This window comes from Stenotrophomonas maltophilia group sp. RNC7, assembly GCF_030910085.1.
GTDB lineage: Bacteria > Pseudomonadota > Gammaproteobacteria > Xanthomonadales > Xanthomonadaceae > Stenotrophomonas > Stenotrophomonas sepilia.
The window spans coordinates 1-46,466 of the sequence record NZ_JAVFVN010000741.1 but is presented as its reverse complement, the minus strand read 5'-3'; the positions used below and the strand labels follow the sequence as shown (position 1 = coordinate 46,466).

39 protein-coding genes and 2 pseudogenes are annotated in these 46,466 nt (G+C 67.6%); 20 read left to right on the top strand and 21 right to left on the bottom strand.

The genetic code is table 11. The features are described from left to right. Positions 1-40: 40 nt before the first annotated feature. Genes RCF13_RS17795 through RCF13_RS17785 form a run of 3 tightly spaced genes read right to left on the bottom strand, consistent with a single transcriptional unit; the run spans position 41 to position 1,733 of the window. Positions 41-265, bottom strand: coding sequence for a hypothetical protein (locus RCF13_RS17795; protein WP_061479085.1), 225 nt, complete (start codon positions 263-265; stop codon positions 41-43). Beyond that, the gene (locus RCF13_RS17790) at positions 262-963 is read right to left on the bottom strand and encodes a glutamine amidotransferase (RefSeq protein WP_231352170.1); all 702 of its coding nucleotides are present in this window, start codon (positions 961-963) and stop codon (positions 262-264) included. Before RCF13_RS17790 ends, RCF13_RS17795 begins: the two co-directional genes overlap by 4 nt. Further along, on the bottom strand, positions 960-1,733 hold the full coding sequence (locus tag RCF13_RS17785) for a YggS family pyridoxal phosphate-dependent enzyme (protein ID WP_134969159.1): 774 nt from the start codon (positions 1,731-1,733) through the stop codon (positions 960-962). Before RCF13_RS17785 ends, RCF13_RS17790 begins: the two co-directional genes overlap by 4 nt. A 76-nt stretch (positions 1,734-1,809) precedes the next feature. On the opposite strand from RCF13_RS17785, the gene ptsJ reads away from it, so the two are divergent. After that, positions 1,810-3,096, top strand: a complete 1,287-nt coding sequence (gene ptsJ / locus RCF13_RS17780) for a transcriptional regulator PtsJ (RefSeq protein WP_134969158.1) — start codon at positions 1,810-1,812, stop codon at positions 3,094-3,096. A 137-nt stretch (positions 3,097-3,233) separates the two neighbouring features. Here the strand turns inward: ptsJ and RCF13_RS17775 are convergent, their stop codons facing one another. The 7 genes from RCF13_RS17775 to RCF13_RS17745 form a co-directional block, all read right to left on the bottom strand. After that, positions 3,234-3,740, bottom strand: a complete 507-nt coding sequence (locus RCF13_RS17775; RefSeq protein ID WP_134969157.1) for a hypothetical protein — start codon at positions 3,738-3,740, stop codon at positions 3,234-3,236. Positions 3,741-3,821: 81 nt separating this feature from the next. Beyond that, the gene (locus tag RCF13_RS17770) at positions 3,822-6,932 is read right to left on the bottom strand and encodes an error-prone DNA polymerase (protein WP_231352169.1); all 3,111 of its coding nucleotides are present in this window, start codon (positions 6,930-6,932) and stop codon (positions 3,822-3,824) included. A gap of 6 nt (positions 6,933-6,938) precedes the next feature. After that, positions 6,939-8,348 (bottom strand): DNA polymerase Y family protein, encoded by a 1,410-nt coding sequence (locus tag RCF13_RS17765; RefSeq protein WP_308141404.1) that lies wholly within the window; start codon positions 8,346-8,348, stop codon positions 6,939-6,941. 9 nt (positions 8,349-8,357) lie between these two features. Continuing rightward, positions 8,358-8,972 (bottom strand): translesion DNA synthesis-associated protein ImuA, encoded by a 615-nt coding sequence (imuA, locus tag RCF13_RS17760; protein WP_061479092.1) that lies wholly within the window; start codon positions 8,970-8,972, stop codon positions 8,358-8,360. Positions 8,973-9,312: 340 nt separating this feature from the next. After that, positions 9,313-10,320, bottom strand: a complete 1,008-nt coding sequence (locus tag RCF13_RS17755; protein WP_061479093.1) for a cyclase family protein — start codon at positions 10,318-10,320, stop codon at positions 9,313-9,315. A 36-nt stretch (positions 10,321-10,356) separates the two neighbouring features. Further along, positions 10,357-11,007, bottom strand: coding sequence for a DsbA family protein (locus RCF13_RS17750; protein WP_061479094.1), 651 nt, complete (start codon positions 11,005-11,007; stop codon positions 10,357-10,359). Positions 11,008-11,099: 92 nt separating this feature from the next. After that, a complete protein-coding gene (locus tag RCF13_RS17745) occupies positions 11,100-12,050 on the bottom strand; it encodes a LysR family transcriptional regulator (protein ID WP_181357914.1) in 951 nt (316 codons plus the stop codon). 102 nt (positions 12,051-12,152) lie between these two features. On the opposite strand from RCF13_RS17745, the gene RCF13_RS17740 reads away from it, so the two are divergent. After that, positions 12,153-13,043, top strand: a complete 891-nt coding sequence (locus RCF13_RS17740; protein ID WP_134969102.1) for a sterol desaturase family protein — start codon at positions 12,153-12,155, stop codon at positions 13,041-13,043. 9 nt (positions 13,044-13,052) lie between these two features. Here RCF13_RS17740 and RCF13_RS17735 read toward each other — a convergent pair whose 3' ends face one another. Continuing rightward, positions 13,053-13,757, bottom strand: a complete 705-nt coding sequence (locus tag RCF13_RS17735) for an AraC family transcriptional regulator (protein WP_134969103.1) — start codon at positions 13,755-13,757, stop codon at positions 13,053-13,055. Positions 13,758-13,891: 134 nt separating this feature from the next. Then, on the bottom strand, positions 13,892-14,326 hold the full coding sequence (locus tag RCF13_RS17730; protein WP_308141403.1) for a VOC family protein: 435 nt from the start codon (positions 14,324-14,326) through the stop codon (positions 13,892-13,894). A 338-nt stretch (positions 14,327-14,664) separates the two neighbouring features. On the opposite strand from RCF13_RS17730, the gene RCF13_RS17725 reads away from it, so the two are divergent. Next, on the top strand, positions 14,665-17,460 hold the full coding sequence (locus RCF13_RS17725) for a glycoside hydrolase family 3 C-terminal domain-containing protein (RefSeq protein ID WP_134969105.1): 2,796 nt from the start codon (positions 14,665-14,667) through the stop codon (positions 17,458-17,460). A gap of 180 nt (positions 17,461-17,640) precedes the next feature. On the opposite strand, the gene RCF13_RS17720 is transcribed toward RCF13_RS17725, so the two are convergent. After that, positions 17,641-18,546 (bottom strand): LysR family transcriptional regulator, encoded by a 906-nt coding sequence (locus tag RCF13_RS17720; protein WP_134969106.1) that lies wholly within the window; start codon positions 18,544-18,546, stop codon positions 17,641-17,643. A gap of 105 nt (positions 18,547-18,651) precedes the next feature. On the opposite strand from RCF13_RS17720, the gene RCF13_RS17715 reads away from it, so the two are divergent. The 3 genes from RCF13_RS17715 to RCF13_RS17705 all read left to right on the top strand — a co-directional run bounded on the left by RCF13_RS17715 (position 18,652) and on the right by RCF13_RS17705 (position 22,527). Beyond that, positions 18,652-20,010: an MFS transporter gene (locus RCF13_RS17715; RefSeq protein WP_231352165.1), complete on the top strand. Its 1,359-nt coding sequence runs from the start codon at positions 18,652-18,654 to the stop codon at positions 20,008-20,010. Then, positions 20,010-20,396: a DUF4440 domain-containing protein gene (locus RCF13_RS17710; RefSeq protein ID WP_134968671.1), complete on the top strand. Its 387-nt coding sequence runs from the start codon at positions 20,010-20,012 to the stop codon at positions 20,394-20,396. Before RCF13_RS17715 ends, RCF13_RS17710 begins: the two co-directional genes overlap by 1 nt. Before the next feature lie 220 nt (positions 20,397-20,616). Beyond that, the gene (locus RCF13_RS17705; RefSeq protein ID WP_134968670.1) at positions 20,617-22,527 is read left to right on the top strand and encodes a CocE/NonD family hydrolase; all 1,911 of its coding nucleotides are present in this window, start codon (positions 20,617-20,619) and stop codon (positions 22,525-22,527) included. A gap of 120 nt (positions 22,528-22,647) precedes the next feature. Here RCF13_RS17705 and RCF13_RS17700 read toward each other — a convergent pair whose 3' ends face one another. Then, the gene (locus tag RCF13_RS17700; RefSeq protein WP_049414561.1) at positions 22,648-23,601 is read right to left on the bottom strand and encodes an AraC family transcriptional regulator; all 954 of its coding nucleotides are present in this window, start codon (positions 23,599-23,601) and stop codon (positions 22,648-22,650) included. A gap of 320 nt (positions 23,602-23,921) precedes the next feature. Between RCF13_RS17700 and RCF13_RS17695 the strand changes: the two genes are divergently transcribed. Both RCF13_RS17695 and RCF13_RS17690 read left to right on the top strand, forming a co-directional pair. Then, positions 23,922-24,680: an SDR family NAD(P)-dependent oxidoreductase gene (locus RCF13_RS17695; protein ID WP_072167469.1), complete on the top strand. Its 759-nt coding sequence runs from the start codon at positions 23,922-23,924 to the stop codon at positions 24,678-24,680. A 126-nt stretch (positions 24,681-24,806) separates the two neighbouring features. Beyond that, entirely contained in the window at positions 24,807-25,256 is a 450-nt protein-coding gene (locus RCF13_RS17690; RefSeq protein ID WP_049422814.1) for an MgtC/SapB family protein, read from the top strand. A gap of 70 nt (positions 25,257-25,326) precedes the next feature. Here the strand turns inward: RCF13_RS17690 and RCF13_RS17685 are convergent, their stop codons facing one another. Continuing rightward, positions 25,327-25,719, bottom strand: a complete 393-nt coding sequence (locus RCF13_RS17685; protein ID WP_049422813.1) for a hypothetical protein — start codon at positions 25,717-25,719, stop codon at positions 25,327-25,329. 239 nt (positions 25,720-25,958) lie between these two features. On the opposite strand from RCF13_RS17685, the gene lldP reads away from it, so the two are divergent. From lldP to RCF13_RS17660, 5 genes are all read left to right on the top strand, one after another. Further along, positions 25,959-27,617: an L-lactate permease gene (lldP, locus tag RCF13_RS17680; RefSeq protein ID WP_134968669.1), complete on the top strand. Its 1,659-nt coding sequence runs from the start codon at positions 25,959-25,961 to the stop codon at positions 27,615-27,617. A gap of 53 nt (positions 27,618-27,670) precedes the next feature. Continuing rightward, complete coding sequence (gene lldR / locus RCF13_RS17675) at positions 27,671-28,435, top strand: transcriptional regulator LldR (protein WP_012480578.1); 765 nt, start codon at positions 27,671-27,673, stop codon at positions 28,433-28,435. Between the two features lie 4 nt (positions 28,436-28,439). After that, positions 28,440-29,579 (top strand): FMN-dependent L-lactate dehydrogenase LldD, encoded by a 1,140-nt coding sequence (gene lldD, locus RCF13_RS17670; RefSeq protein ID WP_134968668.1) that lies wholly within the window; start codon positions 28,440-28,442, stop codon positions 29,577-29,579. Then, positions 29,576-31,276 (top strand): D-lactate dehydrogenase, encoded by a 1,701-nt coding sequence (gene dld, locus RCF13_RS17665; protein ID WP_134968667.1) that lies wholly within the window; start codon positions 29,576-29,578, stop codon positions 31,274-31,276. The genes lldD and dld overlap by 4 nt, the downstream gene beginning before the upstream one ends. A 121-nt stretch (positions 31,277-31,397) precedes the next feature. Beyond that, the gene (locus RCF13_RS17660; RefSeq protein ID WP_134968666.1) at positions 31,398-32,282 is read left to right on the top strand and encodes a hypothetical protein; all 885 of its coding nucleotides are present in this window, start codon (positions 31,398-31,400) and stop codon (positions 32,280-32,282) included. Between the two features lie 102 nt (positions 32,283-32,384). Here the strand turns inward: RCF13_RS17660 and RCF13_RS17655 are convergent, their stop codons facing one another. Then, positions 32,385-32,681, bottom strand: a complete 297-nt coding sequence (locus tag RCF13_RS17655; protein ID WP_005417035.1) for a hypothetical protein — start codon at positions 32,679-32,681, stop codon at positions 32,385-32,387. A gap of 170 nt (positions 32,682-32,851) precedes the next feature. On the opposite strand from RCF13_RS17655, the gene RCF13_RS17650 reads away from it, so the two are divergent. Both RCF13_RS17650 and RCF13_RS17645 read left to right on the top strand, forming a co-directional pair. Next, positions 32,852-33,511: a hypothetical protein gene (locus tag RCF13_RS17650; RefSeq protein WP_061479106.1), complete on the top strand. Its 660-nt coding sequence runs from the start codon at positions 32,852-32,854 to the stop codon at positions 33,509-33,511. Positions 33,512-33,579: 68 nt separating this feature from the next. Next, on the top strand, positions 33,580-34,356 hold the full coding sequence (locus RCF13_RS17645; protein ID WP_231352164.1) for a CDP-diacylglycerol diphosphatase: 777 nt from the start codon (positions 33,580-33,582) through the stop codon (positions 34,354-34,356). Here RCF13_RS17645 and RCF13_RS17640 read toward each other — a convergent pair. Further along, positions 34,353-34,988: pseudogene (locus RCF13_RS17640) on the bottom strand (GNAT family protein). The gene RCF13_RS17645 and the pseudogene RCF13_RS17640 sit on opposite strands and share 4 nt — an antisense overlap. Positions 34,989-35,169: 181 nt before the next feature. On the opposite strand from RCF13_RS17640, the pseudogene RCF13_RS17635 reads away from it, so the two are divergent. Next, positions 35,170-37,896 (top strand): annotated as a pseudogene (locus RCF13_RS17635) (TonB-dependent receptor). 79 nt (positions 37,897-37,975) lie between these two features. Here the strand turns inward: RCF13_RS17635 and RCF13_RS17630 are convergent. Further along, entirely contained in the window at positions 37,976-38,620 is a 645-nt protein-coding gene (locus tag RCF13_RS17630; RefSeq protein ID WP_231352163.1) for a hypothetical protein, read from the bottom strand. A 183-nt stretch (positions 38,621-38,803) separates the two neighbouring features. Here RCF13_RS17630 and RCF13_RS17625 point away from each other — a divergent pair, with 183 nt between their 5' ends. Next, positions 38,804-39,964: an amidohydrolase family protein gene (locus RCF13_RS17625; protein ID WP_134969241.1), complete on the top strand. Its 1,161-nt coding sequence runs from the start codon at positions 38,804-38,806 to the stop codon at positions 39,962-39,964. Between the two features lie 48 nt (positions 39,965-40,012). Here the strand turns inward: RCF13_RS17625 and RCF13_RS17620 are convergent, their stop codons facing one another. Together RCF13_RS17620 and RCF13_RS17615 are read right to left on the bottom strand one after the other, a co-directional pair. Continuing rightward, the gene (locus RCF13_RS17620; RefSeq protein WP_061479111.1) at positions 40,013-40,450 is read right to left on the bottom strand and encodes a DUF3806 domain-containing protein; all 438 of its coding nucleotides are present in this window, start codon (positions 40,448-40,450) and stop codon (positions 40,013-40,015) included. A 131-nt stretch (positions 40,451-40,581) separates the two neighbouring features. Then, entirely contained in the window at positions 40,582-41,469 is an 888-nt protein-coding gene (locus RCF13_RS17615) for a LysR substrate-binding domain-containing protein (protein ID WP_308141401.1), read from the bottom strand. A 115-nt stretch (positions 41,470-41,584) separates the two neighbouring features. On the opposite strand from RCF13_RS17615, the gene RCF13_RS17610 reads away from it, so the two are divergent. Next, on the top strand, positions 41,585-42,286 hold the full coding sequence (locus tag RCF13_RS17610; RefSeq protein ID WP_134969243.1) for an ankyrin repeat domain-containing protein: 702 nt from the start codon (positions 41,585-41,587) through the stop codon (positions 42,284-42,286). A gap of 54 nt (positions 42,287-42,340) precedes the next feature. After that, positions 42,341-43,798 carry an amidohydrolase family protein gene (locus RCF13_RS17605; protein WP_134969244.1) on the top strand — a complete coding sequence of 486 codons (1,458 nt, stop codon included), beginning with the start codon at positions 42,341-42,343 and terminating at the stop codon, positions 43,796-43,798. A gap of 93 nt (positions 43,799-43,891) precedes the next feature. On the opposite strand, the gene RCF13_RS17600 is transcribed toward RCF13_RS17605, so the two are convergent. Next, entirely contained in the window at positions 43,892-44,821 is a 930-nt protein-coding gene (locus RCF13_RS17600) for a LysR family transcriptional regulator (protein WP_134969245.1), read from the bottom strand. A gap of 93 nt (positions 44,822-44,914) precedes the next feature. Between RCF13_RS17600 and RCF13_RS17595 the strand changes: the two genes are divergently transcribed. Continuing rightward, on the top strand, positions 44,915-46,108 hold the full coding sequence (locus tag RCF13_RS17595; RefSeq protein ID WP_134969246.1) for an MFS transporter: 1,194 nt from the start codon (positions 44,915-44,917) through the stop codon (positions 46,106-46,108). Positions 46,109-46,466: the final 358 nt, after the last annotated feature.

Here is a 46,466-nt window from a genome sequence, read left to right as displayed (position 1 = left end):
GTCGGGTGCCGGCCAGCGGCCGGCACTACCGTGATGATCGTCAGAGGTCGCGGTACAGGATCTGCGAAGCCAGTACGCGCAGGCCATCGGCATTGCTGGACAGGATGCGCTCTTCGCTGATGCCTTTCTGCCGTTTCAGCTGGAAGCCCTGGGCTGCAGGCAGCTGCGCGGCGATGCTGTCCATGCGCTGCAGGGCATCAGGCCCGCTGCAGTCGAAGTGGCCCCAGTAGGCGCCATCGCGGTGAATCTGCAATCGGTAGTTCATCGCGGTAGCTCCGGCAGGTCCTGCAGCCAATGGTCGAACATCGCGGTGGCGGCCGCGGCCAGTGGCGCGCCATAGCGACGCGCCTGCGTGCGCAGGTCGTTCGGATCGATGCCGGCCTGGGCCAGTTCCAGGGTGTGACCGATCAGCCAGCGCTCGAACTGGCGCGCGTCCAGCTCCGGATGGCATTGCAGTGCCAACGCATGGTTACCGATGGCAAAGGCCTGGTGGCGGCAGGCCGGCGTGCTGGCCAGGCGGCGTGCACCCGCCGGGAGTTCGAACGCCTCGCCATGCCAATGCAGTACCGGAATGCCCTGCAGGGCCTGCAGTGGCGAGCGCTGGCCGTCATCGGTGAGCAGCAGTGGCGCAAAGCCGATCTCCTTGCCACCACTGGCGGCGACGTCGGCACCGAGTGCACGCGCCATCAGCTGCGCGCCCAGGCAGATGCCCAGCGTGGGCCGCTGCTGCTGCAGCCGACATTGCAGCAGCGCGATGCTGTCATTGAGGAAGGGATAGAGATCAACGTCGTTGACGCTGACCGGACCGCCCAGCACCACCAGCAGATCGGCGGCTTCGGCCGGAACGAGGGCGTCGACACCGGCTTGCAGCACCTGCAGCTGCCAGCCCTGTGCCATCAGCAGAGGCTGCAGGGTGCCGAGGTCTTCAAAGGCGACGTGTTGCAGGACGACCGCGTGCTTCATGCCAGGGCTCCATTGCTGGGCCAGTAGAAACTGTCCGGGGTGGCGCGTGCGCCGAAGATGGCCTGCCCGACGCGGACCACGGTGGCACCTTCCTCGATGGCCACTTCGAAGTCACCGGACATGCCCATCGACAGCTGCGACAGGTCGATGCCGGGAGGTGCAGTGCGCTGCAGCTGGTCGCGCAGTTCGCGCAGGCGCACGAAGCAGGCACGCACGCGCTCGACCTCGGGGGTGAAGATGGCCAGCGTCATCAGGCCGCGTACGTGCAGGCGGTCGAACGCTGGAAGATGCTGCACAAAGGCCTCGACGGCAGCGGGTTCCAGACCGTACTTGCTGGGTTCGGCGGAGGTGTTGACCTGTACGAACACATCGAGCGTGCGGTCTTCCAGCTGCAGGCGCTGCTGCAGCGCTTCGGCCACGCGCAGGCTGTCAAGCGCCTGGAACTCGCTGGCGAAGCGCGCCACGTAGCGCGCCTTGTTGGTCTGCAGATGCCCGATCACCGACCAGTGCACGCCCAGATCGGCCATCGTCTCGGCCTTGCGCTGCGCCTCCTGCACCTTGTTCTCGCCCAGCTCGCGGCAACCGGCGGCCACCGCCATGCGGATGCGGGCGTCATCGACGGTCTTGCTGACCGGCAGCAGGCGCACGCTGGCCGGGTCCCGGCCGACGCGGGCGCAGGCAGCGGCGATGCGTTGGCGCACCGTGACCAGGTTGGCGGCGATCTGTTCAACGGACTGGGCGATGGGCCAGTCGGCGGCGGCAAGGGGCATGCGGGCACCTCCAATGCAGGATGGCCAGGGTGGGATACACTGGCACAGGACAAGAATTATTTTGGCATAGGACAAAATGAAAATCACCGGGCATAGCGCCGAGTCGATCTTCGACAGCATCCGTGATGGCATCGGCAAGGGCCGCCTGCCGGCGGGCAGCGTGCTGCCGCCGGTGCGCGAACTGGCCGATCAGCTGGGGGTCAATCGCAACACCGTGGCTGCTGCCTACAAGCGACTGGATGCGGCCGGCCTGGCCAGTACCGCGGGCCGACGCGGCACGGTGGTGCGTGGCCTGCCGCCGACGCTGGCGCGCGAGGGCAGTACGCCGGGGTTGGCGCTGCAGGACCTGGCCGGTGGCAACCCGGATCCTCGCCTGCTGCCCAGCCTGCGCCTGGCCCCGGCGGCGCCACGGCTGTATGGCGTGGGCACGGTCGACCCGAGGTTGCAGGCGTTGGCACGCGCCTCGCTGGATGCGGATTGCCCCGAGGGGTACGCGCTGGAGCTGACCCATGGCGCGGTCGATGGCATCGAGCGCCTGTTGGCGGCATGGCTGCTGCCGGGGGATCGCATCGCGGTGGAGGATCCATGCTTCCTCGGCAGCCTCAATGTGCTCAATGCCGTGGGCCATGCGCCGTTGCCGGTGACGGTGGATGCGCATGGCATGCAGGTTGAATCGCTGCGACAGGCGCTGGAGGCCGGGGCACGCGCGGTGCTGCTGACCCCGCGTGCGCACAACCCGACCGGGGCCAGCCTGGATGCGAAGCGGGCACGGGCGTTGCGCCAGCTGCTGACGGCCTACCCGCAGGTGGCGGTGCTGATCGATGACCACTACGCACTGCTCTCGCAGCAGGCCTACCACTCGGTACTGCCGCTGGATGGCCGGCGCTGGGCGCTGCTGCGTTCGCTGTCCAAGCCGCTCGGCCCCGACCTGCGCCTTGCCTGGCTGGCCTGTGATGACGAGACCGCGATGCGGTTGCGGTTGCGGTTGGCGTCCGGCATCGGCTGGGTCAGTCATCTGTTGCAGGATGCCGCCACTTCGGTGCTGGCCTCGGCGCCGCAGCGGGCGAAGATCGCCTCGGCAGGCGAGCGGTACCAGCAGCGCCTGCAGTCGCTACAGGAACTGCTGCGCGCGCGTGGCGTGCCGACGCCGTTGCCGATGGAGGGATTGAACCTGTGGCTGCCGTTGCCGGCCGACAGCCATCCACAGGTACTGGCGCTGGCTGCGCGCGGATGGCATGTGCGTGCTGGCGAAGTGTTTGCGGTGGCTGCACCAGGGCATGGCCTGCGCATCACCTGCGCGGCGCTGGGGGCGGCGCAGCTGCGGCAGCTGGCCGATGACCTGGCGGCGGTGTGTGGGGTATAGCGCCCAGCCATGCTAGACGCTGCTTCGCCTTGTAGAGCCGAGCCATGCTCGGCTGCTGTTGGTAGAAGCAGCAGAGCATGGCTCGACGCTACAGGGGCGAAACAAAGTCGAGCATGGCTCGACGCTACAGAAGCAGATCAGGGCGCGGCGTTGGCGCCGGGGCGCACGTAGTAGGACTGGCCACTGTCATCGACGAACATCAGCTCCGGCTTGCCCTGCCAGGAGGTGAGCATGGCGCCGGTATTGTTCTGGTGCTTGACCATCAGGCTGGCGCCACGGTCCGGGTTGGCGACGACCTTGAAGACTTCGGTGGTGCCGGTGGCATCGTCCAGAGTGAGCAGGGCTTCGCCGCCGCGGTCGCTGGTGCCATAACCGCCGCGCTCGGAACCGTCGGGGCCAAGCAGGATCAGGCCGGACAGCGCGGTTGCACGCGGTCCTTGGGGGCGGCCCCTGCTGAGGGGGTCCGGCACCGGCGCGCCGAGGATCAGCCGTGGTTGCCCAGTGCCATCGTGGATGACCAGGCCGCGCGCTTCGATGATCCGCTCAGGCGATTGGCTGCGATGCAGGCTCCAGGCGGTCCAGCCGGAAACGAGCAGGGCAAGGGTCGAGACCACCAGGGTGGTCAGCAGCAGCACACGGGGCATCGGGTCGTCCTTCCTTGGATAGGCCGACGATAGCGGATGCCGGCGGGCAAAGGCCAGTTCGTTGTGTGACGATCTGTATCGTCAGTGGAAATCGCGGCTGTGGCTGCGCAGTCCCTGCAGCAGCTCATCCAGGCAGTGCATGCGCTGCACGATGACATGCTGCACGCCATCAACGCGCTCCAGGCGGCCATCGATCTGCATCAGCTGGGTGTCGACCAGCACCCGGTGCTGGCGGTCGGCCAGGTGGCGCCAGACCACGGCGTTGACCATGCCGGTCTCGTCTTCAAGGGTGAGGAAGGTAACGCCACTGGCGGTCTGCGGGCGCTGGCGCATGCGCACCAGTCCGGCGATGCGCACACGGCGGCCGTGGCCGTGCCCGGCCAGCTGTGCGGCATCCAGGCAGCCACGACTGCGCAGCTGCGCGCGCAGGAACGAGATCGGGTGGCGGCCGAGGGTGGTGCCCGTGCTGCGGTAGTCGGCCTGCATGTCCTCCCAGGCGCTGGGCAGTGGCAGAGGCACGCGGGCTTCGGCAGTGGCACGGGCCTGGTCGAACAGCGGCAGCCGGTTCTCTACGCCCGAGATATCCCAGCGTGCACGATGGCGATGGCCGCTGAGCCCGCGCAGTGCCCCGGCATCGGCCAGCAGGCCTTGCTGGCGGCGGTCCAGCGCGGTGCGCTGGCACAGGTCGCCGACGTCGTCGAACGGGCGCCGCGCGCGCTCGCGCATGATGGCCTGCACGGCATCTTCGTTGCAGCCGTCGATCAGGCGCAGGCCCAGACGGATCGCCGCCGGCCCCCTGCTGAAGTCCAGCGTGCAGTCCCAGTCGCTGTGGCGTACGTCCACGGGAAGAACGGTTATGCCATGCCGCCGCGCGTCCTGCAGCAGCTGGTCGGGGCTGTAGAAGCCCAGCGGCTGGCTGTTGATCAGGCTGGCGGTGAACGCGGCCGGGTGATGGCACTTCAGCCAGCAGCTGGCATAGGTCAGCAGGGCGAAACTGGCGGCGTGGCTTTCCGGGAAACCGTAATCGCCGAACCCCTTGATCTGCTCGAACAGGTGCTCGCCGTATTCGCGGCTGAAGCCGTTCTTCAGCATGCCGGACAGCAGCTTCTCGCGATGCGGCTCCAGGCCGCCACGGCGTTTCCATGCGGCCATCGAGCGGCGCAGGGCATCGGCCTGGCCCGGCGTGTAGCCGGCCGCTTCCACCGCCAGCTGCATGACCTGTTCCTGGAACAGTGGCACGCCCAGCGTACGCGCGAACACGCGTTCCAGCCGCGCTGGATAGAGTGGATTGTCTGGAACGTTCAACGCGTCAGGACCCTGCTCGCGCAGGATCCTTCGCCGTTCCAGGTAGGGGTGCACCATGTCACCCTGGATCGGGCCAGGGCGCACGATCGCCACCTCGATCACCAGGTCATAGAATTCGCGTGGCTGCAGGCGCGGCAGCATCGCCATCTGCGCGCGCGACTCGATCTGGAATACGCCGATGGTGTCGGCGGCGCAGATCATGTCGTAGGTGGGCTTGTCGTCATCCTCGATCGCATCCATGCGTCCACTGTGCAGGCCATGCTGCTTCAGCATCGCCAGACATTTGCGGATGGCGGTGAGCATGCCCAACGCCAGGCAGTCGACCTTCATCAGGCCGGTGGCATCGAGGTCGTCCTTGTCCCACTGGATGACGGTGCGGTCGGCCATCGCTGCGTTCTCCACCGGTACCAGCGTCGACAGCGGGTGCTCGGAGATCACGAAACCGCCCGGGTGCTGCGACAGGTGGCGCGGGAAATCGATCAGCTCTGCGGTGAGTGCCAGCAGCCGCCGCATCAACGGCGTGTCCGGATCGAAGCCACGCTCGCGCAGGGTTTCCGGCAGCGGGATGTTGCCGCCCCAGTGGTCCATCGCCGCGCCCAGTTCGTTGACCTGGTCCATCGGCAGGCCCAGTGCGCGGGCCACGTCGCGGATCGCGCTGCGACCACGGTAGCTGATCGCCACCGCGGTCAGTGCGGCGCGCTCGCGGCCGTAGCGCTTGAACACGTACTGCAGCACCTCCTCGCGACGCTCGTGCTCGAAGTCGATGTCGATATCCGGTGGTTCGTCGCGCTCGGCGGAGATGAAGCGCTCGAACAGCAGGTTGCTGCGTGCCGGGTCGATCTCGGTCACGCCCAGCACGAAGCACACCGCCGAGTTGGCCGCTGAGCCACGGCCCTGGCAGAGGATGTCCTGGCTGCGCGCAAAGCGCACGATGTCCTGCACGGTGAGGAAATACGAGGCGTAGTTCTTCTGCTTGATCAGCGCCAGTTCGTGCTCGATCTGCGTGCGTTGCTTCGCTTCGATGCCGCCTTTCCAGCGCCACCGGATGCCGCGCTCGACCAGCACGCGCAGCCAGCTGTCCGGATCGTGTCCTTCGGGCACCAGCTCGCGCGGATAGGTGTACTGCAGCTGTTCCAGGGTGAAGTGGCAGCGCTCGGCGATGCGCAGGGTTTCAGCCAGCAGTTCGGGCGGATACAGCTGGGCCAGCGCGGTACGCGGGCGCAGGTGGCGCTCGCCATTGGGAAACAGGCGCCAGCCGGCCTCGGCCACGCTGCAGCGGTGGCGGATCGCGGTCAGTGTGTCCTGCAGGGCACGGCGGCGGCGCACGTGCATGTGCACATCGCCACTGGCGACCAGGGGCAGGCGGTGGCGTTCGCCGAAGGCCTGCAGCTGCTGCAGGCGGCGTGCGTCATCGTGTTCGCGGTGCAGTTCCACCGCCAGCCACAGCCGATCATCGAAGCCGGTGCGCAGCAACTCGAGATCGGTGGCGGATGGCTGCCGGTCCAGCCACAGGCACAACAAACCGTCGGGCAGGCCGAGCAGATCGTCGCGCAGGCAGCGGTATTCGCCCTTGGCAGCCCGCCGCCGACAGGTCGTGATCAACTGGCACAGCCCGGCATAGGCGGCCTGGTCGGTGCACAGCAGGGCCAGCTTCGGCCCGTCCTCGACCTGGAATTCGGCGCCGACGATCAGCGCCACGCCATGGGTCTTGGCTGCCTGCCAGGCGCGCACGATGCCGGCCAGCGAGCATTCGTCGGTGATCGCCAACGCGCGGTAGCCCTGGCCAGCGGCGCGCGCGAACAACTCTTCGGCGATCGAAGCACCGCGCTGGAAACTGAAGGCCGACAGGCAGTGCAGTTCGGCGTAGCCGGGCAGTTCGCTGTGCATGGCGGCTCAGCCGAACCAGCCGTGCAGCATCCACGGCGCATGCGGATCGTTGCGCACGCGGAAGGCCCAGCCGCGCTGGCCATGCGCGGTTTCCACCACGTAGTAGTCGCGGCGCGCGTCAGCCTGGTCCCACCAGCCCGATTCGATCCGCTCCGGCCCGGCGATGATGCGCAGGCGCGGGTCACGCAGCGGCTGTGGAGCGTCCAGCAGCCAACCGGGGCGCAGTGGCCAGTATGCCGGTGGCCTGGCCGCTGGCTGGCTGCCGCTGGCGCGTTCGGGGCGATGGTCGGCCTGCACTGCCAGCGGCTGCACGGCGTCATCGCCGAGCCGCGCGCGCAGGCGCTCACGCAGCTGGTTCCACGGCATCGCCTGCGCCGGACGGGTATCGAACAGGTCACGCGCGGCGGGTACGAACGGCGGCAGCTGTTCGGCCTGCAGGCGCAGTGCGCGGCTGCCGGCCGGCAGGGCGAACGCTTCCATGCGGTTGCGCGCGATCTCGAACAGCAACGCGGGATCGCGTTCGGGCGCCAACAGGCCGATGGTCAGCACGCTGGCCGGCAACAGGTCATGCTCGAAATGCAGGTCGAAGCGCTGCACGCCGCCATCGCGCGAGCACAGGAAGGCGGCCAGGTCGAGCAGCAGGCGGCGCAGCGGGAACAGCAGGGCCTGGCTGGATTCGATCTCGTACTCGAATTCGATGCGCGCATCGAAACGGTCGGGTGGCTGGTAGTAGCGCAATGGCGCGGTGGGCAGCCCGCGCAATGCATCCAGCTGCTGCAGGACCTCGGGGGCGAAGCGCCGGGCCAGGCTGTCGCGCGGCAGCTTGAGCACCGCGCCCAACGTGCGCAGGCCGGAGCGGCCGAGCACCGTCACCGCCTCGCTGGGCAGGCCGCAGCGCGCCAGGGGCAGCTGCGCCAGCACCGCCGGCAGTTGCTGCGCATCGATGCCGAGGCCATCGTGGACGTTGGCCAGCACGCGCGCGGCATGTGGGGTAGGCGCGGCCACCAGGCGGTGGCGGAAACCGAGTTCGTGCAGTTCATTGCGCAGGCGCTGCTGGATCGTCAGCCAGTCACCGAACAGGGCGCGGCTGGCACCGATTTCCAGCACCAGTGCATGCGGAAAATCGAGGCTGACCTGCGAGCTGTAGGCATAGGCCCAGCTGGCCAGCAGCTGCCGGGTGTGCTGTTCGGCATTGGGGTCGTAGTCGTGCAGGTGCATGTCCTGCACCAGTACCTGTGCAGCCGACAGCAGCATGCGCGGGCGCAACCCCGCGGCGCGTGCCGACGGGCTGACTGCACGCACTACGCGTCGCTGTGCCGGCCCCTGCAGCAGCACCAAGGGCCGCTGTTGGTCGGGCTGCAGGCGCAGCACGCTGTCCAGCGCCAACTGCGGCAACAACAGGCAGGCCCAGTGCATGGCGCGGCCTCAGTGGGCGATGGCCAGCGGCAACGGTTGTGCCGGCGGCAGGCCGCCACGGCACTTCAGCACCCGCACCTGGCCGTGGTCGAGCTGCAGGCGCAGGCTGGCCGGGGAGGGATTGCGCGCGGCCTGCGCCTCGCGGAACACGAAGCCCAGGCACTGGCCGCTGTCGGCGGCCACCTGCAGGCGGCGCAGGGCGCGGTCGTCGGCTTGATGCGGCCAGCACAGTACCGCCGCGCAGGCCGCAGAGCGCAGGCACTGTTCGGCGGCCCACAGTGCCTGCTTCGGCGCGGCGTGGATGATCTGCAACTGGCCCAGGTCCAGCCCGGCGGCGGCCCAGGCCGGGGCGTGCGGGCGATAGGGCGGGGCGACCAGGACGATCGGGCGGTCGCGCTGGCTCAGCCTGGCCAGTGCCGGCCATACCAGCGCCAGTTCGCCAACGCCTGGCACCGCCTGCAGTACCTCGCACAGTCCGCTGGCCGGCCAGCCACCGCCGGGCAGGCGTGCATCCAGTGCCGGATGGCCGCTGGCCAGATGGTCGCTGGCGGGGCCCTGGCGGGCCGGGCCACGCCACAGCTGGCGCCCGTCCAGCAGCCGGTCGAGGGCGACGACGGCACCCATCAGTCAGCCCTCCAGGGGAGGCGCCGGGCGGGCTGGAAACGGCAGGAACGGACGGAAACGGCGGGCATGGCGCGAGTATCGACGGACCGGTATCAGGGGCTGAGACCAGACATGCTACTCGCGTTGTAAGTAGAATTACTAATGAAATTGGAGGGTCCGGTTTCAGGTTGCTGAAGGGGGAAAGCATCCACGCATGGCGTGGATCTACTGGAGAGAGCCCCGGCAAATCCATGCCGCAGCCTGGTAGATCCACGCCATGCGTGGATAGCGGTAAAGCGCGGTGCCGACCAAGGTCGGCACCCACCCGGCATGGCCCGTTGCTACCCGGGGATGCCCCTGGTTACGGGCGCACCGGCAGCGCCACCGGGCGCAGCGGTGCGGCATCGCCACCGCGGATCTTCAGCGGGCCGCCGATGAAGGCGAATTCGTAGACCTTGTCGCGGGCCAGTTCGTCCAGCGCCACCAGCTCGATGATCGGCGCACCCTGCTGTGCCAGCAGGTAGGTGTGCAGCGGCACGTAGTCGTCGGACACCTCCGAAGGGAAGGTCTCGAAGCTGAGGTTGTCGGCACCGACGATCATCGCGCCGCCGTCCTCGACCAGGAAGCGTGCCGCGTCCAGGCCCATGCCCGGCGGGTTGGCCATGTAGGCCCTGGGCTGCTCGAACAGGCGCATGCGGCCGGTGCGGATCAGCACCACGTCGCCCTGCTGCAGTTTCACCTTCTGGCGTGCCAGCGCATCCTTCAGGTCCTGGCGGGTGACGCGGTAGCTGTCCGGCAGCATGTCCACGCCCTTGGCGCCGGCCACGTCGATCAGCACGCCACGCGCGATCAGCGGCGGGAACTTCTCGATGCCGGTGACATTCCAGCCACGGTCGCCGAGGTGCTTGTCGGCCTCGAAGCCGTTCCAGATCTTCCCGTGGATGCCGAAGTGGTTCAGCGCATCGATGTGGGTGCCGGTGTGGCTGTACATCGAGAACGCGGTGCCGGTGTAGCTGCGGGTGAGGTTCATGGCCTCGCCCACGCCCATCGGATCGTCCATCACTGTGCCGCGCGGGGTGTGGGTCATCCAGAACTGGTAGTGCGGGTCGCCGGCATCCTGCCAGCTGGGCATGCCGACGTAGTATTCGGTGGCCAGGTCATAGGCCTTGCCGCCGCTGACCCGCGACAGGATCGCGGCGCGCGAGGCTTCGGTGATCAGGTTGAGGCGGCCGATCTCGTCCTCCGGCCCCCAGGGGCTGGTGCCGACCTGCTGGCCGGAGGGAACGCGTTCGTGCGCGGATACGGTGGTGGAAGCGGCGGTGGCGGCCAGCAGCAGGGCCAGCGCGGTGGACAGGGTACGTGGGGTCATGGGGAAATCTCCTTGCAGGGTGGGGGAGGGTGCGGCTCAGGCCGCGACCAGGGGCGCCAGGGCCTGGCGCAATTGCGGCAGCGGCAGGGTCTGCAGGCGCAAGCCGTTGCCGCCGATCACGGTGGGGATGGACCGGATGCCGAGCGCGGCAGCGTCGGCGCGATCGGCCTGCACGCGCTGGCGCACCGCGTCGCTGCGCATGTGGTCAGCGAAGGCGCCACGTGGATGGCCCAGCGATTCGGCAATATCCAGCAGTACTTCCGCGTCGCCGATGTTGCGGTGCTGGTGCAGGTGCGCCCATTGCACCGCGTCGAACATCGCGCCATGGGCATCATTGCCACCGATCAGCCCTGCGGCCTGGCAGGCCAGTGCGCCGAGCCAGCCGGAGGGATACTCGAAGTCCTGTGCGCGCATGCCTTCGATATCGATGCGCGCGGTGTCCTCATGCGCGGCGCAGTCGGTCCAGTGGCGCAGGATGATCGCCTTGGCGCGCGCCATCGAGCCGAACACCTCGACCATCTGCGCGCGCGAGTCCTGCAGCACGAAGCTGCGGTGGCGCACCTGGATGCCGAGTTCGGCCGAGACCTGCTGCAGGCGCGGGGCCAGCACGAAGCACCAGCCGCAGACCACGTCGTGGAAGAAATCGACCACCGGCGCTGCGGTGGCGGGGGAAGGAACGGAAGACATCTGCCTGCCATCGGTGATAGGGGAGGCGGCAGAGTAGGCAGCGCGGCTTGGCCGAAACAGCACGCCGCGGGCAGCTCAGTTTTCGCTGGCGGTTACGAATCCAGGCCGGCGCAGCCGGGCAGCTCGGCGTGCAGGAAGTCGATGAAGGCACGCACCTTGGGCTGCAGGTGGCGCGAGGTGGGGTAGACCGCATGCACGAAGCGCGGCGGATAGCGGTGGTCGGGCAGCACCTGCTGCAGTTCGCCACGGGCCAGCGCTGGTGCCGCCAGGAACGAGGGCAGGGCGCCGATGCCCATGCCGGCCACCAGCAGGTCACGCAGCAGCAGGCTGTTGTTGACGGTCACGCGCGCCGGCAGGGTGATCGTCACCTGGCCATCCGGGCCGAGCAGCGGCCAACTGCCCGGTGAGTCGGACAGGCTGTAGGCCAGCACGCTATGGGCCTGCAGATCGCCTACTGCCTGGGGCGCCGGATGCTGCTGCAGGTAGGACGGCGCCGCGCACAGCACCTGCTGCAGCGAGGCCAGCCGGCGTGCCACCAGGCGTGAATCATCCAGCTCGGCACGCAGCCGCAGCGACACATCGAAACCCTCGCCGACTGCATCGAGCAGGCGGTCTTCCATCACCAGGTCCAGCGACAGCTGCGGATGCTGCTGCAGGAAGCGGGGCAGCAGCGGCGACAGCGTGCTCAGCGCGAACGACTGCGGCACATTGACGCGCAGGCGCCCGGTCACCTCGCCACGCTGCTCGGCGATGCCACGTTCCAATGCGTCCAGCTCGTCGAGCAGGCGGCAGCATTCACGGTAATAGGCGTGGCCGGTTTCGGTCAGGCTCATGCGCCGCGTGGTCCGCTGCAGCAGTACCACGCCCAGATGCGCTTCCAGCGTGCGCAGCTGTTTGCTGAGCCCGGCGGGCGACATGCCCAGGTCTTCGGCGGCGCGGGCCAGCCCGCCGCGTTCGACGATGCGGCGGAAGGCACGCATCAGGTTGAAGGAATCCATGCCGGTCCCGGGCGCGATGAGGGCGCCATTGTAGATCCACGCCATGCGTGGATGTGGGAAACGCGGTGCGGCAGGGTTGCGCCGTTTGTTCAAGCCAGCAACCCGCACGCCACGCCAGCATGCAGGCCCTCATTTCCCGGGTTGCCCATGAAACACTGGATCCTCCGCCTGTATGCCCCGTTGTTCCTGCTGGGGTTCGTTGCCACTGCCGTCGTCTGGGTCGGCCACTGCCACGGTGACCCGCTGTGGTTGCTGGCCCTGCTGGCGGCCGCCATTGCGCTCTCGTTCGCCGCCGAGCGCGCGTGGCCGTACGATCCCGCGTTCAACCACGATCATGGCGACCGCCTGCGTGACACCCTGCATGCGCTGGTCAACGAAGGCCTGAACCTGTTGTCGATCGCGGCGGTGCCGCTGCTGGCGGCGATCATTCCGTGGCAGGTCTGGCCGCTGCAGTGGCCGTTCGCACTGCAGGTACTGGTGGCGATCATCGCTGCCGATCTCGGCATCACCCTGGTGCACTACGCAAGCCATCGCATCGGCTGGTTGTGGCGCCTGCATGCGGTGCATCACAGCGTGACCCGCATGTATGGCTTCAACGGCCTGATGAAACACCCGCTGCACCAGGCGGCCGAAGCGGTGGGCGGTGTGCTGCCGTTGCTGCTGTTGGGCCTGCCGATGCCGGTGGCGGCGGTGCTGGCGTTTGCCATCGCCATCCAGCTGCTGCTGCAGCACTCCAACGTGGATATGCGCCCTGGTGTGCTGGGCCGGGTGATGGCGTGGGCGCCGCTGCATCGCTTCCATCACATGCGTTACGGTACCGCCGGTGACGTCAACTTCGGCCTGTTCCTGACCGCATGGGATCATCTGCTGGGGACCGCCTTCGATGCGCCCGGTTATCGGCTGCAGCAATGCGATCTCGGTATCGGCAGCCAACCGGACTATCCACGCGATTACGCGGGGCAGCTGCTGGCGCCGTTTCGTGAACTGCCGCATGGCGAGGTGCCGGAGCTGCCCGAAGGCCTGCGCAGGCGTGGGTGATCGGCCGTGTCAGGTCGCGTGCAACTGCAGGCCCTGCAGCTGTGCGGCACCGATGCCGAACATGCGGCGCAGGCTGCGCGAGAGATGGGCCAGGTCGGCGAAGCCGGCGGCATGCGCACTGTCGGTCAGGTTGTGCCCGCGCAGATGATGCGTGAGCGCAGTGCGTAGCCGTTGCCACAGCACCCAGCCGCGCAGGGTCACCGCCAGGTCGGACTGGAAACGCCGGTGCAGCTGGCTGGTCGACAGGTGTGCGGCTTCGGCGATGTCGGCAGCTGGCACCGGGCCGGGCAGGTACTGGGCGATACGGGCCAACGCCGCCTGCACGCGGCGGTCCAGCGGTTGCGGGCGGCTCAGCCGTGGCAGCCAATCGCGCAGCTCCAGCGCGTTGCCCGGCAGGGCGTGCAGATGCTGCTGGATCTGGGTGGGATCGGCGTGGGCCGGCTCAAGGAACACCGTGCAGCCTGCTTCCGGTGCCGACAGGATCGCGTGCGGCTGGAACGAAGGCAGCCATAGCCGCTGGCCCTGCTGCTGTACGCCATCGATCTCGACGTGCCAGGGCGTACCGTCGCTCAGCAGCAATTGATGGGCGTAGTGCGCATGCAAAGCGCTGTCACCAGCATGGCCGTGCAGCACGGCGGCGTGCGCATCCAGCAGCAACGTGCCGTTCCAGGGCAGGGCGGGGGAAGACATGACGGGATTGTAGATCCACGCCATGCGTGGATGAATCTCCATCGAAATCGAATATTCCGACAGTTGAACGAAGAGCAGCCGAGCATGGGCTCGGCTCTACAGCAGGCCGTGCAGGGAATTGTCGAATCTGCGGGTACCGGCGCCGCCCGGCCGCGCCCTCACCGCCCCTGCGGATCCGGCCGGTGATGCACGTACTCGACCACCGTGCCATCGGGATGCACCGCATTGAACGCCGCCCCGGTCGGGACCACCTGCAACGGGAAGATGATCTCGGCGCCGGCGGCGACCTGTTTGTCGTGATAAGGCCGAACGTCATCGACCAGCAGTGTCCCCGTGGTCGAAGTGAATGGCGCCAGCGCCTCATCGCAACCTTCGATCAGCAGGAATGCACCGACCATCGCCAGGCGTAGGCCGGCATCGGGAAACGGGAAGCCCGCATCGGCCACCACACCCTGCAACTGCTCGTAGAACGCCACGCTGCGCTCCAGTTCGCCAGGGGCAACGAATACCCGGATCAGCACGCGTGGGCTGCGCTGGGTGGAGGTATCACAGCGGTCACGCCAGAGATGATCGAAGTCGCGGTGTATGTTCATGGGCGGGGTCCAGGGCCGGTGACACCTCATTATCGGCAGCCCCACGCAGCCTGCTGATGACCGCCGGTGATGGCCTGATAACCGCTGGCCGGGTTGCCTCTGTGACTTAGGTCCTGTTGACAGGTGTGAACGCCCTCGCACAATCTTCACAGGATTGGGTCGCTCTGCGCGGCCCGGGCAGGCAGGTTGTCACGCCGGGAGGAGGGTCCCGCGCGCAGACCGGTCTGTCCTTTGGCCTGCGGGAGGTTGCCTGGCAATCCCTGCGCGGCATGAACGCTGCACCCTTCGGCGGCACTTTCCCTGGACCGATTGCCTTGGCAACGGAATTACGCCCGTCGATGAAAACGTTTACAAAGCCGCTTGTACTGTCCCTGGCCCTGTCCGCTGCACTGGCCGCTCCGGCGTGGGCCGACCCTGCCGCGTTCACCGTGCTGACCCTGGAACAGGCCCCGACCGCCGAGGCGATGCCGGCCTTGGCCGCCCAGCTGAAGACCCTGCAGGTGGACGCGGTGAGCGTGCGCCAGGTGCAGCGCGGTATTGGCCAGGTCGATCCGCTGCAGGTGCTGGCCGACGGACTGGGTTACGAATACCGCTTCATTGCTGCGGGCAAGGACGATGGCCAGACCCAACGCGGCCAGGCCGTGCTGACCCGGCTGCCGATCGCCGCTGAATCCGGCCCGGACCAGCCGGGTCTGAACTACCTGCGCCTGGACGATGGCCGCCACACGGTGGCGGTCTATACCGATGCCGGTGCAGGTGCCGCGCAGCTGCCAGCGCTGGTCACCCGTTCGCGGCTGGGTGCACCGGCGGTGCTGCTCGGCGCAGTGGCCGGTGAATCGGCCAAGGCCGCCGGCTTCGATCCGGCGCGTGTGGCGCTGGAAGCGGATGCCAGCTATTTCAGCGACGGTTTCCAGGCCGCCAGCAGCGCACCGTTCAAGGTGGAGGGCAGCACCCTGCGCGCCACCCTGCTGACACTGGCCTATGCCGCCGACAAGCACGGCGAAAAGCCATGGATGGACACCGCCCTCAACGCCGATGCGCGCGCTGCGCTGCTGCTGAAGGCGATGACCGAGGATGAGAAGTTCCAGATGCTGCACAGCTACTTCGGGCTGGGCAAGGACGGTGGCCCACTGCCGGAAGGTGCGGTCGGTTCGGCCGGTTTCGTGCCGGGCGTGGCGCGGCTGGGCATTCCGTCGCAGCAGTCGGCCGATGCCGGCGTCGGCGTGACCAATCCGGGCGGCATCCGTCCGGGCGATTTCGCCACGGCAATGCCCTCAGGCCCATCCACCGCGTCCAGCTGGAACCGCGAAGTGGCCTTCGCCGGTGGCGCGACCATGGGCCGCGAGGCATGGCAGCAGCGCTTCAACATCCTGCTGTCGGGCAGCGTCAACCTGCAGCGCGATCCACGCAACGGCCGCAACTTCGAATATGCCGGTGAGGACCCGCTGCTGGCCGGTTCGATGGTCGGCGCGCTGATCCAGGGCGTGCAGAGCCAGCACGTGATCTCCTCGATGAAGCACTTCGCGCTGAACGACATGGAGACCCGGCGCAACTTCCATGACGTGCGCATCGGCGAACAGGCCATGCACGAGTCGGACCTGCTGGCCTTCGAGATCGCGCTGGAGGCTGGCCGCCCGGGCGTGGCGATGTGCTCGTACAACAAGATCAACGGCACCTACGGCTGCGAGAACGGCTACCTGATGAACCAGGTGCTGAAGCAGGAATGGAAGTTCCCCGGTTTCGTGATGTCCGACTGGGGCGGCGTGCACAGCGGTTCGAAGGCGGCGCTGGCCGGCCTGGACCAGCAGTCGGCCGGTGAAGTGTTCGACGCGGCGGTGTTCTTCGACGAACCGCTGCGTCTGGCCGTGCATGGCGGCGTGGTGCCGCAGGCGCGCCTGAATGACATGGTCGCGCGCATCCTGCGCACGATGTTCCTGCACGGCAACTTCGACAACCCGCCGCAGCACCAGAAGGTGGATGCCGAGGCCGGCTTCGCCGTGGCCCAGCGCACGGTGGAAGAGGGCAGCGTGCTGCTGCGCAATGAGGGCAACCTGCTGCCGCTGGCCGACAGCGTGAAGCGCATCGTCATCATCGGCGGCCACGCCGACAAGGGCGTGATCGGCGGCGGTGGTTCGTCGATGGTGGGCGTCACCGCCAAGGGCACCAATGCGGTGCCGGGCGTGATGCCGACCACCTGGCCGGGCCCGGTGATCTTCCACCCGTCCTCGCCGCTGGAATCGCTGCGTGCGGCGCGTCCGGACGCAACCATCGAGTATGTGGACGGCACCAATGCCGCCGCTGCGGCCAGGGCCGCCGCGCAGGCCGATGTGGCCATTGTGTTTGCCACGCAGTGGGCCGCCGAATCGGTGGACCTGCCGGACATGCAGCTGCCGGACAACCAGGACGCACTGATCTCGGCGGTGGCCGCGGCAAACCCGAAGACCGTGCTGGTGCTGGAAACCAACGGCCCGGTGCGCACCCCTTGGCTGGCGCAGGTGCCGGCGATGCTGCAGGCCTGGTACCCGGGCATCCGCGGTGGCGAAGGCATTGCCGCGCTGTTGACCGGCCAGGTCAATCCGTCCGGCCGCCTGCCGGTGACCTGGGTGGTGGACGAATCGCAGCTGCCGCGCCCGCACATCGACGGCCTCGGCTTCAAGCCGGCCAAGCCGTTCGGTGATGTGTTCGATTTCGATATCGAAGGTGCCAACGTCGGCTACAAGTGGATGGCGGTCAAGGGCCTGAAGCCCACCTTCGCGTTCGGTCATGGCCTGTCCTACACCTCGTTCGCCTATGAAAACCTCAAGGTGAGCGTGGAAGGTTCGCGCCTGGTCGCCAGCGTGGACATTCGCAACACCGGCAAGCGCGCCGGTGCCGACGTGGCCCAGCTGTACCTGAAGCTGCCGGCCGGCAGCACCACGCCGATCCGTCTGATCGGCTACGACAAGGTGAGCCTGCAGCCGGGCGAACAGCGCCGCATCCGCATCGAAGCCGAGCCGAAGACCCTGGCCCACTACGATGCACAGGCGCGCCGGTGGAAGATCGACGGCGGCACCTACCAGGTGCAGCTGTCGCGCAATGCTGCCGAACCGCTGCAGAGCGTGGACGTGCAGCTGGTGGAGCAGGTGCTGCGCTGATGCTTGAAGACACGGCCCCGTAAGGGGCCGTGTCCGTTTGTAGATTGCCGCTGCGCTCGCCGGGCACGGCCCGGCGCTACCGGATATCTACTGTAGCGCCGAGCCCATGCTCGGCTGTTGTAGAACGGAGCCGAGCGTGGGCTCGGCTCTACAGAACGCCGCGCCTGGCGGACGCCGTCATCACCCGGGCGCGCTGCCAAACCACCTGCGCAGGAAATCGATCAGCTGCCGCACCTTCGGTGAAGGCTGCGAACTGTGCGGATAGACCGCGTACACGCTCTGCTGCGGGAAACGGTGCTGGCGCAGCACCGGGCGCAGCCGGTCCTGGGCCAGGTCGTCCTCGATCAGCCAGCGTGGCAGCACGGTGACCCCGGCGCCGGCCACGGCGAAGGCACGCAGGCTGCTGGCACCATCTACGCGCACCACGGCATTGCCCGGGTTGGTGGCGAACAATGCGTCGCTGCCATCCGGCGCCACCACCGGTACATCGGCCAGGCGCGGGTAGCCGAGGCGGGGAAGGGCGCCCAGCTGCACCGGGTCATCGGCTGCATCCGCGGAGGGCAGCCGGGCCAGCAACGAGGGCGCGGCCACCGCGCACAGCGGATGCCGTTCCAGTTCGCTGGCATGCAGGCCTGAATCCGGCAGGCGGCCCAGGCGGATGGCCAGGTCGAAACGTTCGGGAATCAGGTCGGCCGGTGCCGGTGAGGTCGACAGGTGCAGCTGCAGCGCCGGGTGCCGCGCACGGAAGGCCTCCAGCGCTGCGATCAGGCGCAGCTGCGCGTATTCCGGAGTAGTGGTCAGGCGCAGCACGCCCTGCAGCTGGTGCTGGTCGCGGCGCGCGGCATCGATCGCTGCCTGTGCGGCATCCAGTGCCTGCACGCAGTGCTGCAGGAACTGTTCACCGGCCTCGGTCAGCGCCAGGTGGCGGGTACTGCGCAGCAGCAGGGTCACGCCCAGCTCCTGTTCCAGCCGCTTCAGGTTGAAGCTGACCACCGCGCGGCTGAGGCCGAGGCGATCGGCGGCGGCGGTCAGGCTGCCGGCCTCGACCACGGCGCGGAAGATATCGAAGCGGTCGAGGCTGACCATGGCGATCCATTGTCAAAATAGATTTGACAGTGTTGCAGCTGTCGTCGTGTTTTTCCAACAAGGCCCGCACGGCATGCTGGCGACTTCTCCGCTGGAGCGCCGCCGATGCCGTCCCCCCGCCTGCGCCATGAGGCGATTTTCCTGCTGGTATTTGCCCTGGATCTGGTCAACATGTTCATCGCCACGGTGGCCTATCCGGCATTGGCAGCGGAGCTGCACGCCGACGTCAGCACCCTGGCCTGGGTCGGCACGGCCTACATGCTGGGGCTGAGCGTTGTGATTCCGCTGGCGCCCTGGCTGGCCGCGCGCTGTGGCGAGCGTCGCTTGCTGCTGGTGGCGTTGCTCTTGTTCGCGGTCGCCGCTGTGCTGGCTGGCGCAGCGCCAGGAATCGGCTGGCTGCTCGGCTGGCGCCTGCTGCAGGGCCTGGCCGGTGGCCTGCTGATTCCCGTGGCGCAAGCCGCGGCGTACCGCCAGTGCACGCCCGAGCAGCGTGGCGCGTTGACCCGGCGCATCCTGCTGGTGGCGCTGCTGGTGCCGGCACTGGCGCCCGCGTTGGGCGGGCTGCTGGTGCAGTGGTTGTCCTGGCGCGGTGTGCTCTGGGCCAGCCTGCCCTTGGCGGTGGTGGCGATCGGGCTGGTGCTGGCCTGGATGCCGGCCGATGGCGCGCGCAGTGCGCCGCGCCTGCAGGCCTATGCGCTCTCCACGGCGATGATGGCGCTGGGCGCGCTGCTGCTGGCGTTGACCTGGCTGGGTGAACCCGGCCATCGGGCCGCCGGTGCCGTACTGCTGTTGATCGCAATGCTGTTGGCGGCGGCCCACCTGCGACATGCACGGCAGCAGGCGCAGCCACTGCTGCGCTGGTCGCTGTTGTCCCATCGCGGGCTGCGGCTGGCGATGCTGATCTATCTGGCCGTACCCGGTGTATTCATCGGCAGCCAGCTGGTCAGTACCCTGCAGCTGCACCAGGCCGGCTACAGCGCGGCACGCATCGGCGCGTTGATGCTGCCCTGGGCGCTGGCCTCGGCCATTGCGATCACCGCCAGCAAGCGCCTGCTGGCTCGCTTCGGCCCGGCCACGGTACTGCGTGCCGGCATGCTGTTGCAGGCCAGCGGCCTGCTGTTGATGGCGCTGTTGCCGCAGCCGGCCTTCGCCTTGGCCGCGCTGTTGTTCGCACTGATGGGGGCGGGCGGCAGCCTGTGCAGCAGCACGGCGCAGACGCTGGCCTTCCACGGCGTGGAGGGTGAGGCACTGGGCGATGCCAGTGCCCTCTGGAACCTCAACCGTCAGCTCAGCTTCTGCCTCGGTACCGCCGCCATTGCGCTGCTGCTGGCGCTGGCCCTGCAGTGGCTGCCAGCACGCGCCACCAGCGTGGCGCTGGGTCTTGCCGCCGCAATCACGCTGTTGCCGATGGCGCTGTTGCGCCACTCGCACTCTGTTTCCCTTTCGCAACCCGAGAATGCCTGATGGATATCACCGCAGAACATGAAATCCACCTCCTGCACGACAAGCTGCAGGCTTGGCTCCGTGCCGACGTCGGCACCGATGCGCTGGAGGATCTGATGGCGCACTTCAGTGCGGACTTCAGCATGGTCGGTATCGCAGGACGCCGAATGGACCGGAAGGCCGTGCAGGCACTGTTCGCGGGCGGTCATGGCGCGCGTCCAGGACTGCAGATTTCCATCGACGCCGTGCAGGCGGTGGAGGCGCCATCACCGCTGGCGGTGCTGCGCTATCGCGAAGGGCATTCGGTCGACGGCGGCGCACCCGCATGGCGGGAGTCGCTGGCGGTACTGAGGCACGAGCAGGGGCGCTGGTGCTGGCTGGCGCTGCATGAGGTGACGGCAGCCTGATGCTGTAGAGCCGAGCCCACGCTCGGCTGCTCTTCGGAGGTTGCGGTGGCCACAGCCGAGCGGGGGCTCGGCTCTACAACGGCCAGATCGATGCGTGCCCGTCGAGCCGCACATGTGCCATCAGTCCTGCCTGCATCCACCGAAGAATGCAAAGCCTGCACACACTTCACGGCGCCAGGCAGGAGTAGGCTTGGGGCTTTCCTGCCGGGAGGGGTTGTCCATGCGTGTGCGTGCCGTCGCTGTAGCCATTGCCCTTTGCCTGTCCAGCACCGTGCTGGCCGCCGATACCCCGCCGATGACCCCGGACATCAGCGGCAAGCCCTTCGTTGCCCCCGATGTCGGTCGTGACTACGACAAGCGCGTGGTGATGGTGCCGATGCGTGATGGCACCAAGCTGTATACCGTGATCGTGGTGCCCAAGGGTGCCCGCAACGCGCCGATCCTGCTGACCCGCACACCTTACGATGCCGCTGGCCGCGCCAGCCGCAGTGATTCGCCACGCATGCGCGACCTGCTGCCGCAGGGCGACGAGGTGTTTGTCGACGGCGGTTACATCCGCGTGTTCCAGGACATCCGCGGCAAGTACGGCTCCGAAGGCGATTACGTGATGACCCGGCCGCTGCGCGGGCCATTGAACAACACCCAGGTCGACCATTCCACCGACGCCTGGGACACCATCGACTGGTTGGTGAAGAACGTGCCGGAGAGCAATGGCAAGGTCGGCATGCTCGGCTCGTCGTACGAGGGCTTCACCGTGGTGATGGCGCTGACCGACCCGCACCCGGCACTGAAAGTGGCCGCACCACAGAGCCCGATGGTCGATGGCTGGATGGGTGACGACTGGCTCAACTACGGTGCGTTCCGCCAGGTCAACTTCAACTACTTCGCCATGCAGACCGAGAAGCGCGGCAAGGGTACGCCGCTGCCCAGCCTCGGCTACGACGACTACAGCACCTTCCTGCGCATCGGCTCGGCAGGCGACTACGCGCGTTTCACCGGCGTGGACCAGTTGACCTGGTGGAAGAAGCTGGTCGAGCATCCGGCCTATGACGGCTTCTGGCAGGGCCAGGCGCTGGACGCGGTGATGGCAAAGACACCGCTGAAGGTGCCGACCATGTGGCTGCAGGGCCTGTGGGACCAGGAGGACATGTGGGGTGCCAACCACGCCTATCAGGCGATGGAAGGACGCGATAGCGGCAACAACCGCAATTACCTGGTGATGGGGCCGTGGCGACACAGCCAGGTGAACTACAGCGGCAGCGAACTGGGTGCGCTGAAGTTCGACGGCGATACCGCGCTGCAGTTCCGCCGCGACGTGCTCAAGCCCTTCTTTGACCAGTACCTGGTGGATGGCGCGCCGAAGGCCGATACGCCACCGGTGCTGATCTACAACACCGGCGAAAACCACTGGGACCGCTTGAAGGGCTGGCCGCGCAGCTGCGACAAGGGCTGTGCTGCCAGCAGCAAGCCGCTGTACCTGCGCGCCGGGGGCAAGCTGGCGTTCCAGGCACCGGCGGCGGGCGAGGGCGACTTCGAGGAGTATGTGTCCGATCCGGCCAAGCCGGTGCCGTTCGTGCCGCGCCCGGTACGTTTCGGTGACCGCGACATGTGGACCACCTGGCTGGTCAAGGACCAGCGCTTCGTCGATGGTCGCCCGGACGTGCTGACCTTCATCACCGAACCGCTGGCCGCGCCGCTGCGCATCGGCGGCACGCCGGTGGTTCACCTGCAGGCCTCGACCAGTGGCACCGACAGCGACTGGGTGGTGAAGCTGATCGACGTGTATCCGGACCAGGAAGCGTCCACGCCGGAGATGGGTGGCTACGAGCTGCCGGTGTCGCTGGCGATCTTCCGTGGCCGCTACCGCGAGAGCTTCAGCGATCCGAAGCCGCTGGCCGCCAACCAGGTGCTGCCGTATCGCTTCGATCTGCCCAACGCCAACCATACGTTCCAGAAGGGCCACCGGGTGATGGTGCAGGTGCAGTCCAGCCTGTTCCCGCTGTACGACCGCAATCCGCAGACCTACGTGCCGAACATCTACCTGGCCAAGCCAGGCGATTACCAGAAGGCCACGCAGCGCGTGTGGCACAGCGCTGCGCAGGCCAGCTACATCGATCTGCCGGTGTATTGAGGCCCGCAGGGTGGCGCCGGGCCGTGCCTGGTAGCACGTGGTAGTGCCGGCCGCTGGCCGGCATCCGCAATGGCGCAGGAGCGTGTCGACCAAGGTCGACACCTGCCAGGGCCCGGGCCTTCAGCCCACCTTCGACGGGCCCGTGCGCCAGCGGCTGGGGACCAGGCCGAAGCGCTTGCGGAACGCGGCGGCGAAGTTGCTGGGGTGGCGGTAGCCGCTGGCGGCGGCAGCCTGCTCGACGGTCCATCCGTTCTCGCGCAGGCCCTGTTCGGCATGGCGCATGCGCTGCTCATGCAGGTAGTCGAACACCGAGCTTCCATATTGCTGGGCAAAATGGCGGCGCAAGGAACTCGGACTCATACAGGCCAGCTGGGCCAGTTCGATCAGGCTGTGGGCATGGCTGGGGTCGTCATGCAGGTAGCTGCGCACGCGCTCTAGCCGCTCGCGCTGGCCGGCGCGCAGCGTGCGTACATGCTCGGTCTGCATATCCTGGGCCTGCAGGCCGACGGCCAACACCTGCAGGGCCACGCCTTCGCGCCACAGCGCATCGATGTCGTCTTGCCAGGGGCTGTCGAACAGTTGGGCGAGCGTCGGCAGCATCGCGTGCGGAATGGCCCAGTGGCGGCACTGCAGAGGGGACTGAAGGATCCGTTGCAGTGCCGGCAGGCGCAGCATGTCCACGTCCAGATCGGCCGGTACGCTCAAGCTGACCCCGCGCAGGTGGCTGCCACCAGGATGCAGACCGGCCATGGAAACAGGTTCATGGTGACTGGTGGTCATGCCTGTGCCGGCGCGCAGGGTGAAGCCCTTGCGACGAGGAAACTGGACATCCACTTCGCCCTGCAGCATCAGGCGGATGGTCAGGCCGGCATCGTGCACAGCGGTGGCCGTATAGGTAAAGCGGTTGTGCACGTCCGAGGCGATCAGGCCCAGGCCACCGCGCAGTGACTGTTCGTGGACGTCGCCACGCCCTGCCCATTGGTCGTCGCGCAGTTCACTCCCTTCGATCCGGTAGTCGTAGCCATGGCGTTCGCCGAACTGGCGGTAATCAGCAAAAGTGAAATATCGGGACATCGCTCTGCGCAAACACAGGTTGAATTGAATGTGTCGAAGAATCTGGAAGCGTTTCCCATTGTCGCCGCGATTCGCGCGCTTTTGACTTCGATAAGGTCAAAACGATTTGCGATTACGGCCAAAGTGAAAAAGCAGAAGAACATACGCCGGCGTTTTGCACGCATATCCGTACGCAATTCCATACATAAACTGCAGTTGAGGTTTCATGGCTGGAACGATCTGGAGATGCGATGTCAGCCCGGCCATCACGGGCGCGCGCGTAAGGTAGGTAGGTTGGCTATTGCAGGCCACTTCGATACCCCCGCATTTGGAGAACGCAGATGATTGACTACCAGCTCACCGGCAAGACCGCGATCGTGACCGGCGGCGTGTCGGGCATCGGCCTGGCCGTGGCCCAGACGCTGGCCGCATCCGGTGCCCGTATTTCGGTCTGGGACCTCAAGCAGGATGCAGTGGATGCCACCGTGGCGCAGTTGCGCAGCACCGGCACACAGGCCATCGGCATCGCGCTGGACGTCACCGACGACGCGGCGGTGGAGGCAGCGGTGCAGCGCACGATCAAGGAACTCGACGGCCTGCACGTGGCGGTCAACAACGCCGGCATCAGCGGGCCGGCCGCCGCCAGCGGTGACTATCCTATCGATGGCTGGCAGCGCGTGATCGATGTCAACCTCACCAGCGTGTTCCTGTGCCAGCGTGCGCAGATCCAGGCCATGCGCGCGGCCGGCACGGGCGGCAGCATCATCAACATGGCCTCGATCCTGGGCCAGGTGGGCTATGCCGGTTCCACTGCGTACGTGGCGGCCAAGCACGGCGTGGTCGGGCTGACCCAGACCGCCGCCTGGGAGCATGCGGCCGACGGCATTCGTGTCAACGCGGTCGGCCCGGGCTTCATCAGCACACCGCTGCTGGAGAAGATGGACCCGAAGGTGCGCGCCACGCTGGAAGGGCGGCACGCGTTGAAGCGGCTGGGTACGCCGGAGGAAGTGGCCGCATTGGTAGCCTGGCTGGCCAGCGACGATGCCTCGTTCGCGACCGGCACGTACTACGCCATCGATGGTGGCTACCTCGCGCAGTGAGCGAATGCGGCCCGCAGATCCACGCCATGCGTGGATGAAAGCGGGCGGTGAAGAAGGCGTGCCATGGCCTTCACCGCCGTCCCACAATCGCCGCGCGACGCTGCGGGAAAATTCCGGAGCTTGCCCATGGAACTCACCCAGGATGTCTCCATCCTGCTGCGCGTAGCCGCAGCGATGCTGTTCGGCGGTGTGCTCGGTGTCGAGCGGGAAATGGGCAAGCACGCCGCCGGCCTGCGTACGCACATGCTGATCGCAGGGGCCGCCGCGTTGATCGTCGGCCTTGGCGACTCGGTGGCCGAGCATTTCCAGCAGGAGCGTTACCGCGACCTGCTGCAGGTTGATCCGGTGCGCCTGATCGAAGCGGTGGTGGCCTGCGTCGGCTTCGTGGCCGCTGGCACCATTCTGCGCGGCTCACGCGAGGACCAGGTCAGCGGCTTGACCACCGCCAGTTCGCTGATCATGGCGGCGGCGATCGGGATTGCGGTGGGGATCAGCAAGTACGTGATCGCCATCGGCGTGAGCGTGCTGTGCGTGCTGGTGCTGGCGGTGATGCGGCGGTTGGAGAAGAAGATCTAAGGGGTTGAGGGAGTGGGATCAGAGTCCCTTCGGGGGATCTGATCGTGATTCCAAGGCGGAGTTGAAGCAGTCAGGTCTGCTGCGAAGTGTTGCGCTGCAGGATGGCCAGTGCTCTGGCCAGCATCTGGTCAGGAACATCCGTCGTAGCGCCGTACAGATCTGCGATTCCCACTTCAACGCAGGAACAGATCAGGTCATTCAACTCCTCGTGCTTGTCTGTGGCGATCTGCCCCAACAGAGATGGCGGCAATGGATCGCCTCGACCCGCGATCTGAAGCTCTGAGCCTGCCTGATCCCAGTCTGGCAGGGCCATGGGTTCGCCCGAATCCGGATATGCGCGCAGGTGGGCGATGAGCGCATCCAAGCCTGCATGATTGAGAAGGTTCGCTTCAGCGTAACCGGCCAGGCAGTCAGCTGCCTGTTGCTGCATGGACTGCAGGTCGCGGGTGGGGGCGAGTGTCATTCGTGTACCAGAGATGGGGCAGGATCCAGTGTGGTGGATGCGCGCCACTGTCTCAACCGTCTTAATGGTCGTACCAATAATTGATTCTAGCCCTATGGTCTAATAGGCTCTTCGCGCAATCAGCGGTTCAATCTGCGTCCAGTGGCTCCATAAATCCATTATTGGTACGACCAATAATGCTGTAGCCCATGACCGCCCACCCCTGCGGTGTTGAACCCGTCCCCCAGTCGAGAGTCTTCATGCAGCCCTGGCAACACCTGTACGACCCCGCCGGCAACCTGTGGTTGTCGAGCCTGATCGCGCTGCTGCCGATCGCGTTCTTCTTCGTTGCCCTGGCCGTGCTGCGCATGAAGGGCTGGCTGGCCGGCACGATCACCGTGGCCATCGCACTCGGCGTGGCCCTGTTGTTCTACCGCATGCCGTTGCCCCAGGCGCTGGGCGCGGCTGGCTTCGGCTTCGTCTACGGCCTGTGGCCCATCGCGTGGATCATCATCGGTGCGGTGTTCCTCTACAAAGTTTCGGTCAAGACCGGGCAGTTCGACATCATCCGCGCTTCGATCCTGTCGGTGACCGAAGACCAGCGCCTGCAGATGCTGATGGTCGGTTTCGCCTTTGGCGCCTTCCTGGAAGGCGCGGCCGGTTTCGGTGCGCCAGTGGCGATCACCGCGGCGCTGCTGGTCGGGCTGGGCTTCAAGCCGCTGTATGCCGCCGGCCTGTGCCTGATCGTCAACACTGCGCCGGTAGCGTTCGGCGCGATGGGCATTCCGATCATCGTGGCCGGGCAGGTCACCGGCCTGGATGCATTCGAGATCGGCCAGATGGCCGGCCGCCAGCTGCCGTTCCTGACCATCATCGTGCTGTTCTGGATCATGGCGATCATGGATGGTTGGCGGGGTATCAAGGAGACCTGGCCGGCGGTGCTCGTTGCGGGTGGTTCGTTCGCCATCGCGCAGTACCTGACCTCCAACTTCATCGGCCCGGAGCTGCCGGACATCACCGCCTCGCTGGCGTCGCTGGTGTGCCTTACCCTGTTCCTGCGCCGCTGGAAGCCGGTACGGATCTTCCGTTTCGACACCGAAACCAGCGCCGAGGCGGCCGCACAGACGCTGGAGGCACCGCGCCACAGCGTCGGCCAGATCGCCAGGGCATGGTCGCCGTTCCTGATCCTCACCGCGATGGTCACGCTGTGGAGCATCAAGCCGTTCAAATCGCTGTTCGCGGCGGATGGCCCGCTGGAAGGCTGGGTGCAGAAGATCCCGGTGCCGGGCCTGGATCAGCTGGTGCAGAAGATGCCACCGATCGTGGATGCGCCGCTGAGCTATGAGGCGGTCTATAAATTCGACTGGTTCTCGGCCACCGGTACCTCGATCATCCTGGCTGCGTTGATCGCCATCATCGCGCTGCGCATGCCGGCCCGTTCGGCGCTGCAGACCTTCGGCGAGACCGTGCGTGAGCTGCGCATGCCGATCTACTCGATTGGCATGGTGCTGGCGTTCGCCTTCATCGCCAACTACTCGGGACTGTCTGCCACGTTGGCCCTGGCGCTGGCGCATACCGGCGACGCGTTCCCGTTCTTCTCACCGTTCCTGGGCTGGCTCGGCGTGTTCCTGACCGGTTCGGACACCTCGTCCAATGCCTTGTTCTCGGCACTGCAGGCCACCACCGCACAGCAGATCGGCGTGTCCGACGTGCTGCTGGTAGCGGCCAACACCACCGGCGGTGTCACCGGCAAGATGATCTCGCCGCAGTCGATCGCCATTGCCTGCGCGGCGGTCGGCCTGGCCGGCAAGGAGTCGGATCTGTTCCGCTTCACGGTCAAGCACAGCCTGATCTTCACCACGATGGTCGGCCTGATCACCCTGGCCCAGGCTTACTGGCTGACCTGGATGATTCCCTGAGCCATGCGCGGCTGGCCGACCACCCGCTGCGCGCTTCGGGCCACAATGGCGCCATGAGCACGCAACGTATTTCGGACAAGGTGGCCGCGCAGCTGCGCGGCCTGGTGCAGGAACAACGGCTGCAGCCGGGTGACCGGCTGCCCGCAGAGCGCACCCTGGCGGTGCAGCTGGGGGTCTCGCGCACGGCCTTGCGCGAGGCCATCGCGCAGCTGGCCAGCCAGGGCCTGCTGACCGCACGCGTCGGTGGCGGCACCTACGTGGCCGAGCCTGCGGCACGCGCGCGGCAGGCGCTGGATGAACCGCTGGCGCCGTACCTGCCGCTGTTCCAGGGCGACCCGGAATACCGCTTCGACGTGCTGGAGATCCGCCACGCGCTGGAAGGTGCCACCGCCTGGCATGCGGCGCTGCGTGCCACTGACGAGGACCGCACGCGCATCGCGCAGGCCTTCCAGACCATGATGGACGCGCACGGCAAGGACGACCCCACCGGCGAGGCGGAGGCCGACGCGGCCTTCCACCTGTCCATCGCCGAGGCCTCGCACAACCTGGTCCTTCTGCAGGTGATGCGCGGCCTGTTCGAACTGCTGCAGACCAACATCTCGCAGAGCCGCGAAAAGCTCTACACCTCGGCGAGGACCTTCTCGCCGCTGTCCGACCAGCACCGCGAGATGATGGATGCGGTGCTGGCCGGCGACCCCGAACGCGCGCGCGCCGCCGCGCATGCCCACCTCGAGTTCGTGCACACCACGCTGCGCACCCTCGATGACAACGAAGCCCGGCGTGCGCGGGCCTCGCGCCTGCCTTCCCCCCACGGTTGACCCCATGATCATCTCCGCCTCCACCGATTACCGTGCTGCTGCCGAACGCCGGCTGCCGCCGTTCCTGTTCCACTACATCGATGGCGGCGCGTATGCCGAGCACACGCTGAAGCGCAACGTTTCCGACCTGTCCGACATCGCGCTGCGCCAGCGCATCCTGCGCAACATGTCCGACCTGAGCCTGGAAACCGAGCTGTTCGGCGAGAAACTGGCGATGCCGGTGGCGCTGGCGCCGGTCGGGCTGACCGGCATGTATGCGCGGCGCGGCGAGGTACAGGCGGCGCGCGCGGCCGACGGCCGTGGCATTCCATTCACCCTGTCCACGGTGTCGGTGTGCCCGATCGAGGAAGTGGCACCGGCCATCCAGCGGCCGATGTGGTTCCAGCTGTACGTGCTGCGCGACCGCGGCTTCATGCGCAACGCGCTGGAGCGGGCGCAGGCCGCAGGCGTGACCACGCTGGTATTCACCGTGGACATGCCGGTGCCGGGCGCGCGCTACCGCGATGCACACTCGGGCATGAGCGGCCCGAATGCCTCGCTGCGCCGTATCGGCCAGGCCATCACCCATCCGCACTGGGCGTGGGACGTGGGCCTGTTCGGCCGCCCGCATGACCTGGGCAACATCTCCACCTACCGCGGCAACCCGACCGGGCTGGAGGACTACATCGGCTGGCTGGGCAGCAACTTCGATCCGTCCATTTCATGGAAGGACCTGGAATGGATCCGCGAGTTCTGGAAGGGGCCGATGGTGATCAAGGGCATCCTCGACCCGGATGACGCGCGTGATGCGGTGAAGTTCGGTGCCGATGGCATCGTGGTCTCCAATCACGGTGGCCGCCAGCTGGACGGTGTGCTGTCCACCGCACGCGCACTGCCGGCGATTGCCGACGCGGTACAGGGCGATCTGAAGATTCTCGCCGATTCGGGCATCCGTACCGGCCTGGACGTGGTGCGCATGCTGGCGCTGGGGGCCGATACCGTGCTGCTGGGGCGTGCCTTCATCTATGCGCTGGCCGCGCAGGGCGAGGCCGGCGTGGCCAACCTGCTGGACCTGATCGCCAAGGAAATGCGCGTGGCGATGACCCTGACCGGTGCGCGCCGCATCGCCGACATCGGCCGCGATTCGCTGGTCAGCCTGCCATGAGCGGCCACGACGCCGTGCTGGCACAGTTGCGCGATGCGGTCGGCAATCGCCATGTACTGACCGGCGACAAGGCCACGCGGCGCTTCCGTCGCGGCTACCGCTTCGGCGATGGCCCAGTGCTGGCGGTGGTGCGACCGGGGACGCTGCTGGAACTGTGGCGCGTGCTGCAGGCAGCGGTGCAGGGCGGCGCCGCGATCATCCTGCAGGCGGCCAACACCGGGCTGACCGGTGGCTCGACCCCGGACGGCGATGACTACGGCCGGCCCATCGTGCTGGTCAGCACGCTGCGCCTGACCGGCATCCAGCTGTTGAACGAAGGCCGCCAGGTGCTGTGCCTGCCCGGTGCGACGCTGGACCGGCTGGAGCAGACGCTGGCGCCACTGGGCCGCGAACCGCATTCGGTGATCGGCTCGTCCTGCATCGGCGCCTCGGTGCTGGGCGGCATCTGCAACAACTCCGGTGGCGCGCTGGTGCGTCGCGGCCCGGCCTACACCGAGCTGGCGCTGTATGCGCAGGTCGATGCGCAGGGCCAGTTGCAGCTGGTCAACCATCTCGGCATCGCGCTGGGTGATACGCCCGAGCAGATCCTGCAGCGCCTGCAGGCCGGTGACTACACGGCCGCCGACGTGGGCGATGGCGACGGCCGTGCGGCTTCCGATCCACGCTATGCCGAGGAAGTACGCAAGGTCGATGCCGATACCCCCGCACGTTTCAACGCCGATCCCAGCCGCCACTTCGAGGCGGCCGGGTCCGCGGGCAAGCTGGCGGTGTTCGCGGTGCGCCTGGACACCTTCGAAAAGGAGGCCGCCGAAGTCTTCTACATCGGCAGCAACCGCACCGACAGCCTCACCGCGATCCGTCGCCAGCTGCTGACCGGCTTCGAGCGCCTGCCGATCGCGGGCGAGTACATTCACCGCGATGCCTATGACATCGGCGAGCGCTACGGCAAGGACAGCTTCCTGCTGATTGATCGCCTCGGTACCTCCCGTGTGCCCGCGGCGTTTGCATTGAAGAGCCGCGTCGATGGCTGGTTCGAACGGCTGGGCCTGCGCGGGGTGACCGACCGGGTGATGCAGGTGCTGACCGGCCTGCTGCCCTCGCACCTGCCAAAGCGCATGGGCGAGTTCCGGCAACGCTATGAGCATCACCTGTTGCTGAAGGTCTCTGCCCAGGACGCTGCGGAAACCGAGGCCTGGTTGCGCGGGTTCTTCGCCGGGCACGAAGGCGGCTATTTCCACTGCACGGCCGAGGAGGGACGCAAGGCGTTCCTGCATCGCTTTGCCGTGGCCGGTGCCGCAGTGCGCTACCGTGAAGTGCATCGTGACCAGGTGCAGGACATCGTCGCGCTGGACATCGCGCTGCGCCGCGACGATACGGATTGGTTCGAGCAGTTGCCGGCCGATATCGACGGCCGCCTGCTGCACAAGCTGTATTACGGGCACTTCCTCTGCCACGTGTTCCACCAGGACTACATCGCCCGCAAAGGTGAAGACCCGATGGCGATCGAGCATGCGATGTGGGCATTGCTGGACCAGCGGGGCGCCGAGTATCCGGCCGAGCACAATGTCGGCCACCTGTATCCGGCCAAGCCGGCGCTGGCGGGCTTCTACAGGCAGCTGGACCCGAGCAATACGTTCAATCCCGGTATCGGCCAGACCTCGAAGGCCAAGGGGTGGGGTGGCTGCGACTGCGGATGATGTAGAGCCGAGCCTATGCTCGGCTGCTCTTCCTGATAAACAGCAGTCGAGCATGGCTCGACTCTACAAAAATGATGGCGGGCAACGGTTACCATCGGAAGCCCAACCGCAGGAGCCGTCCATGCCCACCGCTGCCGCCCGCGCCACCCTGTGCACTGCATTGCTGGCGATCCCGCTGCTGGCGCTGGCCCAGAGCGCGATCCTGCCGCAGCAGCGCGATGTCGCCGGCAACGTGATGGAGCCGCTGGGACAGGTACTGATCGCGAATGAGACCGGGCCTTCGGGGCTTTATGACTGCACGCGGGACGGCAACTGGTGCGTACGCGTGCAGCCGGTTGCCGAGGAGGGTGACCGGCCGAGCGTGCTGGAAGTGCTTGAGAAGGGGCCGGGCCAGGGCAAGCCACACACCTACCACGTCAGCATCGACGTGCCGCAGGAAGCCGACCTGTCACTGTGGCCGTGGATCGTGCGCCTGGCGCCGGGCGTGGGCAGCGACGAAACAGTGACCGACCCGCAGCAGCGCGCCCGCCAGAATGTGCTGGTGGGCGGCATCGTCAAGTTCAGCACCATGTACTCCGGTGGAGGGGCCGACGCGTCCACGCTGCAGTTGGCACGCGTGCGCCACCTGCAGGACGACATCCAGGTGGACGACGACGTGCTGACCGTGCCATGGCTGGGCAATGCGATGATCCGCGCCTGTTTCAGCGAGCAGGACATGAAGCAGCGCGCAGGCGCCTGCCACGACGAATACGGGTTCTCGGCCAAGCTCGGGCTGGATCCGGTGGCCGAGGGCATGCCGGTGCTGCGCTACCAGACCGTGGCGACCCGGTTCCCGGCCGGTGTTTCGCGCTTCGAGGATTCGCTGGCCAAGGGCCCGCTGAAGAAGAAGGACCTGCGCACCGAACAGGACCCGGCGTGCAGCTACACGCGGCTGTTCCGCTTCAGTGATGGGGTGTTCCACCCCGACCAGGCGCTGCCGGACTGCGCGGGGTATACCGAACCCTGACATGTAGCGTCGAGCCATGCTCGACTGGGGTTTTCTGTAGAGCCGAGCCTGCGCTCGGCTGTCACGGAAGCGCAGCCGAGCGTGGGCTCGGCTCTACAGCGCCTACTCGCAGCGGGTGGCGGTGATGATGTTGTCCTTGTCCACGTACACGCGCAGGCGATCCTGGCGGATGTCCTTGGTGGTGATGGTGCTGGGGCCGATCGGGTTGACCAGCCCGGCGCCGCTCTCGCTGGACAGGCGGCGGATGTTGGGCTCATTGGCCGGCTGGCCGATTGCCCAGCCCAGCTGGCTGGCATCGCAGTGGCCGGTACCCTTGACCTGCGGGCCAGGGGTGCTGACGCAGGCCGACAGCAGCAGGGCCGACGCAGGCAGTAGCAGGGACAGACGGAAGGCGGACATGCGAGCGCTCCTGCGCAGGGAAGATGGGCGGAACGATAGCACCCGTCGCGCGAAAGGCGTCAGCACTCCGGTCATTGCCGGCACAGCGTGGTCATTGCATAGTGGCAGGGATGGCTGGCAGCACGCCAGCGGGCAGGCCGGGCCTTTCCGGTGCAGGTGTTGGATACGCTATGACGGCAGGCAGTTTGCGCGACAAGCGCAGGGCAAGAAGGGTACTGGCAGTGTCGGTGCTGGGCGTGGCGTTTGCCGCCTCTGCCATCGAGCCGGCGCCGGACGCCGTTGCGGAAGCGCCGGTGTTCGGTGCCTGGCGCAACCTGCAGACCGAGGCAGGCTACGCACCCGCTCAGCGCAACCTGGCGTTCGCGATGCTGCCGCAGGCCGCCACCCGCGGCGATCGATTCGCCATTGTCGATCGTGAGGGCAAGCGCGCGGTGTGCTGCCTGCAGGTGGCCAGCCCGTCGCTGGGCGTGGCCGCACTGCGCGAGCAATACCACCTGCCACAGGCCTGGGTGACCGACCTCAGCAATGGCCGCAGCCCGGCACGCCCCTACCTGCCGCATGTCTATGCGATGCAGCGCGTGGATGAACTGGCCGACTATGGTTTCACCGATGTGCCGGGGGCCTACAGCGACCTGGGTGGGCTGCTGATTCCCGAAGGTGCCGCGCTGGAGGCCGATGGCAGTGCCGTGCGCCTGGGGGATGACCGCTATTCCCTGCATTTCCAGCGCCAGCCGCACGCCGAAGATGATGGCGCGCTGGACCGCTACACCTTGCAGGCGGGCGAGGGCGTGGCCCCGATCGTGGTTGAAGTGCCGTTCGGCACCTACTGATTGCAGCACCGCGCTGGCTAGAATGCAGCGCGGCGCCGCCTGCCGTGCCTGTTCCGTGAGTCGCCGCCGTGTCCCTGCGCCCGTTGCTGCTGTCGCCCCTGCTGCTGTTGTCCGCCTGTGCGAGCGCGCCTCCGCCGCCCGCCCATTCCGATGCGCTGTGGCGCCTGATCGAGCGTGACTGCCAGGCAGCTGACGGCCCGCGCGGCAGCTGCCTGCGGGTTGAGACGGCAGCCGGCCGCCGTGACGTGCTGGTCAAGGATGCACACGGTGACTACCAGTTCCTGCTGATGCCGCTGGACAAGGTAAGTGGCATCGAGAGCCGCGGTCTTTACCAGCGTGGGGCGCCCAACTATTTCGCGGCCGCCTGGCAGGCGCGCGCGCACACCGAACAGGCCCTGGGCCAGCCATTGCCGCGCAACGTGGCCAGCCTGGCGCTGAACTCACCGCACGGACGGTCGCAGCAGCAGTTGCATATCCATGTCGATTGCCTGCGCACGGACGTGCTGCAGGCCCTGGATGCACACGCCGGCAGCCTGGGGCCAGGCTGGTCACCGTTGCCGGTGCTTCTGCGCGGGCATCAGTACCAGGCCTATCTGTTGCCCGGTGCAGAAATGACCGCCAATCCGCTCAACCTGCTGGCCTATGGCCTGAGCGGCGTGGGCGATGTGGGCCAGTGGAGCCTGGTGGTGGCCGGACGCGATGACGTGCAGGGCGGCCCCGGCTTCATCCTGCTGGCCACCCGCGTGGATGCCGCCAGCGGCAACGATGCCAGCGGCGAAGAACTGCAGGACCACGCCTGCACGGTGCTGACCGGCGCGGGTGCGGCACTGGAGCGGGTGCGCTAGCCGATCCGCTGCAGATTGCTGCGCCACGCCGGCGCGGTAAGCGCCAGCAGCTGGCGGTCATGCCATCCCTCGGCGTCCAGGTGGTAGTCGCGCAGGATGCCTTCGCGCATGAAGCCGTGGGCCTGCAGTGCCTGGGCGAAAGGGGTGGTGCAACCCGGTGGCAGTAGGACGAAGATGCGATGCAGGCCGACATTGTCGAACAGGAACGGGCACAGCGCGCGCAGTGTGGCCTGTGGATGCGCGTTGCGGTGCTGCAGCGACTACAGTTCTGCGCAGCGCGAATGCAGCGACTGCAGGCGGACATGCAGCTGGTCGTGCAGGATGCCCTGCGCGTCGTCGAACACGCCCAGTACCAGCAGATCGTTGTCTTCCTGTAGGCGTGAACGATGGACGCTGGCGAGGAAGCGGGCCTCTTCATCAATGCCGTAGGACGGCCGTTGGCCGCGCTGGCGACGGTCGTCGAAGGTGCGCCAGCGCGGCAGATCGGTGCGCTGGAACGAACGCAGGGTGATGGGTGTTGCTTGTAGGTGCAGCAGGTGGCGGCGAAGGACGGGGCGCAGCGGGGCGAGGTGGGTGTAGGTGGCGCGGTTGGTCATCCATGCACGATGCGTATCGGAAAAGCGCCAGACCATGCAATTCATTGCAAAAGTGTGGCGGTGCCGTGGGTCCGTCTGATTCGGTTCAGGCATAAGCCCATCAGGGCTGGTCATTTCCGTTGAAACCACCCATTCAGGACACTTTCGTTACGGGATCGTTATGTGCCGCACAGGCCACGGCTCCCCCGTACCACCCGCCCACTCCCCCAGGAAGCCCATGTCCGCCTCCCACAAGGCGTTGCGCCCGCGTCCGCTGGTGCTCGCGCTGTCGTCCCTGATGCTGGTCTCGCTGCCGGCCTTCGCGCAGGAAAGCGCACCCACCACATTGCAGGAAGTGAAGGTCACCGGCTCGCGCATTCCCCGTGCCAGTGTCGAGGGGCCCTCGCCGGTGACGGTGATCAGCCGCGAGCAGATCGATGCGCAGGGCTACCGCAACGCCTTCGACGCGCTGAGCGCGCTGACCGAGAACACCGGCAACGTGCAGGGCGAGGACTTCGGCAATACGTTCACGCCGGCCGCCAACACCATCAACCTGCGCGGACTGGGTCCGAACCGCACGCTGGTGCTGGTCAACGGCCGCCGCCAGGCCGACTACCCGCTGGCCTACGAGGGCTCGGTGAATGTGGTCAACCTGGCCAACATTCCCAGCGCCCTGATCGAGCGCATCGAGGTGCTCGCTGCGGGTGCGTCGGCGGTGTATGGCTCCGATGCCATCGCCGGCGTGGTCAACATCATCCTCAAGGACCGTTTTGAAGGCGTGGACGTGAACGTGCGCGCCGGCGGCACCCAGCAGGGCGGGGGTGACAACCAGCGCGCGCAGGTGGTCGGTGGCAGTTCCGGCGAGCGTTGGGATGCGCTGTTCGGCTTCGAGTTCGACGTGCGCAAGGCGATCCACGCGCGCCAACGCGACTTCATGGATTCACTGGACGATGATCCGGCCGGCTAGGCGCCGCAGGCAACGGCGATCGCCTATCGCCGCAACGCCGCCACCGGCCGCAACATCGATCCGGGCGTGAGCGGCTGCGACGCAGCGTCGGACATTTATGGCGGCAGCGTGTTCCGTGCCAGCAACCCGCGCCTGGGCTGGTACTGCGGCAGCAACGAGGCCGCGGCCAGCTACTGGACGGTGCAGACCGAGAAGCGCAACCTCAATGGCTATGGCCTGGCGACCTTCCACCTCAACGAGACCACCGACCTGTTCGCCGATGTCGCCGTGGGCAGCGCGCGCATTTACAACAACACGCGCGCGCCGACCTGGACCTCGGCGCGCAACTACTTCTACAACCAGAACAGCGGGAACCTGGAGAGCTGGTACCGCCGCTTCGCGCCGGAAGAAATCGGTGGCCTGCCGCGCAATGCCAACCGGTTCCTGGAAAACTCGTGGTCGTTCAACGTGGGCGCACGCGGCCAGATCGGCGACAGCGGCTGGGACTACGAGGCGGTCTACAGCCGTTCGCGCTACGAGAACCGCACCCGTCGCCCGGTGCTGCTGGCCGGCATCAACGAGTACCTGCTGGGCCCGAAGCTGGGCGTGCGCAATGGCGTGGAGGTCTATGCGCCGGACCCGGTGCGCCTGTTCAAGCCTTTGACTCCGAACGAGTACGAGGGCCTGTCCGACTATCAGGAAAGCCGCAACGCGGCGTGGCTGCAGACCTTCAGCGCCAGCATCAATGGCCGCCTGTTCGCACTGCCGGGCGGCGATGCTGCGCTGGCGGCGGTGGTCGAGGCCGGCAGCCAGGGCTACCGCAACCGCCCGGACCCGCGCCTGGGCACCGGCGAGTTCTGGAACACCAGCGCCGGTATCGGTGCCGGCGGTGATCGTGATCGCTATGCGGCCGGCGTTGAACTGCAGTTGCCGCTGCTGCAATCGCTGACCACCACGCTGGCCGGCCGCTACGACCAGTACCGCGCAGGCGGCGAGCACATCGGCAAGGCGACCTGGAGCTTCGGCGTCGAGTTCCGCCCGATCGAGAGCCTGTTGATCCGCGGCTCTGCCGCGACCAGCTTCCGTGCGCCGGACATGAACTACGTGTTCGCCACCGAGACCCGCGGCTACAACCCGGGCATGACCGATTACTGGCGCTGCCGTACTGCGGGCCAGTCGTACGACAACTGCGACTACAACGGCCTGTCGATCGACTATAGCAACCGTGCCAACGCACAGCTGCAGCCGGAAACCGCCAAATCCTATGGGTTCGGCGTGGTCTGGTCGCCGCTGTCCGGGCTGGATTTCAGTGCTGACTACTACGACATCCGCATCGACAATGAGGTCACCAGCCTCGACACCAGCCGTATTCTTCGTGATGAAGCCGATTGCCGCCTGGGACGCACGTTGGGTGGCGAAGCGCGCGATATCGGTTCACCGCTGTGCCAGGACGCGCTGTCGCGGGTGATCCGCAACCCGTCCAATGCCACGGTGCAGCCGGACCAGGTAACCCGCGTGCTGATCAATCCGATCAACGCGGCCTCCGAGTCGGTGCGCGGCCTGGACCTGAAGGGCAACTGGCGCTTCGACGCCGGCCGCTATGGCCGCTTCACCACGCGCCTGGCCTATACCGTGGTGCTGGAGCACAAGTACCGGCAGTTCTCCGATGATCCGGAGCGTGACATCCGCAATTCACTGGATGACTACCAGTGGCGCAGCAAGGCCAATGGCAGCATCACCTGGAACCAGGGTGACTGGACCACCACGCTGTACGGCAATCGTTTCGGTTCACTGCCGAAGACCGATGGCAGTGGCCGCATCGCGCCGTACATGACCTACAACGCCAGCGTGTTCCGCCAGTTCGGCGAGAACCTGTCGGTGGGCGTGATCGTCAACAACCTGCGTGACAGCCGCCCGCCGGCGGACAGGAACGGGGGCGGCTGGCCGTTCTACCCGGTCGGCAACTACGACCCGTATGGCCGCCAGTACTGGCTGCAGCTGGACTACCGGTTCCGCTGATCGGGCGGGCAGACAGAAGGCCCGGCAATGCCGGGCCTTCTGCTGTCTGGACACCGCGGTGATGGCGCGCGCCGGTCGGCTAGGGCAGCGCCTGTTGCAGGTACGACTCGATGACGTAGCTGAAGGGCTGCTGCTGGCGATCGCGCAGCAGCGCGCGCACTTCCAGGACCACGCCGTCGTCGCCTTCGCCACGCGGTGGCCAGAACGTCTGGTCGGCCAGTGTCTGGCGCTGGAAGCCGAGCGGGCCGACCACGCGGCCAAAGGGTTCGTCGGTGCTGTCCAGCACCTGGTTCATGGCCTGGCTGAGATGGTCCGGCAGGTACCAGTTGTCGGCCTCGGAGAGGACGCGGCTGCCACAGACCAGCTGTACCCGGCGGTAGCGCAGCGCGGTGCCAGGCTGCGTCGCACCCAGCGCCTGCAGCACATCGGCGGGGGCAGGCTTGTCCTGGCCATGCACACGCACGGCGCGCACCCGCGCCTGTTCGGCCAGGCCGTGTTCGGCGCACCAGTGTTCCAGGGTGGCGGTGGCGCTCTGCCCGGACAGCACACGCTGGTGCAACCGCTCGACGAGGGCAGCCGATGCGATGCGCTGTTGGCCCGGCGGCGCCTGCAGCGGCGCGGTGGCGGCCGTATCGGCGGCGGACAGGCTGGCCATCGGGGCAGCAGCGAGCAGGGACGCGGCCTGCCAGCGGCGGAGGCGATCGTGGCGGTCGGACGGGCCCATGCGGCATCACAGCGGAAACAGGCGCCCATGTTACCCGTTCAGGCGTGTGCACGGCGTGGCTGCGACCGGTTGTCGCACGGTAATCATCGTTCTGGTGAATGCGTGCCATCCAGATATTTCGTTGGCCGATGGCAGCGCCGGCGCTCAGGATGGCGCCATGGCTTGGCTTTCCCGGAGTTTCCGATGACGCTTCAGTTCGTCCATGGCGGTGTAGATCGCTACGGCGCGCCACTGCATTTCCATGTCCGTGACGGCCGCATCAGTGGCCTCAATGGCGAGGCTACGCCGGCCGACGGGGCGGAATGCGTCGACCTGCAGGGCTTCGCGGTCCTGCCCGGGCTGGTCGACGGCCACATCCATCTGGACAAGAGTTTTGTCGGCGACCGCTGGCACCCGCACCAGCCGGTGAACAGCCTGCGTGAGCGGTTGGCGGTGGAGAAGGCCGCAGTAGCGGGTGCCGCTCCGATGGTGGACCGTGCCGAGGCCTTGATCCGCCAGTGCAGCCGCTTCGGCACGGTGGCCATGCGCTGCCACGTCGACATCGACGGCAGCACGGGTCTCGGCCATCTCGAAGCGGCGCGCGAGGCGGCGCTGCGCTGTGCCGACCTCATGCGCATCCAGTTGGTAGCGTTCCCGCAGGCCGGGGTGATGTCCTGTCCGGGTACCGCCGCCGTGCTTGAGCAGGCCCTTGCAGCGGGCGTGGAGGTGCTGGGAGGCATCGACCCGACCACGCTGGATGGCGATGCTGAGGGCCAGCTGGCACTGCTGTTCGGCCTGGCCGAGCGCTATGGCGTGCGCCTGGACATCCACCTGCACGAGCCCGGCGAAACCGGACTGGCCCAGTTGCTGCGCATTGCCGCGCGGACCCGGGCCGCTGGCCTGCAGGGGCGGGTGGCGGTCAGTCATGCCTACTCGCTGGGCGACGTGCCGCTGGCGCGCGCGTTGCAGGTGGGCGAGGCGCTGGCCACGGCGGGTGTGGCGATCATGAGCAACGCGCCGGGTGATCATCCATTTCCGCCTTTGCGCGCACTGCATGATGCGGGCGTGCGCGTGTTCGCCGGCAACGACAACATCCGCGACTGCTGGTGGCCTTACGGCAACGGCGATCTGCTGCAGCGGGCGATGCTGCTGGGCTATCGCTCGGGCTTCTACACCGATGCCGACCTGATGCTGGCGCTGGACATGGTCACCACCCACGCCGCGCAGGTGATCGGCGTGCCGCAATACGGTCTTGTGGAAGGGCATCCGGCCACTTTCGTGGCCGTGCGGGCCGATCATGGCCCGGCGGCCGTGGCCGCAGTGCCGGTGGAGCGCCGCGTAGTGGTGGATGGCCGCTGGCTGTAGATCCAGGCCGCACCAACCTCTGTAGCGCCGAGCCATGCCCGGCGGCTTTCAGGCGTAATCGTCGGCGCGGGTAGCGACGAATTCTTCCAGCCACGCCAGCAGATGGGCGATGTCGATGACCTCGCCCTGCTCCACGCGCTTGAGCAGCAGGGTGCCGGCGCCGATCTGCAGGCTGCTGTCGGCATAGCGCAGCACCGCGTCGATGCCCCAGGCATCGGTAACCTGCATCCAGGCCAGGCCTGGCACGCGCTGGGCCAGGGTGTCACCGAGCGCCACGCCCAGGGCTTCCCAGCCGCCGCAGTCGTCACGATCGATCAGCTCGGCATCGACCACGCGCTGCAATGTGCTGGCGGCCAGCGGCCATTGCACCGGCAACGTCGGGAAGCTGGCGGCCACGCGCGCGGCGATCAGTGCACGCTGGTGCTGCAGGTGCGTCTGCAGGGCTGCAGGCAGGGGATCGAAGCGCGTCGGGGGTTGGTCGGACATGGCGAGGCGCCGTGGAGCACGGAAGCAGGGGGCACTGTACGAGGCCATGATGCCTGCCGTGCGGCAAGATTGATCAGATATCGATGATCAATGCGCGTAAGGCATCCACGCGTGGCGTGGACCTACCGTGGTCAGTCCGGCTCGCGCTGCACCTGCCGCCACAGCTCGCTGGCCAGTGCCCGCACCGCACCATCGGCATCGGCATCGGCACGATGCAGCAGGCCGATTTCGTAGTTGTCGATCACCGGCAGCCCACGCTCGCCATCGATGATGCGGTGCTCGCGGGTGACTGCACGGCGCGGCAGCAGGCTGATGCCGATGCCATCGGCCACCGCGCCCAGGATGCCGCTCAGCGACGAACTGGTGAAGGCAATGCGCCAGCGCAGGCCCAGCGCTTCCACGGCATGGATCATCTCGTCGCGGTACAGCCCTCGCGGCGGGAAGGTGACCAGTGGCAGCGGGTCCTGCAGGAGGCAGCTGCTGCGCAGGCTGTCGATCCAGTGCATCGGCTCGCGCCGGCAATGCACCGCCTGGCGGCTGTTGCGGCGCTGCTTGACCAGCACCAGGTCCAGCTCGCCGTGGTCGAAGCCCTGTGCCAGGTCACGGCTCAGGCCGCTGCTGATCTCCAGCTTCACCTGCGGGTGGCGGCGGCTGAAGGCGGCCAGCATGCGAGTGGTTTGCGGGTTGACGAAGTCTTCGGGTACGCCGATGCGGACCGCGGTCTCCACCATCGCGCCGGCCAGCGCCTGGGCCATTTCCTCGTTCAGGTCGAGCATGCGCCGCGCGTAGCCGAGCAGGGTGTGGCCGGCGTCGGTGGGGTGCACATCGCGGTGGCCGCGCTCGAGCAGGCGATGCCCGGCCAGTTCCTCCAGCCGCCGCACCTTCTGGCTGACCGTGGACTGGGTCGAATGCAGGCGCGTGGCCGCCGTGGTGAAGCTGCCGCAGTCGGCCACCATCACCAACGCCCGCAGCAGGTCCAGTTCGAACAGGGTTCTATTCGATTTGGCACTGTCTTGCATTTGAACATTTCACTTCTGGATACCCAGGCCGACTTCTACCATGCGGGGCAGGGGCCGGCAATGCGCGGCCCCTGCGACCATCGCCCTACGGCGATGGAGAAAAGGAGACAACGTGATGCGCTTCCATTGCCCCGCTGGCTGGCCTGCACCGTTCACGCGCGTGCTGCTGTGGTGTCTGCTGGCCATGGTCGCCCCTGCCTGCACTGCTACGTCCAGGGCCGACGCAGACGCGCGCCTGCGTGATGCCGCCAGCCGCGGCGATGCCGGGGCGGTGCGCGGAGCACTGGCCGATGGTGCTGATCTGGAGGCGCACGATGGCCAGGGCCGTACGGCGCTGCTGCTGGCCACGCAGGGCAACAACGTGGATGCGGCGCGCGAACTGATCGAGGCAGGGGCGGACGTCAATGCCAAGGATGCGCTGCAGGACAGTGCCTACCTGTATGCCGGCGCGCGCGGCCTGGATGAGATCCTGGCGATGACCCTGGCGCACGGCGCCGATCTGCGCAGTACCAACCGCTATGGGGGCACTGCGTTGATTCCGGCCGCCGAGCGCGGCCACGTCAGCACCGTGCGCATGCTGCTGCGTGCAGGTGTGGCGGTGGACCACGTCAACCGCCTGCACTGGACCGCGCTGCTGGAAGCGATCCTGCTTGGCGACGGTGGCGAGCGCCATGTGCAGATCGTGCAGCTGCTGCTGGAGGCCGGTGCCGACCCGGAGCTGGCCGACGGCGATGGCGTAACGCCACTGGCGCACGCGCGCCAGCGTGGCTATGCCGGTATTGAAACCCTGCTGCGCCAGCACGGCGCGGCGCGCTGAACCGCTACTCCTTCCACCCGCACGCTGGCCGTGCCCACCAGGATGCTGTCCATCATGTTCCGTTCCCGCCTGTTGCCCCTTGCCATCCTTCTTGCGGTGGCGCCGCTGTCGGCATCTGCTGCCGAGCGCGCCGACCTGCTGATCCGCAATGCCACCGTGGTCGACGTCGAGCACGCCAGCACGCTGGCCGGGCAGAGCGTGGTGATCCGCGGCGAGGACATCGTCGCGGTGGGCCCGGACGCGCAGCTGCGCAGCCAGTGGAGCGCGGCCCGCCAGATCGATGCCAAGGGCAAATACCTGATCCCGGGGCTGTGGGACATGCACGTGCACTTCGGGGGTGGCCCGGCGCTGATCGAAGAGAACAAGGCACTGCTGCCGCTGTACATCGCGCACGGCATCACCACCGTGCGTGACTGCTCCGGCGATCTGCCCGAGCAGGTGCTGCAGTGGCGTGGCGAGATCGCCAGGGGCACACTGTTCGGCCCGCGCCTGCTCAGTTCCGGCGCGAAGATCGAAGGCATCAAGCCGGTGTGGAAGGGCACGATCGAAGTGGGCAGCGAGGCCGACGTCGACAAGGCGATCACCCGACTGCAGCACGACAAGGTCGATTTCGTGAAGATCACCGACAGCACGCTGAAGCCGGATCTGTTCCTGTATTCGGCCAGCGCCGCGCGCAAGGCCGGCTTCAAGGCCTCGGGCCACATTCCGATGGCGCTGACGGTGGAGCAGGCGGTCGATGCCGGCCTGGCCTCGATCGAGCACCTGGACTACGCATTCAAGGCCGGCAGCAGGGACGAAGCGCAGATCGCCGCCGACTTCGGCGCCGGCCGCATCGACCGCGCGGAAGCCAACCGCCGCCTCGACGCCAGCTTCGACCGTGACACCGCGATGCACGCCTACCGTGATTTTGCCAAGCGCGGCGTATTCGTGACCCCGACCCTCAACGGTGGCCGTATCCTCGATTTCCTGGACCAGGATGACCACGCCAACGATCCGTACCTGGCCTACATCGGCCCGGGCCTGCGCGCGACCTACCAGTGGCGCGTGGACCGCGCCGCGAAGGCGACGCCGGCACAGATCGAGGCGCGCCACGCGCAGTACCACCAGGTGGCGGCCGTGCTGCCGTTGCTGCAGGAGGCGGGCGTGACGATCATTGCCGGCACCGATGCGGGCTTCCTCAACTCGTTCAACTTCCCGGGCATCGCCCTGCACCAGGAACTGCAGCTGTTCGTGAAGGAGGGCCTGAGTGCGCCGCAGGCGCTGTCGGCCGCAACCCGTTCCGGCCCGGCCTGGTTCGGCCAGATGGACCGCTACGGTGGTGTCGCGCAGGGCAAGGCCGCCGATCTGGTGCTGCTGACCGCCAACCCGCTGCAGGACATTGCCGCTACCGAGAAGATCGACAGCGTGATCCTGCGCGGCAACGTGTATGACCGCGCCGCGCTGGACAAGATGCTGGCCGACACCAAGGCCAAGGTCGCAGCGTGGAACGCCGAGGCTGCGAAGGCGCAATGATTGGCAGGGTCGCATCCCTTCCCAACGGGAAGGGCTCTGACCCTGTGGTCTTGAACGAAATCCACGCCATGCGTGGATGATGCGGCCGGTGACCTAGCGCGGTGCCGGCCGCATGCCGTGCAGCTGCGGCAACGCAGCCTTCATCGCATCGATGAAGGCGCGCAGCCGTGGCGGCTGCTGGCGCGCGGCAGGAAACACGACGTGGACCGGCAGTGCCGGCGCCTGCCAGTCCGGCAGCAGCTGCACCAGCCGCCCTTGTGCGAGGTCGTCGGCCACCAGCCAGGCCGAGACCACCACTGCGCCCAGCCCGGCGCGTGCAGCCTGCTGTACCACGAACAGGTTGTCGCTGAGCAGGCGCGGGCTGATTGACAGCGTATGCGCCCGGCCCTGCGCATCATGCAGCAGCAGGCGTTCGCGGTAGTAGGTGACCAGCGAGATCCACGGCAGTGACTGTGCCTGTTCCGGCGTACTGACCGCCGTGGCGTCCACCAGCGAGGGCGCTGCCACGACGATGCGCGGCACTTCCGCGAGCGGCAGTGCAACCATGCGCGGTTCGTCGACCGGGCCCACCCGGACCGCGCAGTCGATGCCTTCGGCGATGAAGTCCGGGCGGCGATCTTCCAGGATCCACTCCAGGCTCAGCTGCGGGTGCTGGGCAAGGAATGCGAGCATGGTCGGCAGCAGCTGCGCCTGGCCAAAGGCGTGCGGCACCATCACCCGCAGGCGTCCGCGCAGCGTTTCCGGTTCGCCGTTCAGCTCGGCCTGCAGCGACTCCCATTCGTCGACCACGCGCTGCGCATGACGCTGGCAGCGCAGGCCGTCCTCGGTCAGTTGCAGGCCATGGGTGGAGCGCTGCAGCAGGCGCAGGCCGAGCTGCCGCTCCAGTGCCTGCAGGCGTCGGCTGACCGTTGGCTGGGTGGTGCCCATCTGCAGGGCCGCAGCAGACAGGCTGCCGGCATCGACAATGCGCAGGAAGGTGCGCAGCAGATCCAGGCGATCAGCGCCGGTGGCCAGGTCATTCATGCGTGTGGCGTATGAAAGATATGTACCAGAGCCTACTACAGACGTTTGGCGAATACAGGCAGGATACGCCCACTTCCTCTACCGGGCTCCCCCATGTCTACCTCCTCGCTGTCTGTTGCGGCCGCACCGGCGACCGTGCCTTCCGCCCCATTGGTGCTGGCGATGGCGGCCGGTGCCGGCTTCTCGGTCGCGTCGCTGTATTACAGCCAGCCCATGCTGGGCCTGATCGCCCAGGACCTTGGCGCCGGTGAGCGCGCCGCCGGCCTGGTGCCAACCCTGACCCAGCTCGGCTACGCGCTGGGCATCCTGCTGCTGGCACCGCTGGGCGACCGCTTCGACCGCCGCCATCTGATCCTGTTGAAGTCCGCGCTGCTGGCGCTGGCACTGGGCGCCGCCGCGATGGCCGGGCACCTGCCGGGCCTGCTGATGGCCAGCCTGCTGGTCGGGCTGATGGCAACGCTGGCACAGGACATCGTTCCCGCCGCTGCGGTGCTGGCACCGGATGCGCAGCGCGGCCAGATCGTCGGCCGGGTGATGACCGGCCTGCTGCTCGGCATTCTGTTGTCGCGGGTGGTCAGTGGCGTGGTGGCTGAAGCGTGGGGTTGGCGCACGCAGTTCGTGCTGGCGGCGGTATCGGTGGCGGCGATGGGCGCGGTGATGGCGCGTGCACTGCCGCGTTTCGCGCCGACCAGCACGCTGCGCTATCCGGCGTTGCTGGGTTCATTGCTGGCGTTGTGGCGTGAGCAGCCGCAGCTGCGCCGTGCAGTGGCCAGCCAGTCGCTGCTGGCGGTCGGCTTCAGTGCGTTCTGGTCGACCCTGGCGCTGATGCTGCATGCACGTCTGGGCCTCGGCAGTGCTGCGGCGGGTGCGTTTGGTATTGCGGGTGCGGCCGGTGCATTGGCCGCGCCGTTTGCCGGCCGTTTCGCTGATCGACTGGGGTGCCATGCGGTGGCACGGCTGGCGATTGCGGTGGCGCTGCTGGGCTTCGGCCTGCTGCTGGCCGAAGGCTGGTTGCCGGCCGCCGCGCTGCTGCCGTTGCTGGTGGTGAGTGCGCTGCTGTTCGACTTCGGCTTCCAGTCGGCGCTGGTGGCGCATCAGACCCTGGTGTACGGCCTGGTGCCGCCGGCACGCAGCCGGCTCAATGCGCTGTTGTTCACCGGCATGTTCATCGGCATGGCCGCCGGTGGTGCGCTGGGCAGCCTGGCGCTGGCGCAGTGGGGGTGGCACGGCGTGGCCTGGCTGGCGGTGGTGTGTGCGGGCGGCAGCCTGCTGCTGCGTTTGAAGTAAGGGGGGGCGTTCGGCAGGGCTTGCAGCCCTGCACCTGCTGGGAGCCACAGCAACATCAACATCAACAGCGTGGATTCCGTGGGGTGGTGGGGCGGGGGGGGGGGGGGGGGGGGGGGGGGCCGGGTGCGGGGCGGGGGGGGGGGGGCGGTTCTGCGCGGCGCGTTGGGCTGGCGGGGCGCGGCCCCCGCCCGCCTGCCGCCCCGCCGCCCCGCCCCCCCCGCCCCCCCCCCCCCCCCCCCCCCCCCCCCCCCCCCCCCCCCCCCCCCCCCCCCCCCCCCCCCCCACCACCCCACGGAATCCACGCTGTTGATGTTGATGTTGCTGTGGCTCCCAGCAGGTGCAGGGCTGCAAGCCCTGC

Bases quoted from the DNA above. Each gene is read 5' to 3' on its own strand.
- RCF13_RS17795 (WP_061479085.1), bottom strand. From the start codon at position 265: ATGAACTACCGATTGCAGATTCACCGCGATGGCGCCTACTGGGGCCAC.
- RCF13_RS17790 (WP_231352170.1), bottom strand. From the start codon at position 963: ATGAAGCACGCGGTCGTCCTGCAACACGTCGCCTTTGAAGACCTCGGC.
- RCF13_RS17785 (WP_134969159.1), bottom strand. From the start codon at position 1,733: ATGCCCCTTGCCGCCGCCGACTGGCCCATCGCCCAGTCCGTTGAACAG.
- ptsJ (WP_134969158.1), top strand. From the start codon at position 1,810: ATGAAAATCACCGGGCATAGCGCCGAGTCGATCTTCGACAGCATCCGT.
- RCF13_RS17775 (WP_134969157.1), bottom strand. From the start codon at position 3,740: ATGCCCCGTGTGCTGCTGCTGACCACCCTGGTGGTCTCGACCCTTGCC.
- RCF13_RS17770 (WP_231352169.1), bottom strand. From the start codon at position 6,932: ATGCACAGCGAACTGCCCGGCTACGCCGAACTGCACTGCCTGTCGGCC.
- RCF13_RS17765 (WP_308141404.1), bottom strand. From the start codon at position 8,348: ATGCACTGGGCCTGCCTGTTGTTGCCGCAGTTGGCGCTGGACAGCGTG.
- imuA (WP_061479092.1), bottom strand. From the start codon at position 8,972: ATGGGTGCCGTCGTCGCCCTCGACCGGCTGCTGGACGGGCGCCAGCTG.
- RCF13_RS17755 (WP_061479093.1), bottom strand. From the start codon at position 10,320: ATGACCCCACGTACCCTGTCCACCGCGCTGGCCCTGCTGCTGGCCGCC.
- RCF13_RS17750 (WP_061479094.1), bottom strand. From the start codon at position 11,007: ATGTCTTCCGTTCCTTCCCCCGCCACCGCAGCGCCGGTGGTCGATTTC.
- RCF13_RS17745 (WP_181357914.1), bottom strand. From the start codon at position 12,050: ATGGCGTGGATCTACAATGGCGCCCTCATCGCGCCCGGGACCGGCATG.
- RCF13_RS17740 (WP_134969102.1), top strand. From the start codon at position 12,153: ATGAAACACTGGATCCTCCGCCTGTATGCCCCGTTGTTCCTGCTGGGG.
- RCF13_RS17735 (WP_134969103.1), bottom strand. From the start codon at position 13,757: ATGGCGTGGATCTACAATCCCGTCATGTCTTCCCCCGCCCTGCCCTGG.
- RCF13_RS17730 (WP_308141403.1), bottom strand. From the start codon at position 14,326: ATGAACATACACCGCGACTTCGATCATCTCTGGCGTGACCGCTGTGAT.
- RCF13_RS17725 (WP_134969105.1), top strand. From the start codon at position 14,665: ATGAAAACGTTTACAAAGCCGCTTGTACTGTCCCTGGCCCTGTCCGCT.
- RCF13_RS17720 (WP_134969106.1), bottom strand. From the start codon at position 18,546: ATGGTCAGCCTCGACCGCTTCGATATCTTCCGCGCCGTGGTCGAGGCC.
- RCF13_RS17715 (WP_231352165.1), top strand. From the start codon at position 18,652: ATGCCGTCCCCCCGCCTGCGCCATGAGGCGATTTTCCTGCTGGTATTT.
- RCF13_RS17710 (WP_134968671.1), top strand. From the start codon at position 20,010: ATGGATATCACCGCAGAACATGAAATCCACCTCCTGCACGACAAGCTG.
- RCF13_RS17705 (WP_134968670.1), top strand. From the start codon at position 20,617: ATGCGTGTGCGTGCCGTCGCTGTAGCCATTGCCCTTTGCCTGTCCAGC.
- RCF13_RS17700 (WP_049414561.1), bottom strand. From the start codon at position 23,601: ATGTCCCGATATTTCACTTTTGCTGATTACCGCCAGTTCGGCGAACGC.
- RCF13_RS17695 (WP_072167469.1), top strand. From the start codon at position 23,922: ATGATTGACTACCAGCTCACCGGCAAGACCGCGATCGTGACCGGCGGC.
- RCF13_RS17690 (WP_049422814.1), top strand. From the start codon at position 24,807: ATGGAACTCACCCAGGATGTCTCCATCCTGCTGCGCGTAGCCGCAGCG.
- RCF13_RS17685 (WP_049422813.1), bottom strand. From the start codon at position 25,719: ATGACACTCGCCCCCACCCGCGACCTGCAGTCCATGCAGCAACAGGCA.
- lldP (WP_134968669.1), top strand. From the start codon at position 25,959: ATGCAGCCCTGGCAACACCTGTACGACCCCGCCGGCAACCTGTGGTTG.
- lldR (WP_012480578.1), top strand. From the start codon at position 27,671: ATGAGCACGCAACGTATTTCGGACAAGGTGGCCGCGCAGCTGCGCGGC.
- lldD (WP_134968668.1), top strand. From the start codon at position 28,440: ATGATCATCTCCGCCTCCACCGATTACCGTGCTGCTGCCGAACGCCGG.
- dld (WP_134968667.1), top strand. From the start codon at position 29,576: ATGAGCGGCCACGACGCCGTGCTGGCACAGTTGCGCGATGCGGTCGGC.
- RCF13_RS17660 (WP_134968666.1), top strand. From the start codon at position 31,398: ATGCCCACCGCTGCCGCCCGCGCCACCCTGTGCACTGCATTGCTGGCG.
- RCF13_RS17655 (WP_005417035.1), bottom strand. From the start codon at position 32,681: ATGTCCGCCTTCCGTCTGTCCCTGCTACTGCCTGCGTCGGCCCTGCTG.
- RCF13_RS17650 (WP_061479106.1), top strand. From the start codon at position 32,852: ATGACGGCAGGCAGTTTGCGCGACAAGCGCAGGGCAAGAAGGGTACTG.
- RCF13_RS17630 (WP_231352163.1), bottom strand. From the start codon at position 38,620: ATGGGCCCGTCCGACCGCCACGATCGCCTCCGCCGCTGGCAGGCCGCG.
- RCF13_RS17625 (WP_134969241.1), top strand. From the start codon at position 38,804: ATGACGCTTCAGTTCGTCCATGGCGGTGTAGATCGCTACGGCGCGCCA.
- RCF13_RS17620 (WP_061479111.1), bottom strand. From the start codon at position 40,450: ATGTCCGACCAACCCCCGACGCGCTTCGATCCCCTGCCTGCAGCCCTG.
- RCF13_RS17615 (WP_308141401.1), bottom strand. From the start codon at position 41,469: ATGCAAGACAGTGCCAAATCGAATAGAACCCTGTTCGAACTGGACCTG.
- RCF13_RS17610 (WP_134969243.1), top strand. From the start codon at position 41,585: ATGCGCTTCCATTGCCCCGCTGGCTGGCCTGCACCGTTCACGCGCGTG.
- RCF13_RS17605 (WP_134969244.1), top strand. From the start codon at position 42,341: ATGTTCCGTTCCCGCCTGTTGCCCCTTGCCATCCTTCTTGCGGTGGCG.
- RCF13_RS17600 (WP_134969245.1), bottom strand. From the start codon at position 44,821: ATGAATGACCTGGCCACCGGCGCTGATCGCCTGGATCTGCTGCGCACC.
- RCF13_RS17595 (WP_134969246.1), top strand. From the start codon at position 44,915: ATGTCTACCTCCTCGCTGTCTGTTGCGGCCGCACCGGCGACCGTGCCT.